The following is a 56,202-nucleotide window of genomic DNA, read 5'->3' on the forward strand; positions in this document are numbered from 1 at the left end:
GGCCGCCCGGCCACCGCCCGGGCTGCCCGGCCAGCCGCGGAGGCGCCTGCGGGACGCTCAGCAGGCCGCGAAGACCTGCTCGCTGACCAGCCGGGCCGCGCCGACCAGGCCGGCCCGGTCGTCGAGGTCGGACAGGATGATCGGCATGCTCCCGGTGGCCAGTGGCGTCGAGCGCCGGTAGACCACCCCGCGGATCTCCGCGAGCAGGATCGGGCCGAGGCCGGTCGCCGCCCCGCCGATGATCACGAGGGCCGGGTTGACGAAGCTGACCAGGCCGACCAGCACCTGTCCGAGCCGGCGGGCGGCGTCCCGGACCAGCATCTGGGCGGTGGGATCCCCGCCGGTCGCCGCCCGGGCCAGGTCCGCCACCGTCAACGTGCCGGACCCGGCCAGCCGCTCGGCGAGCACCGTCGAGCGTCCGGCCCGCGCGGCGGTCACCGCCTCCCGCACCAGGGCGGCGTCCCCGCAGTACGCCTCGACGCAGCCGGTGTTGCCGCAGCCGCACAGCGGCCCGTCCTCGCTGAGCTGGAGATGGCCGACGTCGCCGGCGCCGCTGGTCGCGCCCCGGTACAGCGTGCCGCCGAGCACCAGCCCGCAGCCGACGGCGTTGCCCAGCTTCACGTAGAGGAAGTCGTCGAACGGGCGGCCGGTGCCGGCGTGCCGCTCGCCGAGGGCCATCACGTTGGCGTCGTTGTCGACCTGTACCGGGCAGCCCAGCTCGGCGGCGATGGTGTCGCGTACCGGGAACTGGTGCCAGCCGGGCAGGGCGGGCGGGGCGACCGGCGCGCCGTCGCGGACCGCGACCGGCGCGGGCAGCGCCACGCCGACCCCGGTCAGCCGGGCCAGCCCCGCCTCGGCCCGCAGTTTGCCGAGAAGTTCGACCGCGCGGCCCACCACCGCCTCCGGCCCGAGCCGCACGTCCACCGGCTCGGTACGCCGGGCGAGCACCGTCAGCTCGCCGTCGGTGAGCGCGACGTCGAGCCGCCCGTCGCCGAGCACGACCGCGCCGAAGCGGACCTGCCCGCCGAGCCGGAGCAGGGACGACCGGCGGCCGCCCCGGGAGGCGGCCGGACCGCCGCTCTCCACCAGGCCCTGCGCGGTCAGCCGCTCCACCTCGGCGGCGAACCGGGCCCGGGGCAGACCCAGCGCATCGGTGAGTTCCACCCGCGAGCGCGGGCCGTCGTCGCGCAGCAGGCACAGCAGCCGCGCCTGGTCCGCGTTCTCCGGTCCGACCATGCTCATCGCGATCACCTCCCCCGGAAATGTGCCACACGCCCGTCACGCCCCTGTGACGCGGAGGGGCCGCCCCCGGTTTCCCGGAGGCGGCCCCTGTGGTTCCGGCCGGGTCGGTCAGCCCCGCAGACCCGACATGTGCTGGTAGCTGATCTCCGCGTAGCGCAGCGACCGGCCCGGGTCGGCGCTGCCGCCGGGCGCGTTGTCCTGCTCCCACATCGGGTTGTGGTAGCCCTTGGCGCCCATGTTGGCGAAGAAGGTGCCGTAGTCGATGTCGCCCTGGCCGAGCGGCACCATGTCGTAGCCGGCGGAGTTCGCCGGGTTGTACGCGCCGTCCTTCGCGTGGAACAGCGGGAACCGGATGGGCTGGGCGGCGACCACGGCCAGCGGGTCGAAGACGCTGGTCTGGGCCACCCCGTCCGGGTCGGTGTAGCTGCGGTAACGGTACTGCGCCACGTGCGCCCAGTAGATGTCCATCTCGAACCAGACCCACTCCGGGTTGGTCCGGGCGATGAAGTACTCCAGCTTCCGGACGCCGGAGGACCGGGTCGGCCGGCCCAGCGCGTCCAGCGGCCCGCTGTCCAACAGGAAGTTGTACGCCGCGTCGTGGTTGTGCGTGTAGAGCTTCAGCCCACGCGCGGCGGCCATCTCGCCGAAGGTGTTCCACCGGTCGACGGCGGCGTCCCAGTCGGCCTGGTAGTTGCTGCCGGTCGGGTCGCTGCCGGTGCCGATGTGCGTCATGCCGAGGATCTCGGCGGTGTCCAGCGTCTGCTCGAACTGGGCGACCGTGGTCGGGTTGACCGTGCTCGGGACCGAGGCGTGCGAGCCGTTGGCGCGCAGCCCGTTGTCGTCGAGGATCTTGCGGATCTCCGCCGGGGTGATCTGCCGGCCGAGGATCGAGGTGTGCTGGTTGTACCCGGCGAACTCGACCTCGTGGTAGCCGATCTCGGCGAGCCGGGCGAGCACCCGCTCGAACCCGTACGGCACTCCGCTGCCGTCGTCGGCGGCGCCGATCCGGTCGCGGACGCTGTAGAGGATGATGCCCCGCTTGCCGGTCGGGACGAGCAGTCCGTTGCCGGCGAAGGCGGCCGACGGGGCGAAGCCGGCGGCGCCGACGGCGACGGCGCCCGCCGCCCCGGCGATGGTGCCGAGCATCCGGCGGCGGCTCATCCCGTGCGATGTGTCGTTCATGTCCTACTGCCTCTCTCGCAATGCTGGGTGGTGTGCGGAGGTGGAGGGGTGGGGCCGCGGGACGGTGGCCCCACCCCGGGCGTCACGGCGTGACGCCGATGCCCTGGCCGGAGAACTCGACCCAGTTGAGGTTGCCGAAGCCGCCGGCCGGACCGCCGGGGACGGTGCTGAAGACCAGGTAGAGGCGGTGCGTCCCGCCCGGGTCGGTGATCGGCACGGTGGTGCTGGTGAAGGCGCTGTTGCCGCTGGTCGCGTTGACCGTGGCGGTGGTCAGCAGCGGGCCGGTGGGGGAGTCCAGCCGGAACTGGACGCCGAAGCGGGGCTGCCCGGCGGTGGCGGCGCTGCCCCCGGAGGTGCGCAGCGTCACCGACTGCATGTTCGTCAGGTTCACGGCGTTGTTGATCGCGATCCAGTCGCCGGGGTCGAGGCTGCCGCGCTGCTGCCCGCCGCCGGTGTCGGCGGTGGTGCCGACCGTGGTGCCGGACTCGTCGGTGGCGAACTCGACCTCCTGGCGCTTGGCCTGGATGACCTGCTGGTCCACCGTGGTCAGCGCCGGCTGCCCGTTGGCCCCCCGGTCGGTGTACGACGCGCTGACCACGCCGTAGATGTAGCCGCCGTGGGACGCGTCGTCGGCGTCCGTGGGCAGCACCCCGGAGCAGCCGAACTGGTTCGTCTCACCGTGACCGTGCTGGTCGTGGCCGAGGACGAAGGTGACCTCGACCCTGCCGCAGTCGATCGGGCCGTCCTCCGGGTCGGTGACGGTCACCGACCAGGGGATGTCGTCGCCCCAGCTGAAGAAGGCGCCCTCGAGCGGGGTGACGACGGTGACCGTCGGCGCGGTGTTGCCGACGGTGATGGTGGTGTTCGCCGACGCCGTCTTGCCGCTGGAGTCGGTCACCGTCAGCCGGGCCGTGTAGACGCCGTTGGCGGTGTAGGTGAACGTCGGGTCCGGGTCGATCGAGTCGGTGGTGCCGTTGCCGTCGAAGTCCCAGGCGAACGAGATCGAGTCGGCCGGGTCCGGGTCCTTCGAGCCCTCGCTGGAGAAGGCGACGGTCAGCGGCGCCGTCCCGTTGGTCGGGGTCGCGTTCAGCACGGCGGTGGGTGCCCGCAGGCCCTTGACGTAGCTGAACTTCAGCATCGCCGCGTCCGGGTTGACGTTGAAGAACCCGTCGCCGTACGTCAGGAGGTAGAAGTTGCCGTCGGCGCCCCAGCGCATGTCCATCGGGTTGTCGCAGAGGAACGGCTTGGCCGGGGTGGTGGGTGCCTGCCCGCAGTTCAACACATTGTTGATCTTCAAGACGCCGCCCTGGTCGTCCAGCCGGATCTCCTTGAGCGTGTCCCGGGTGAACTCGCCGAAGAAGATGGCGCCGTCGTAGTACTCGGGGAACTTCGTCTCCGACCTCAGCTCCGGGTCGTAGTCGTACTTCGCCGCGCCGTGCGGACCCACGCCGCCGGTCCCCAGTTCGGGGAAGAGCACCGGGCAGGTCTGGGTGGGCGTCGACAGGTAGGACTCCGGGCACGGCGTCGGCGCCTGGAACGAGTACCACAGCTCGGACCTCTCCACGGCCGGCAGGTCGGTCAGGCCGGTGTTGTGCCGCGAGGTGTTCCTCGGCGCCGCGCAGTCGAACGGCGCGACCGGAGAGATCGGGTTCGTGGTCCAGTTCATCTCGATGTAGGGCAGGTTCGGCTGCACACACATCGGCCAGCCGTAGTTCGCCGGCCTGTCGACCACCATCATCCGGCCGGTGCCGGCCGGTCCCCGCCCGACCTGCGCCACCGAGGAGTCGGGGGAGTAGTCGGTGACGTACGCGACGTCGTTCTTGTCGAGGGTGATCCGGAACGGGTTCCGGAAGCCCATCGCGTAGATCTCCGGCCGGGTCTTCGCGGTGCCGGGCGGGTAGAGGTTGCCCGCCGGGACGGTGTACGACCCGTCCGCGCCGACGGTGATCCGCAGGATCTTGCCGCGCAGGTCGTTGGTGTTGGCCGCGCTGCGCCGGGCGTCGACGAACGGGGCCTGGTAGACGCCGGTGGCACTGATCGAGTCGTTGTGCGGCGAGAAGCCGCCGGAGCCCCCGCCGCCGGCCGGGGTGTCGTCCCCGGTGACCAGCCAGAGGTTGTTCTCGGAGTCGAACGCGATGTCGCCGGCGACGTGGCAGCAGGCGCCCCGGTCGACCGGCACCTGGAGGATCTTCTGCTCGGTGCTCAGGTCCAGCGACGGGGTCTCCCCGTCCACGAACTTGAACCGGGAGAGCTGGAAGTAGCCCTTCCACACGTCCCAGGCGTCCGGGTCGGTGCTGGTGGTCGGCGCGCCGCCGGCGGGCGTGTCCAGCGGGGGCGCGTAGTACAGGTAGACCCACCTGTTGGTGGCGAAGTCGTTGTCGATCGCCGGGCCGTACATCCCGTCCTCGCTGTGGGTGTAGACCGGGATCTGGGCCAGCACGGTGGTCTCGTTGGTCTTCGTGTCGTGCAGGCGTACGCCGCCGCGCCGGTCGGTCTGGATCACCCGACCGTCGGGTAGCACGTCGAAGCCGATCGGCTCGTTGACGTTGGGCTGTGCCCCGACGACGGTCATCTGGTAGTTGGCCAGCACGGTCGCGCCGCAGTCGCCGTCGGTCACCCCGGCCGCCCACTGGATCGCGCCGCCCAGGTGGGCCCGCAGATCCGCGCTGTCGTAGCTCTGCGGGGTCGCGCCCAGTCCGGTGTAGAACGACCGGCCGCCCTGGTAGTCCTTGCACCAGGTGACCGGGTGGTCGAAGTTCATGGTGCCGCCGGTGTACGTCTTCTCGTCCACGGTGGCCAGGACGTGCGAGACGCCCCGCACGTTGGCCGCGAAGTTGTACCACCGGTCGGTGGTGCTCCACCGCTGCGGCAGCGTCTCGGAGGCCGGGTGGACCCGGTCGGCGACGGTGACGGTGGCCCGGCTGGCCGCCGACGGCGCGCCGGTGGCCCGGGTGCCCAGCACCTGGGTGAGGAAGGACCAGTCCGGTTCGGCCTCGATGGCGGAGTGGACGCCGACGAAGCCGCCGCCGTCGCGGTAGTACCGCTCGAAGGCCGCCTGCTGGGCGTCGTCGAGCACGTCGCCCGCGGTGTTGAGGAACACCACGGCACGGAACTGCTTCAGGTGCGACTCGTCGAACTTGCGGGCGTCGTTGGTGACCTCGACGGTGAAGCGCCGCTCGCGCCCGAGCTGCTGGATGGCCTGCACGCCGGCCGCGGTGGCGGCGTTGCTGCCGCTGGCCGAACGGGTGAAGACGAGGACCTTGTACTGGATGCCGTTGCTGGCGGGTGCCGGGGCGGTGAGCACCGGCGCTGCCTGCGCCGGGGCCGGTGCCTGCTGGGCCGTCGCGACGAGCGTCGCGCCGACGAGCGTGAGCAGGCTGAGGTGGGTGGCGGCCCTGCGGCCGAACGGTCTGCGCATCGAACCTCGCTCTGGTCGGGCGGGTCCGCCTCAGCGCCGGGACGAGGCTGAGGAGGTCGCTGGGGAGGTGACGAGAGCCTGGCCAGGTTCCTACGCGAGACGATATTTGCGCAGGGGACCAAAGAGAAGAGGCTGATGGCAAAAGTTTCGGACGAATCACTCCCACTTTTGTTCAGCATGAGCAAAAGGTGGGTGAGCTGGGTGCTGTTCGGACAGGCGGAAGCGGGCCGGTCGCCTGATGGCGACCGGCCCGCTGTCCAGATGGGTCAGAGGGTGCTGGCGTTGGTGCTCGTGCCGGACGATTTGGTGCTCGTGCTGGTGGTCGTCGAGCCGGTCGCGCTGGTCGAGCCCGTGCCGGTCGACTTGGCGCCGGCGGTCGCCGGCGCGCCGGCGAACGGCTTGTCGGCCGCGGTCAGCCCCTGCTTGCTGCCGTTGCCGCTGCTCAGCTTCTCGCCGAGCCTGGTCTGCCCCAGCTTGTCCCTGCCCTCGGCGTAGAGCCGGGTCGCCTGGGCCTGCGCGACACCCGCCGCCTCCTGGACGGTCGGGTGGTCGAGCACCTTGCGGCCCTGGATCATCAGCTCCTCGTACTTCTCCCGGCCGGCACGGGCGCCCAGGACGAATCCCGCAGCCAGCCCGCCAAGGAACATGATCTTTCCGCGCATGGCGGCTCCTTTCGTACCTGACGCGCCGCCGCTCCCGCCGGGCTCCCGGTGGGAACGACCATCTCGCGCCTGAGTCCTCTGTCGGCGGCTAACTACCCATCATGCTCTCCGCTCATACCTCCTTGTGCCGAGACGGCGATTTGTCCGCATTTTTTGAAGGCGACCGACCCTCGAGCGCCGCCCCGGTCGTGGGGTAACCCCCTGGCGCACCACCCCCGGATGTCCTGTACTCTTGTCTCCGTCGCACGGCGCGGAGAGATCCGGCAGCCAGGCGGTGCACGGTCCCCTGTAGCTCAATTGGCAGAGCAGCCGGCTGTTAACCGGCAGGTTATTGGTTCGAGTCCAATCGGGGGAGCTTCGCTCCACACGACGCCCGTCGGCCCAGGCCGGCGGGCGTTTCTCGTGGCCCCGCCAATCCCGGTCCAGGACCTGCGCTTCGACTCGGCCGGGTGGTTTCCGCCCCCGGGCGCGCTTTCGCCCGGCAGGATGGTCGCTGTCGACTTAGACTCCCGCTGCGTCGATTGGTGCGTCGATTCCGAGGTTGGGTGGAGATGGCCGGAGGACGGAGCCGCTGGACGGCCACGCTGATCGCGCTGGCGGTCGTGCTGGGCTGGCTGGTCGTCGGCGGGATCGCCGGGCCGTACTCCGGGAAGCTCGGCGAGGTCGCCACCAACGACAACGCCTCCTTCCTGCCGGCCAACGCCGAGGCGACCCGGGCCCAGCACCTCGCCGCCGGCTTCGTCGAGAAGGAGACCACCCCCGCCCTCGTCGTCTACGAGCGCAGCTCCGGCATCACCCCCACCGACCAGCAGCGCGTCCAGACCGACGCGGCCCGGTTCGCCCGGATCCCGGGGGTGGTCGGCCCGCTGCCGCCGCCGATCGTCAGCCAGGACCGCCAGGCCGTGCAGGTGATCGTCCCCATTGACAGCTCCGAGGGCGAGCAGATCCGCGCGGTCGTCGACCAGCTGCGGGAGATCGCCGGCGCCGACCGGGACGGGCTCACCGTGGACGTGGCCGGACCGGCCGGACTGCTCGCCGACCTGATCCAGGTCTTCACCGCCATCGACGGGCCGCTGCTGCTGGTCACCCTGGTCGTGGTGCTGATCATCCTGCTGATCGTCTACCGCAGCCCGGTGCTCTGGATCTTCCCGCTGCTCGCCGCCGGCATGTCGTACGGGCTGGCCTCGGTCTTCGTCTACCACCTCGCCAAGAACGACGTCATCAAGCTCAACGGGCAGGCGCAGGGCATCCTCACCGTGCTGGTGTTCGGCGCCGGCACCGACTACGCGCTACTGCTCATCGCCCGCTACCGCGAGGAACTGCACCGGCACGAACGGCCCTGGGACGCGATGCGGACCGCCTGGAAGGGGGCCGCCCCGGCCATCTTCGCGTCCGGCGCCACGGTCATCGTCAGCCTGCTCTGCCTGCTGCTGTCCAGCCTCAACTCCAACCGGGCGCTCGGCCCGGTCGCCGCCGTCGGCATCGCCGCCACCCTGCTGGTGATGCTCACCTTCCTGCCCGCCCTGCTGCTGCTCGGCGGGCGCTGGGCGTTCTGGCCGCGCCGGCCCCGCTTCGACCACGTCGACCCGCAGGCCGAGCACGGTATCTGGGGGCGGGTCGCCGGCTTCGTGGCCCGGCGGTCCCGGACCGTCTGGCTGGTCACCGCGGTCGCCCTGGCCGCGCTCGCGGTCGGGGTGACGCAGCTCGGCGCCACCACCCTCGGCCAGTCCGACCTGTTCACCAACCGCACCGACTCGGTGGCCGGCCAGGAGGTGATCGCCCGGCACTACCCGGCGGGCACCGGCAGCCCCGCCACCGTTTTCACCAACCAGGCCACCGCCCAGCAGGTCGCCCGGGTGGCGCAGGGCGTACCCGAGGTGTCCTCGGTCCGCCCGCTCACCCGGCAGGGACAGGCCGGGCCGCCCGACCCGAACGCGCAGCCCCTGGTGGTCGATGGGCGGGTGCAGCTGCTGGCCACCCTGGCCGACCCGCCGGACAGCAACGGCGCCGAGCGGACCATCCGCGACCTGCGCGAGGCGGTGCACAAGGTGCCCGGCTCCGACAGCGTCGTCGGCGGCTTCACCGCCATCAACGTGGACACCGCCGCCGCCTCCACCCGTGACCGCAACGTCATCATCCCGGTGGTGCTGGTGGTCATCGCGGTCATCCTGGCCCTGCTGCTGCGCGCCCTGGTCGCCCCGATCCTGCTGATTGCCACCGTGGTGCTGTCGTTCCTGGCGACGCTCGGCCTCTGCGCGCTGATCTTCAGGTACGTTCTCGGCTACCCCGGGGTCGACCAGTCGTTCCCGCTCTTTGCATTCGTCTTCCTGGTCGCCCTCGGCATCGACTACAACATCTTCCTGACGAGCCGGGTCCGCGAGGAGTCGGTCCGGCGCGGCACCCGGGCCGGCGTGCTCGCCGGGCTCGCCGTCACCGGCGGGGTGATCACCTCTGCCGGCATCGTGCTCGCCGCGACGTTCTCCGCGCTCGCCGTGCTGCCGCTGGTGGTGCTCGTCGAGCTGGGTGTGGCGGTCGCCGTCGGGGTGCTGCTCGACACCATCGTCGTCCGGTCGCTGCTGGTGCCCGCGCTCGCGTACGACATCGGGCCGAAGATCTGGTGGCCCGGCCGGCTGTCCCGGTCCCAGCGGGACGGCGACCGCAGCGGCGCGGAGGTCGCCCGTGCCCGGTGAGACCGACGTCGTCATCGTCGGCGGTGGCCTGGCCGGCCTGGCCGCCGCCCGCCGGCTGCACCGCGCCGGCGTGCCGTGGCGGCTGCTGGAGGCCGCCGACCGGCTCGGCGGCCGGGTCGCCACCGACCGGGTCGACGGCTACCTGCTGGACCGGGGATTCCAGGTGCTCAACACCGCGTACCCGCGGCTCGGCGGCCTGCTCGACCTGGGGAGGCTCGACCTCGGCTGGTTCACCTCCGGCGTGCTGGTCCGCCGGGGCGAACGGCTCGACCGGCTGGTCAACCCGCTGCGCGAGCCGGCCGGCGTCGCCGGCGCCGTCACCGCCGGGATCGGCTCGGTCCTCGACCGGCTGCGCTTCGCCGCGCTGGCCGCCGGCTGCGCCACCCTGCCCGTGGGCCGGCTGCTCACCGCGCCGGAGACCACCAGCGAGGCGGCGCTGCGCCGGGCCGGGCTCTCCGACGCCATCATCGAGGAGCTGCTCCGGCCGTTCCTCTCCGGCGTGCTCATCGACCGGGAGCTGGCGACCTCCAGCCACGTGCTCGCGGTGCTCCTGCGCGCCTTCGCGCGCGGCCGGATCGGCCTGCCCGCCCGGGGAATGGCCGCGCTGCCGCACGCCATCGCCGACCCGCTGCCCGCCGAACTGATCGAACTGGACACCCCGGTCGCCGCGGTCGCGCCGGGCCGGGTCCGCACCGGCGACGGCGACCTCACCTGCCGCGCCGTCGTGGTCGCCGTGGGCCCGCCGGCCGCGACCACGCTGCTGCCCCGGCTGACCCGGGTACGCATGCACAGCTACACGACCTACTACCACAGCACCGACACCCCACCGCTGGCCGAGCCGATCCTGCTGCTCGACGGGGAACGCCGGGAACTGGTGGCCAACACGGTGGTGCTGAGCAACGCGGCACCGTCGTACGCGCCGGCCGGGAAGCACCTGGTGGCCACCTCGGTGGTCGGCCCGCAGGCCCCGCCCGAGCCGGTGATCCGCCGCGAACTGGACCGGCTCTACGGGCGCTCCACCGCCGACTGGACCCACCTCACCACCGTCGCGGTCCCGGACGCGCTGCCCGCCGCACCGCCCCCGCAGGGCCTGCTGCGCAAACCGGTCGCGCTCGGCGACGGGCTCTTCGTCGCCGGGGACCACCGGGACACCCCGTCGATCCAGGGCGCGCTCGCCAGCGGCTGGCGCACGGCCGGCGCGGTTCTCGCGGAGCTGCGCGCCGAGGGCTGACCGGGGCAGCCCGGCCGGGGATGATCATCTATGATCCCGCCGTGCCTCCCACCCCACCCGCCCAGCTGGACGCCGAAGCCGCGTACCCCGAGGTCGCGGCGCTGCGGACGGCGCTGCGCGACCACGACTGGCCGGCGCTGGCGGCGGTCTTCGCGGACGCGGACCCCGCAACCGCCACCCACCTGGTCGACGTCGCCGCCGAGTGGGTCGGCGTGGAGAGCTTGCTGCAGGTGCGGTTGCAGCGGAAGCCGGAGGACCACCTCGCCCGGACCCTGCTCGGGGCGACCCTCGTGCACACCGGCTGGCGGATCCGCACACGGGCCACAGCGGACCGGGTCAGCGCCGACCGGTTCGCCCGCTTCCACGACCACCTGCGCCGCGCCGAGCGGATCCTCATCGACGTGACCGCTCAACGGCCCGACGACGCCGCGGCCTGGACGCAGCGGATCACCCTGGCCCGAGGTCTCGGCCTGGGGCAGGCCGAAACCCGACGACGGTACGACCGGCTCGCCCGGCACGTACCGCACCACCTCCGCGCGCAGGGCTCACTGCTGCAGCAACTCTGCCCGAAGTGGGGCGGCGACTGGGCGGCCGTCGACGCGTTCGCGCAGGACTGTGTCGAGGCGGCCCCGGCCGGCGCGCCGCAGGGGGTCCTGGTGGCGGAGGCACACTACGAGCGAATCATGGAGATCGGCGACCTGCGCGGCCTCGGCGAGTACCTGCGCACGCCCGAGGTGGCCGAGCAGATCCGCGCCGCCGCCGACCGGTCCGTGCGGCACCCCGAACACCGGCACACCATCGGCTGGGTGTTCGTGCGCAGCATGTTCGCGCTGGTCTTCCACCTGATGGGAGAGCACGCCGCCGCCCGGGAGCAGTTCGATGCGCTCGGCGAACACGGCAGTCCCGCCGTCTTCGGCACCGCCGCGCAACTCGCGCAGCTACGCGACGAGGCGTACGCGAAGGGCGGCGGCCGATGATCCGGCGGCTCGACGTCGACGGGGTGCCGACCCTGCTGGCCCCCGCCCCCGGCCCGGTCCGCGCGGGGCTGGTGTTCCGGGTCGGCGTCGCCGACGAGACCCTGCCCCGGCGCGGTATCACCCACCTGCTGGAGCACCTGGCGCTAGCCCCGTTCGGCCCGCTGGACCACAACGCCAACGGCATGACCGACGCACTGTTCACCACCTTCGTGGTGCGCGGCGGCCCGGACGAGATCACCACCTTCCTGGCGACCGTCTGCCGTCACCTGCACGAACCGCCCGCCGGTCGGCTCGCCGTGGAACGGGAGATCCTGCACGTCGAGGAGAGCGGCCGGGGCGGCGGTGGACCGGATCAGCTGCCCCTCTGGCGGCACGGCGCCCGCGACCACGGGCTGGTCAGCTATCCGGAGTACGGCCTGGCCGGGCTGACCGAGGACGACCTGCGCGACTGGGCCGCACGCTGGTTCACCAGGCAGAACGCCGTCCTCTTCCTCACCGCGGACGAGGTGCCGACCGGACTGCGACTGGACCTGCCCGACGGCGTCCGGCAACCGGTGCCCACCCCGTCGTCGGCGCTGCCGCACACGCCGGCGTACTTCCCGGCCGGCGCGGGACTGGTCGCCCTCGACGCGGTGGTCCGGCGGCGGGCGGCCGGCGTGGTCTACGCCGGCGTGCTGGAGCGGGAGCTGTTCCGGTCGCTGCGCCACGAGGACGGGCTCTCCTACCGCGTCGCCGCCGGCTACCAGCCCCGCTACGACGGCACCGCCCGGGTGATCGCGATCGCCGACGCGCTGCCCGACAAGCAGGACGCGGCGCTCGGCGGGGTCATCGACGTCCTGGCCACCCTCCGCGTCGGCCGGATCGACCCCGCCGACCGGGACGTGGTGGTGACCCGGCACCGTGACGAGCTGTCCGCCCCGGACGCCGCCGCGACGCGCCTGTCCGGCTGCGCCCGGGACCTGCTCACCGGGCAGCCCTGTCCCGATCTCGACGAGCTGCGCGCGGAGTTCGACGCGGTCACCCTCGACGACCTCCGCGACGTGGCCCGTGAGGTGGCCGCATCCGCGCTGATCATGGTGCCGCAGGGGCTGACCGCCGACTGGGCCGGATTCAGCGAGGCACCGACGACCTCGGAGGAGGTGGTCGAGGGGACCGTCCACCTGGCCGTGGACGGTGAGGCCGAGCTGACCGTCGGCGCCGACGGGGTCACCGCCACCTACGGGGAGGCCGTCTCCACCGTCCGGTACGCCGACTGCGCCGCCCTGCTCGCCTGGCCAGACGGTGCCCGCCGGCTGATCGGCGGCGACGGCATCACCGTGCACGTCGAGCCGAACCTGTTCGTGCCGACGCCGGACCTCACCGTCGTCGACGACACCGTGCCCCGGGAACGTCACGTGGCCATGCCGGCTCGGCACGCCGAGTCGATCCCACCCCCGCCAGCCACGCCGGGTCGCCTCACCCGGATGGCCCGTTCCGTCCGGGGGGCCACCAACACGGCCGGCGCCTGGCTGTCCGCCGTGCTGTGGGATCCCGGGCGCTGACGCTCCGGCCCGGCCACCGCAGGTCATCCGACTGCACGCTGTTATCCTCGCGTTGCCCATCGTGCCCGTCGGATCTTGACGCTGGCCCGTCGGGTGATGGCCGGTGATCCGTTGGGCGGGTTACGATCCGGCGCGGTAGCGGGGCGGTAGCTCAGCGGGTTAGAGCAGGGGACTCATAATCCCTCGGTCACGGGTTCGAGTCCCGTCCGCCCCACCACGCAAAGTCCCTGCTCAGGCGGGGTGCTGGCGAGCCGGGCGGACCGCGCCAAGATCCGGACCGACGCCATCGGTCCGCACTGAGTCCGCAGCGGCACGAGCCGCCGCCCGGTCCAGGCGGTCCGCGACCTGGTCCAGGTCGTCCTCGAACAGGTCCGCGTAGACGTCCAGCGTCATGGCCGCCGAGGCGTGCCCGAGCATCCGCTGCACCGCCTTCACGTTGGCACCTTCGGCCACCGCGAGACTGGCGGCGGTGTGCCGCAGCTCGTGCGGAGTCAGACCGGCGAGACCGACCGACATCGCCGCACGGTCGAAGACCCGGCGGCGGAAGTTGTTGTTGCGCAGGACTCCGCCCCCGGGGGAGGTGGCCGGAAGGCATTTCCGGGTCTGCTGACGTTCTCGTGGGTCGAGTTTCATGATCGTCCGGGTAGTGGTGTGTGCGACGGCCGAAGTCACGCACGCTGCTAGCCTGACGCGTCTCGCGCGAGAAGGTGGAGTCTGCCCGGTGCTCAGGATGGTGCTGCGTAGGTTGGTCGCGCTGGTAGCCGTCTGCACGGTGACGGGGTGCGGTTCGTCAACGCCTCGTGCAGCTGATCGATCTGCGGGCGGAACGGTTCCTGCCACGGCGCCGGCAAGCTCGGCCACAACCACGACGCCGCCTTCCCCGGCAGTTCCGGCGACCGGCGGATCCGGCTACTCCCCGACGCTGTCCGCGCGCCTGGTGACCACGGACTCACTGCCGTCCGGATTCACTGTGGAGATCGCGACAGTCATGCCGTCGGGCGCTGGAGATGTGCGCCCAGCCGTCCGCGCATCCTGTTCGACCAGCCTGATCCCGCTGCTGTCGGCCACGCGGCTGACCGGGACTCCGTCAGCGATGGCCGCAGCCACTCTCGGCTATGACGGCCCCGATGGCCTCTGGGTGGGGAACGAAGTCCTCAGGACATACGCCGATGACGGTGCGCGACGAGCAATGAGCGACCTGCGAACCTTCATCGGCCGTTGCCCCACCGTCACGTCGCCGGGCCAGGGCGTTGGTGGCAGCCATCCGTACGATGTTCACGAACCAGGCGCCCGTAGATCCTTCCGGTACTGCTCCGGCAGGGCGGAGATCCACTCAACTGGAAAGGTCTCCACCGGCGCCGGCGGCGTTCAGTCCCCTCGAAAGTGACGGTTGATGTCGGCATGACAGGTGAAGCTACATGAGTGACGGTCGATCCACGACCGGGCCGTCGACGGCCGCGCCGACGGGCCGATCCTGCGCGACACCCTCGGTGCGCGCATGGACCGCCACGCCGCCACCCGCCGGCTCAAGCACCTGGCCGCCACCGCCGGGGTCCGCATGCCGAGGATGCACCGTCACATGTTGCGCCACACGTTCGTGACCACCATGCTCGACGCTGGCGTCAGCCTGCGCGACGTGCGGATCGCCGCCCGCCATGCCGACCCACGAACGACGATGCGCTACGACCGGGCCCGGAAGAACCTCGACCGCCACCCGAACTACCTCCTGGCGGCGTACATGGCTTCCGGAACGTAGCTGACTCACGACTTTGGCTCCCCTCTATGTCAAGAGCGGGCGCCGGCGCGTGTCCTACGCTGTCGATGCTCGCTCATGCCGCGATCCGGTGCGACCGCGCTACGCGGCGTCACGAAGTGCTGACTCGGGCGGCATGCGCAGATGCCGATGGGATGTCGTGGCGGCGCGCCGGTCTCCCGGCGATGCTTGCGGCACTGTGACCCGGCTTGGAGGTCGGCCGTCGGTGGCGTGTTCGGCATGAGCGGAGCGAGGCTAGGGCCGCAGGCCGCGCATGAGGTTGGTGACGAGCCCGGTCACGAACTCGTCGGTGATTGGTTCGTCGGGAATCAGCAGCCGGTGATAGCAGGCGCCCCAGAGTTGGTCGACCAGGATGCGGGGGTCCACGTCGGCGCGTAGCTGCCCGCGCCGCTGGGCCCGCTGCATGACCTCGACGGCCAGCCGGCGGCGGGGTGCCGAGTAGTGCTCGCGGTAGGCGGCGGCTAGGTCGGGGTCGGTTTGCGACTGGCCGATCAGTTCGGCGATGACCCGCCCGGCTCGGCTGTCGACGATGAGGTGAACGAAGGCGCGCAACGATCACTCGCGCCCGCGACGGACGGCACGTGCTGTACCGGCGCAGCCCTCTTGGCGATCAGGTGGTCGGCCAGTCGGCGGAGCAGTGATCCCAGTGGACCAAGGCGCTGCCCTTCGGTGATCATGTCCACGAGTCACGTCACACCACTCGCCTACGCACACGGAAACCGCTACAACAGGCCCCTGAGCTGCGGGAACCCGGTTCGGGTTCTGCCACGTTGAGTCCACTTCATGGTCGAGACCGTGGAGAGCCGTGCCCTCGGTGAGGGCAACGGCGACGACGGGTGGGTCCACGAATCGTCGGAACGAGGCTGCTCTGCCGGGGCCATCGGGTCGCTGGCGACGCTAGCCGGTCCGGATCAGCAGCAGAGCCACGGTGGCCAGGTAGATGACCGGGATGGCGACCCCCTCGAAGCCGACTCCCCGACGTTCCCGGATGATCAGCCCGGCCGCCAGCGTGGCGGTCATCAGGGTCGTCATACCGGTGAACAGCAGTCCCGACAGGTTCGCCTCGGAATAGATCGATCCGGACCGGTAGGTGCCGTCGGCCAACAGGATCATCAAAGAGTCGAAGGCGTTGCCGCCGAGGATGTTGCCGATACCGAGGGTCAGCGCCCCGATGCGAACCGCCGCGATGAGGGTGATCAGTTCCGGTAGCGAAGTGATCGCCGTGGTGATCGTGAAGCCCACGAAGCCGCTGGGCAGGCCCGAGGCGGCCACCACGCCGAGCCCGCCCTGACCGATCAGGTAGCCGGTGGCGGCCACCACGGCAGCCAGCGCGGCCAGTCGGAACCACAACCGGTGGGTACTCACGCCGGACGTCGCGGCGGCCGGTACGTCCTGACGGGTGTCGATGGTTCGGCGGGCGAACCACATCGGTTTCCGGCGGAGCCGGCGGAGCAGCACCAGACCGTACAGATAGATGACGGGGATCAACAGGCTCGCCGGGTGCACCCAGAAGACGGTGAGTTCAGGCGTCGCGTACGCCACCACGGGCAGGCAGAGCAACGCCACCAGGACGAGCGACTGCAGGACGTTCTCCAGTGACGCGGCCGCGTGTTCGATGTTGGACCGGCGGTAGAGCAGATCGGCGATGGCCAGCCACACCGTCTGCACCGCGATGCCACCGATCGGGTTGGCGAGGGCGAACTCGGCGTCCTGCCGAACCGAACCGATGATCGTGGTGGCGATGCCGGGCAGTGAGGTCACCGCGCCGAGCAGCAGGCCACCGGCCACCGCCTCGCCCATGCCGGTCCGGTCCGCCAGCTCGTCCGCCGTCCGGGCCAGCGCCCCGCCGGCGAACAGAATCGCCACCAGCGCGGCGAGCAGCGCGATCACGCTGGGCACGAGGGGCCAGGTGCCGGCCGTCACGAGGGTGCCGCCTGCGGGTAGTCCGTTCGCAAAGAACATGGCTCCACCCGTACCCGACTGAGGGGTCTTCAGCACGGCGATCCGGTGACGGGCAGAGTCCGAATCCCCGAGCGCTACACCGACCGGAGCTTCCGTTCGCTGTTGCCCAACGCCAAGCGCTGTCCTGGCCAGCGGAAGCACCGGAGTCACCCGAGGCGTCAGCGCGAGACTTGCAGTCCGCGGGCTGTCCAGAGACCGAGGATCCCGGGGCGTCAGAGGTGTGCCTGCTCCCGTTCGGCCCGAAGGGCGGCGAACGGACCGGCGTTCGGGTCAAAAGCTGAAACGGCACCTCGTTCAGCTGGGACGAACTGGTCTGGAAGGCCTCGGTCATCCAGGCACCGCTTATCCGCGCTGGCGTGTTCGTCCAGGGCATCGGCATCTACCGGTCCGGCTTGAACCGAGCCGTCCCTGCCTAGCTCTGCCAGCCAATCGCGTCGAGGAACTCTTCCACGGCGACCACGACTCGGCTGAGCACCGCGATCGACTCCGTTAGCGGGCCGGGTACGTACATACCATGATCCGCGCCTGCCACCTCCAGCACATGAGGTGACAGCCGGCGGGCCATGTCACCGTCCCAAAGTTCGTCGGCAGTGCCACCCACGAGCAGGAACGGCGCGGTCGCACGACCCAACGCATCAGCCACCCACGGCAGGGTGAGCAAGGGCGTGAGCCACACCGCCGGCAGAGATCTTTCGGCGGCAATCGCTGCCGCATTCGTGCCGAGCGACTTGCCGATCAGCAGTGGGCGACCGCCAACAGTGTCGATCAACGGAGCGACCTCGCCGCTCACCCAGCCCTCGATCTCTGGCTCATCAGGCTTCGGCAACTCCTGGGACCACGAGTATCGGTGCACCGTTGCGCCGCGCCGCTCCGCCACATCGCCGGCATACATGAGCAGGGGTGCGCCCGGCCCGAACCAAATGCCGGGGATCACGACAGCGTCAGCCATGCGGACGACCTTACCTAGACCGGTTTCGTTGTCTCGTGCAACTGGTTCCCGACCCTCCGGGCGTTATCGGTCAGAGCCCCGAGCACCACAGGTGCCCCCGGATGGCAGGCACAACATACTGATCCCGTCGAGTGCGAGCATCCGACAAGGAGGGCGCGGTGATGGTCCCAGAGCCACTGTAGGTACTGCCGCACTTCCTCCGGCCTGGCGACCCATCCGTTGCTCATGTAGGTGAGGATCCGTTTGACCTCCCCGGGTACGAGATCGTAGGCGGTCGCTCCGGTCTCTGGCACTGCTGCGTGAGGGGGAACGGCCACGGGGAGCGGGATCATGGGGAGGCGAGTTCCACTCCTGGTGAAAGCTTTGAGCACCGTGAGGTAGACGCGGGCGAGGTGATACGGGGAGACGGTGAGCGCGAGGCTGGTTATGCCGTGCGCCTGAACCTGGTCAACGATCCATTCTGCCTGCAGTCCGGTGTTGGGGGCCGGCTCGGCTTGGAGGTGAACCCCGCTGATGCGACGAAGGCCGAGGCGGCGCAGGTAGTCGAGCGTGATCTCGACGTAGGTGTCTTCAGCCGGGTTTCCGTTCGCTACCAAGAGACAGCGGAGCGCTGGGTTCGCCTCCCAGGTGCGGATCGCATGAGTGAGACGCCATTCTTCGCCCTGACCGGTGGCTACGACGAGTGCGTCGACGTGATTGGCGGCTGACTGGGGCAGCGTCAGGATCACCGTGAGGGCCTTCATCACCTCCAGGAACTGGCCGGCGGTGAAGGCGGCGAGGTCCTCTTCCGCCAAGATCCGAGGAGTGGCTCTGTTGGGATTCAATGAACCGTCCGGGTCGCGTGTGTGGGGAGCCGATGGCGAGGTTCATCACGGGTCGATCAGGGCACGAGCGGGCCGCGTAGCACCTCGCGGGCACCGTCATCATCGCCGATTACCTGCTTCGGGGCATGGGAAGCCGACCCCAGAGCGCCGACGGGGGTACCGCTCAGTGAGGTCGGGTCGCTCCCGCGCCTGGCGGTCCCGGACGCCGGCCTGGAGTTCGCCGGCATTCGTCAGCGACTCAGGCCGCCGCCACCCGGTCGGCGTCAGCGCGTCGTCCAGGGACGGAGCTTCTCCGGGTTGCGTACGGACCAGATGTGCCTGATCCGGTCGCCTGCGACGTCGAACGCCATCACCGTCACGGTGACGCCGTCCTGCTGGGCCACCAGACCGGGAGTGCCGTTGACCGTACGCTCCAGGATCGTCAGGTTGGGCGCCCGGCCGGCGACGTCGACGAGGACGCGTGCGATCTGCTCGCCGCCTTCGATCGGGCGGGGCTCGGCGCTGACGGGGCCGCCGCCGTCGCCGATCGCGATGGCGTCGGGGTCGAGGAGGCCGATGAGGGCACCGATGTCCTTGGCTTCCCAGGCCCGCTTGAAGTCCCTGACGATGTCAGCGCGCTTGGCTGCCGGGGTCTCGGGAGCTTGTGACGCGCGGATGCGGCGACGCGCTGAGGAGGCGAGTTGGCGGCATGCCGCCGGGGTGCGGCCCACGACCTCGGCCACTTCCGCGAAGGAGTAGCGGAAGACGTCGTGCAGGATGAACGCGACACGCTCGGCCGGGGTCATCGATTCGAGCACGACGAGGAAGGCCATGTTGATCGACTCGTCGAGGGTGACCCGGTCGGCCGGGTCGACGGCGGTGCCGCCCGGCCGCCCGTTGAGCCATTCCGTACGGTCGGGCAGCGGCTCCGGGATCCATTCGCCCACGTAGGTCTCCCGCCTGGCCCGTGCCGAGCGCAGCACGTCGAGGCAGATGCGGCTGGCGACCTTGGTCAGCCAGGCGCCGGGAGACTCGATGGCCTCCTGCTGCGGTCGAGACATGGCGTACCAGCGGGCGTACGTCTCCTGCACCGCATCCTCCGCCTCGGCCAGCGAGCCGAGGAGCCGGTACGCGAGATTGATCAGCTGTCGCCGCTCGCTCATGATCGCGTCCAGGCTCGGGTCGAGCCGGTCGTCGCCCGGCTCGGATCGGGTGCTCATGGTGTCGCCCACTTCCTTGGTCGCGGCTGCCCTCACCGGTCCGACGAGACATCGCACCGAACTGTGAGGCCGGCGCTCGCCTCACATTCGGAAGATCTGCGTCGTCGGACTGGTCGGCGCTGACCATCCTGCTGGCACCGGCGCGCAGGCGGCGCACCGCTCTGCCGTGGCCCGGCGCCGAGCGATGGAACCTCGCATGGAAGGAAACGATCATGGAAGCCGTGAAGGTCGCAATCATCTACTACAGCTCCACCGGCACCGTGCACGCCCTGGCGCGAGCGGCGGCCGAGGGCGCGGAGAAGGCCGGCGCAGACGTGCGACTGCGCAAGGTCGCCGAACTGGCCGCACCGGAGGTGATCAACAGCAGGCCGGAGTGGGCCCAGCACATCCGGGACACCGCCGACGTCGCCGAGGCGAGCCTCGACGACCTGGCCTGGGCCGACGCGGTGCTGTTCGGCACCCCGACCCGCTTCGGCAACCCGTCCAGCCAGCTCAGGTCGTTCATCGACACCACCGGCGCCCTGTGGTTCCAGGGCAAGCTCGCCGACAAGGTGTACTCGGCCTTCACCGCCTCCAACACCGCCCACGGTGGACAGGAGTCCACCATTCTGGCGTTGGGGAACACCTTCTACCACTGGGGCGGCATCATCGTGCCTCCCGGCTACACCGACCCCGTCCAGTTCAAGTCGGGTAATCCCTACGGCACGTCCCACGTCGCCGGTGACGGCCCGCCGAACGACGTGGCCCTGGAGGCGGCCCGCTACCAGGCCCGGCGGGTCGTCGACACCGCGGCGGCACTCAAGGCCGGCCGCACCGACGGGGGCGGTGCTGGCCCGGTTCCCGCAGTGCCGACAGCAGCAGATCCGCGATCGTCGCGGGCTGCGTGACCATCGCCAGATGATCGGCGTCCCGGCGCCGGACCCGGTACCCGCACTCTTCCGCCTGCTCTGCCGTGGACTGGTACGCGGCGCTCAGCTGGAGGTAGACGCGGCGGGCGGAGTCCCACGCGTCACCCGGGGTGGGCAGCACCTCGGAGACGACCTTCCACGGCAGCTCGGGCAAGCCGTGCAGCACCTGTCGCCGCTGGCCGGGGTCGGGCAGGAGATCGTCGAGGGAACCGGCGGGAAACCAGGCGTCCCACGTCGGCAGCCGGCCCGACACCGCCATCTCCCGCAGCCACGTGGCCCGCTCCGGCGGCAGCGACCCCACCCAGCTGGTGCCCGGGTGCGGCAGGCGGGCGTCCAGGAAGACGACGTCGAGCCGGTCGCCGCCGACCGCGTCGGCGATGCCGGGCAGGTAGGCGCCGGCGCGGCTGTGGCCGACGACGACGGCGGGCGCTCCGGGGGCGACGCTGGCAGCCGCCGCCGCGCAGACCGCCGCGTGAAAGGACGGTGCCTCCACCAGAGGGCGCAGGTCCGGCACCGCCACGCGCCACCCCGCCGCTTCGAGGTGCGGCCGCAGGGCGTGCCACGTCGCCGAGGTGAGGAGGGGACTGTGGACGAGGAGCATCGTGGGTTCGGCGGGCACCGCCCCATCCTGGTGCATCCACCGGACGCCCAGGTGCGCTGGCAGGTCCTGGCGCGGGCGGGTACCTGGGCACGAAGGCTCATCCCGGCGACCGTCGGAAGCGGAAGGATCAGGAGCATGACGAGGCTTGCGCGCACCCTGCTCGGCGGCCTGATCCTGGCGGCGGCGACGGTCGGCACCTGGTTCGCCTGGCTGAGCTGGGACACCGGCTACACGGTCGACCCGCAGACCGGCGCGACCGGTGGCCCGTACGCGGTCTGGCAGGTGGCGGGCTGTGTGCTCACGCTCGGCGTGGTCGCCACCGCCGGTGGCTGGTGGCTCGGCCCGCGGCTGGTGACGCCGGTGATGGCGGTCGCCTTCACGGCCGCCTGGACGGTGCACGCCGCGTCGATCGACGACAGCGGGCTGTGGGCGGTGGGGGCTGGACTCGTGCTGATCGGGACGGCGGCTGGCAGCGGCGTGGTCAGCCTCGCCGCCCACCGGCTCCGTCGGCGCCCGAGCGGCTCGTGACCCCCGTCCGGGTCGGCGCGGATGCCGTTGGCCCGGTTGTCGCAGACCCCACCGGCCGATCATCTCGACTGACCGGGAAACGACGAGGGCCCCGCCGAACCGGCGGGGCCCTCGGGCTCAGCGGGCGCTCAGGAGAGCGTCTTCAGGTAGTCGGGGTTGGCCTTCAGCCACTCCTCGACGGCCTTCTTCTCATCGCCCTTGTGGGTGTTGAACATCAGGTCCTCCAGGGACCCGAGCTGCTGACCGTCCATCTTGAACTTCTGCAGCATCGAGGCGAGCTCGGGGAAGTCCTTGCCGAAGCCCTTCCGGGCCAGGGTGTTGACCTGCTCGGCCTGGCCGAGGGTGCCCTTCGGGTCGGCGAGGTCCTTCAGCTCGTACTTGGCGTAGGCCCAGTGCGGGTGCCAGAGGGTGACGACGATCGGCTTCTTGTCCGCGATCGCGCCGTCGAGCGCGGCGAGCATGGCCGGGGTGGAGGAGGTCTTCAGCTTCAGCTTGCCGTCCATGCCGTAGCTGGGGATGACCTTCTCCTGGGTGGCCTTGGTGAGGCCGGCGCCCGGCTCGATGCCGATGATCTGCCCGTCGAACTTGCCGGCGTTGGCGGCCAGGTCCTCCAGCGAGTCGACGCCGTCGACGTACTTGGGCACGGCGATGCTCAGGCTGGCGTCGTCGTACCAGACACCGAGCTTCTCCAGCTTGTCGCCGTACTTCTCCATGTACGAGGCGTGCGTCTGGGGCAGCCAGCTGTCCAGGAACAGGTCGATGTCGCCGTTGGCGAGACCGCCGTAGACGAGCCCGGCCTCCAGGTTCTTCAGCTGGACCTGGTAGCCCTTCTCCTCCAGGATGTGCTGCCACAGGTGGGAGGCGGCGATCGCCTCGTCCCAGGCCATGTAGCCAATGGTGATCTTCTTGCCCTTGTCGGATGCACCGTCCGACTTGTCGCCGCAGGCGGCAGCGCCGCCCAGGGCCAGGGTCGCGGTCACCGCGAGGGCGAGTACGCGCTTCATTGTCGTGAACACAGGGTTGTCCTTCCTGTATCGGGGCGGCCGGCGGACCCGCCTACGCGGGAACAGGGGTGCCGGCCTTGGGCGACGGTCAGGCGGCCTGCTGTGCCAGCCGCTGTGCCCGTGCGGACGGGAACCGGTCGCCCACGGAATCGGTAAGTCGGTCGAGCACCACGGCCAGGACGACGACGGCGATGCCGCCTTCGAAGCCGCTCCCGACCTCGACCTGGGAGAGCGCGAACATGATCACGTCTCCGAGGCCGCCGGCGCCGACCATGCCGGCGATGACCACCATGGACAGCGCCAGCATGATCACCTGGTTGACGCCGGTCATGATGGTGGGCAGGGCCAGCGGCAGCTTCGTCCGGAGCAGCACCATCCACGGCGGCGCGCCGAACGACTCCGCGGCCTGGACGATCTCCTTGTCGACCTGCCGCAGGCCCAGCTCGGTCAGGCGGACGCCCGGCGGCATGCTGAACACCAGGGTGGCCAGCACGCCCGGCACGGTGCCGATGCCGAAGAAGAAGATCGCCGGGATGAGGTAGACGAACGCCGGCATGGTCTGCATCAAATCCAGCACCGGCCGGGCCAGCGTGGCGGCCCGCCTGTTCTCGGCGATGAAGACGCCCAGCGGGATCGCCAGCACCAGGGCGAGCACGCTGGCCACGAGCACCTGGGCGAGCGTGCTCATGGTCTCCTCCCAGTAGGGCATCCCGGCCACCAGGCCGAGACCGACGGCGGCTCCGACGCCGAACTTCCAGCCGCGCAGCCACCAGCCGAGCCCGGCGAGGACCAGCACGACCACCACCGCCGGCACGCCGGTGAGCAGGTCGTTGAGCGGACGGACGAGCGCGTCGACCACGGTGGCGACCGCGTCGAAGAACGGGCCGAGGGTGCCGGTGGCCCAGTCGACGGCGGATTCGGTCCACTCGCCCAGTGGCACCCGGGGCAGCCAGCTGTCGAGCGGCGACTGCGTGAGGCTCATGCCGACTCTCCCTTCGTACCGACCAGTTCGACGTTGTCCGACACCGGCTCGTCCGCCGCCGGCACCTCATCCGGAGCGCTCACGGCCAGTGCGCTGAGCAGGGTGATCCGGGGGATCACCCCGGTCAGCCGGCCCCGCTCGTCCAGCACCGCCACCGGGTGCTGGCTCTCCGCGCAGTCGGCGAAGAGATCGGCCACGGCGGTGTCCTCGGCGACCGTGCGGACCCGCTCGGTCGAGACGTACCCGTCGAGGTTCGGCCGGCCCTCGCGCAGCGCGCGCAGCACCTCGTCCTCGGTGACCGTGCCGAGGAACTGCTTCATCGGCCCGGTCACGTAGACCACCGAGGTCTGGCTCTCCCGCAGCGCCTTGGCGGCCACCCGGGGACCGGCGTTGACGTCGAGGACGTGCTGCGGCTTCTCCATCACCGACGCGGCGGTGAGGATCCGCGTCCGGTCCACGTCGGCGACGAACTGCGCCACGTAGCCGTTGGCCGGGTCGGTGAGGATCTCCTCGGCGGTGCCGATCTGGACGATCCGGCCGTCCCGCATCACCGCGATCCGGTCGCCGAGGCGCATGGCCTCGTTGAGGTCGTGGGTGATGAAGACGATCGTCTTGCCCAGCTCGGCCTGGAGCTCCAGGAGCTGGTCCTGGACCTCCCGGCGGATGAGCGGGTCCAGTGCGGAGAACGCCTCGTCCATGAGCAGGATGTCGGTGCCGGCCGCGAGCGCGCGGGCCAGCCCGACCCGCTGCCGCATACCACCGGAGAGGCTGTGGGGGAGCTTGTCCGCCCACTCGTCCAGGCCCACCATCCGCAGTGCGTCCATGGCCCGCTCGCGCCGTTCGGCCTTGGGCAGCCCGGCGACCTCCAGCGCGTACCCGGCGTTCTCCAGCACCGTCCGGTGTGGCATGAGCGCGAAGTGCTGGAAGACCATGCTGATCTTCTCCCGGCGCAGCTTGCGCAGCGCCGCGGGCTTCAGCTTGGTCAGTTCGACCCCGTCGACCTGCACGCTGCCACTGGTGGGTGGCAGCAGGCCGTTGAGCATCCGGATGAGGGTCGACTTGCCGGAGCCGGACAGGCCCATCACGACGAAGATCTCGCCGGGTCGTACCTCGAAGTTCGCGTCGATCACGGCGGCCGTGGCCGGCAGGCCGGCCAGGGCCTCGGTGCGCGGCGCGCCGTTCGCCAGACGCCTCACCGCTTCGTCAGCTCGACTGCCGAAGATCTTGTATAGCGACTTCACTGCGAGCGCGGACATGGTCCCCTCTCCGACGGAAACCGCTGGCGGATCGCGCCATCGATGACCATCTTCGCGTCTCGTCGGTCGATATCAACATCGGTCACATTCTGCGGGCCGTAAGGGGCCGGCCGAGAAACCTACCTACGTCATCGCCGTAAATCCAGCGGCTACTGCGGGGAATGTGTATCTGCACACAGAAATTCGCGGGCGGCGGTTGTCGAATCCGGTCATCCGGGCGCGCCTCGACGTGCTGTCCGCGCCGTCCTGACCAGGAGGTTCAGCGTTTTCCGCGCCGATCGTCCCGACCGCCACAGGGCCTTGACGGGGTGGGGCCAGCTGTCACCGATCCTCCCGGAGTATGACGACGGTGATAGAGAATCGTCATGTGTTCTTCATATTCCATTGCGCGGTCGGCGCGCCATCGGGACGGCCCCGACTCGCGGCTGCCGCTTTCGGGTCCGGGGGCTGAGAATCGCCGACGGTGTATTTCGGCGAGCGGCCGGGCCGGCGGCCACGACAGTCGCGACGGTGGCGGCACGGGCGACCCGGGCCGGGGGCCCGTGGTGATCCGGTGACCGGTGTGCCGACCGGGCCCCGGCGGCGGGAAATCCGGTTACGGTGGCCGATCCCACCGCGCGGTGGGAGCGCCCTTGCGGCAGCCGCGACACGCCCGACGACGGCCCACGGGCGGCTTGCGACGATGTGCAAGGCTGGCCGACGGAGCGATCCGGAGGGTGCCGCGGTGGATGGGTCGACGGTGACAGCAGAGCGGGTGCGGTCCGTTGAGGACGATCTGGCGGCCCGGGCGTGGGCGGTGCAGGCAGCGGCGATGGCCCGGATCACCGCCGCGGCCCCGGGCTCGACCGGCGGGCCGGTACGGCTCTTCGCCGAGGGGCTGCCGGCGATCCTCGAACGACTCAAGGTGCTGGAGCGCGCCACCTCGTCGGTGGTCTACAACCTCAACCCCAGGTCGGTGTTCGATCCGCAGCGGCGGGAGCGGGAGCCCAACCAGCGCACCCGCACGCGCGGCATCGGCGGCCACATGATCACGGCTCCGCTCCAGCACCTGTCGCTGGTGGCGGCCGCCCACCCGGACACCTGGGTGGCCCCGGTGGTGCAGATCGCCGGCATAGTCGTCGACGAACGCCTCGGGCTGTTCGCCGGTCCGCCCACCCCGGACGGGCGGCCGACCGCCTGGCTCTGCCGGGATCCGGACCTGATCATGGCGTTCTGCGAACTCTGGTGGGTGGCGAAGCAGCACGCCGTGCCGATCCACGAGGCCCCGGGCGTGGTGCCGCTCACCGAGCGCCAGTTGGAGGTCGCCGCCCTGCTCTGCCGGGGCGCCAAGGACGCCGCCATCGCCCGCCGGCTCGGAGTGTCGCCGCGGACCGTCACCAGCGACGTGGGGCGGTTGCTGGACGCCTTCGGGGTCGCGACCCGCTGGGAGGCCGGCATGGTGCTCGGGCGGGCCTGCCCGCCCACCCTCGTCGACTGAGGCCGGGCGGCGGCTCTTCCGGCCGGGCATACTTGCCGGATGTCGAGACCCGCCGAGTCCCGCCCCCAGGCGGTGTCGCCCATGCTGGCCGCGTTACGTGCCGGCACCCGGGTGCATCACCTCGCCCTGGAGCGCGACCTGGACCTGCCCGGCCGGATCCGGGACCGGGCCGACCTGGTGACCGTTCTCTCCGCGATGCTCGCCTCCTGGGCGTCGCTGGAGCGGGATCTCGCCGCCGCCGACTGGTCCGGGCTGCGGCTGGACACCCGGCTCGGTGCGGCGACCGATCTGCTCCGCGCGGACCTGGCGGCCCTCGGGGTGGACCCGGAGGCGGCGCCGGTGGCGGAAGCCGGTGTCCGCTTCGGCTCGCCGGCCCGCGCGGTGGGCGGCCGGTACGTCCTGCTCGGCAGCGCCCTTGGCGGCAGCGTCATCGCCCCCGCCGTGGAGCGCCGCCTCGACCTGGCCGAGGGGGCGGCAACCCGCTTCTTCCGGCGCAGCGGGCGAATGCCCGGCCGTGACTGGCGGGACTTCCGGCTCGCCGTGGCCGGTCGCGACTGGTCCTCCGCAGAGCTGCGCGAGGCGACCGACGCCGCCCGGGAGACCTTCACCTTCGTCGGCCGCGCCGCCGCTCCGGTCCTCGGCCACCGCGTCGATCCGGCCGCCTGAACCGGCGCGGCCCCGGTCCCGGCCGGCCCGGCCGTCGGGCCGGGTACGCCACCAGGCCGTATGTGTGACCAAGCGCCCGATGGCCCACCGCCCCGGCCGCTCGCCGGGCCGCCGCCGCTACCCTCGTCCCTCGTCCCGGGCGGCCGGGCTGACGAGGGGGCACAGGTGAGCGGGATCCGGTGGGGCGTGGTGCTGCCCCAGGGCTGGCGGTCCGACCTGACCCACCTGGGCGACCCGGTGGCGCAGTTCGAGGCGATGGTCGGGGTGGCCCGGGAGGCCGACGAACTGGGCTGCGACTCGGTCTGGCTCTACGACCACGTGCAGGCTGTCTCCGGCCGGCCGGAGACCACCTTCGAGTGCTGGACCAGCCTGGCCGCGATCGCCCGGGAGACCCGCCGGGTCCGGCTGGGCCAGATCGTCACCTGCAACAGCTTCCGCAACCCGGCGCTGCTGGCGAAGATGGCCGCGACCCTCGACGTGGCGAGCGCCGGGCGGGCCTTCCTCGGCCTCGGTGCCGGCTGGGATCAGCGGGAGTACGACGCGTACGGCTTCCCGCAGCCGTATCCGTCGACGGGGGAGCGGTTGACCCGGCTGGACGAGGCGGCGGCGGTGGTCACCGCGATGCTGCGCGAGCCGGTCACCACCGTCGAGGGCCGGCATCACTCCGTACGCGGGGCGCAGAACGTGCCGACCGGGGCGGGCCGCTCGCCCGTACCGCTGCTGATCGGCGGCAGCGGCGAGAAGCGCACGTTGCGGACGGTGGCCCGGTACGCGGACGCCTGCAACCTGACCGATCACACCGACCCGGCCTTCTACCGGCACAAGCTGGACGTGCTGGCCGGGCACTGCGCCGACCTCGGCCGCGACTACGGCGCGATCCTGAAGACCGCCTCCCTCTCGGTCTTCACCGGGGCCACCGAGGCCGGGGTGACCGCCCGGCTGGCCGGGCGGGACCGGGCGGAGACGGCCGCGGGCAGCGCCGTCGGCACCCCCGCCGAGCTGGTCGAGGTGTTCGGTCGGCTGGTGCAGGCCGGCATGGAGTACCTCATCCTCTACCTCCACGAGCCCACCGACCTCGACGCGCTGCGGCTCTTCGCCCGTGAGGTCGCCCCGCAGCTCGGGTAACCAGGGCGGGGAACCTCGCGACCCCGGGGCGGGTCCCGGGCCGGCGCCGCCGGCCGTCCCGGCGGGATCGCTAGCTGTACCGGCCGGGTCCCTTGGCGTACCTCAGGTAGAGCATCGGCCCGATGGGAAACGACAGCACGATGATCAGCGCCCAGGTGTTGCGGTCGAAGTGGCGCAGGTTCCGGTCGCTGGTCTGGGCCAGGCCCGCGAGGCAGCGCCGGTCGAACCAGACGACGACGGCCATGATCGCCGCAACGGTGACCAGGCCGACCGTCAGGCTTCCGCCCATCGCTGCCCTCCGTCCGCCCTGCGCCGCATGCCCGCCTCCGGGAGTCGATCGCCGGACGTGGTGAGGTCCGGCACTGTCGAGCCTACCCGTCGGGCGGGTGGGGGCCCGGTCCACAGCCACCTGTCGGAGGTGCTGACCCGACCAGGATTTCAGGTCGCCGACCGGGGACCGGGCGCCCCGTCCGGGCCTGGGCGGCCGGGTCCCGGTCGGCGCTGACCGAACTCGCCGGCGACGGTCCGCAGCGTTCGGGTCAGCTCCTTCGCCGACGGTGCGCTGCCCGGGTCGACCAGCCACTGGGCCGCCACCCCGCCGAGCAGCGCCTGGTGGAACCCGCCGAGCGCCAGCGCGGCGGCCTCGTCGGCGGCCGGGTCGAGCCGGTGGAAGATCTCGGCCAGGCCGAGCCGGGCCTGGCGGTTGGCGGTGGCGAACGCCTCCCGCAGCTCGGGTGCCCGGTCCATCTGGGCGATCAGCTCGAACTGGATGGCCCAGAGCGGCCGGAGCCGGGCGAAGGACTCGATGATCCGCTCCCAGGCCGCCTCGAACCGCTGCTCGGGTGTCGCGTCCGGGCCGGCGTCCTGGGCCAGGGCGCGGCCCAGTTCCTCGCCCCACTCCGCCATGGCCTCGGCGAGCGCCTCGTTGAGCAGTGCCTTCGTGGTCCGGAAGTGGTAGCCGATGGCGGCCAGGCTGGTGCCGGCGGCGGTGGCGACGTCGCGGGCCGTGGTGGCCGTGTAGCCCTTCTCCATCAGGCAGCGCTTCGCGCCCGCCAGCAGGTCCTCCCGATTTCCCATGTGGAGAAGCGTACCCGCACTTTGAACATGCGTCTTGCACAACCGTCTAACACGCTTGTACCGTCACGGCCATGACCGATGTGCTGATCTCCGGCGCCGGTGTCGCCGGCACCACGCTCGCCTGGTGGCTGCGCCGCCACGGCCTCCGGCCGACTGTCGTCGAGCGCGCCCCGGCGCTGCGCGACGGGGGCTACAAGGTGGACGTCCGGGGGGCGGCCCTGACCGTGCTGGACCGGATGGGCCTGAGCGAGCAGATACGCGGGCGCGACACCGGAATGCGCCTGGCCCGCTTCGTCGACGCCGGCGGTCGACAACTGGCCACCATGGACGCCGCGCTCTTCGGCGGCCGGGAAAGTGACGACGTCGAGATCCTGCGGGGCGACCTGGCCCGGATCCTGATGGCCGCGACCGGCGATGTGGAATACCGCTTCGGCGACTCGATCGCCGCGCTGCGCCCCGCTGCCGACGGGATGGTGGTGGACTTCGAGCGCGGCCCGAGCCGCCGTTTCGACCTGGTCGTCGGCGCCGACGGGCTGCACTCGACGGTCCGGCGGCTGGCCTTCGGCCCCGAGTCGGCGTACCTGCGCCCGCTCGGGCATCACATCGCCATCTGCACCGTGCCGGCCGAGTTCGGCGAGGAGCGGGTCGAGCTGATGCACCCGGCGCCGGGACGGACCGTCGGCGTCTACCGGACCGCCGGCGCGCCGGACGCGCGGGCGCTCTTCCTCTTCCGGTCGCACGCCGAGGCACCCGGCCACCGGGACGTGGCCGGCCAACGGGCGGTGCTGGCCCGGGCCTTCGCCGGGGTCGGGTGGCGGGTGCCGGAGCTGCTCGCCGAGCTGCCGGACGCGTCGGACCTCTACTTCGACGCGATGAGCCAGGTCCGGATGGAGCGCTGGTCGACCGGCCGGGTCGGCCTGGTCGGGGACGCCGCGTACGGGGCGTCGCCCGCCTCCGGGCAGGGCACCAGCCTCGGCCTGGTCGGGGCGTACGTGCTGGCCACCGCGCTGGTGGAGGCGGCCGGGGAGCCGGCGGCCGGGTTCGTCACGTACGAGCGCCGGATGCGGCGGTTCGTCGCTGCGAACCAGCAGCTGGCCGAGCGGAACCTGAAGGGCATGGTGCTCGGCTCGGCCGGGCAGATCCGGTTCCAGACCCTGATGCTGCGGCTCATGCCGCGCCTGCCCGGCCGGGAGCGGATGATCCGCCGGGTCACCGGGCCGATCCGCGCGGCGGCCACCGCGATCACCCTCCCGGACGTGCCGACCAGTGCCGCCTGACCGCCGTCGCCCGGGCCGTCAGGACTCCGGGGCGTCCAGGCGCTCGGCGTACGCGGCGCGCAGCTCGTCCCAGCCGAAGTCCGTCGACTCGGCGCCCCGGATCGGGCCCACCGGGTCGCCGTCGAGCAGGTGGCCGGCGACGTCCAGGCAGAGGTGCCAGCCGGCGGCCATGATCGGGGCCAGGTCGGGCTTGTCGATCCGGTGCCGCAGGGTCAGCCGGGTGCCGGCGTCGGTGCGGGCCAGCTCCCAGCGCAGCAGCCCGTCGCCCCAGGTGTACTCCAGCAGCGTCGGCCGCTCGGCCCGCCGCACCGTCGCCTGCTGGGGATACCTGCGGTCGCCGTCGACCGTGCTGAGCGTGGCCCCGCCGGGGGTGCCGAGGTCGCGGCTGGCCAGGAAGGGGGCCCACTGGGCGAGCCGCTCCGGTTCGGTCAGCGCGGCCCACACCCGCTCCGGCGGGTGCCGCAGGTCCCGGACGAACACCAGGTCCCAGCCCTGATCGGCGGGTACCCGGGCGACCTCGGCGAGCGGGCCGGGCCGGAAGCTCTCGCGGTCCATCGTCACTCCTGACTGTCGAGATGGCGCTCCAGGGCGTCGAGGTGCGCCGCCCACATCCGCCGGTACGGTCCGAGCCAGTCGTCCACGGCCCGCAGCGGTCGGGTGTCGATCCGGTAGATCCGCTGCTGGGCCGCGGTGCGGCAGGTGACGAAGCCGGCCTCGCGGAGCACCTTCAGGTGCTTGGAGACGGCTGGCTGGCTCATCCCCAGCGCATCCACGAGATCGCCGACGCTGCTCTCCGCCCGGCGTAGCCGGTCGAGGATGCGGCGTCGGGTGGGCTCGGCCAGGACGGCGAACGCGTCGACGGACACCCGAACAATATGCCTTACAGGTTATATGCCTGTCAAGGAATGTAGGAGTTTCAGGCAGGGGCCCTCCTCGACGCCCGGCGTCGGGAAGGGCCCCTGCCTACCCTCAGTGCCAGGTGTCGGTGAGGGTGACCGGGCCGGTGGCGGTGGCCGTGCGGTTCGCGCCCGACTCCCAGACCACCTGGCCGTCGGCGGTCCGCTTGACGTACTTGTAGGCGAAGGGGGTACCGGCCGGCAGGGTCACGCCGCCGGTCCAGACCGGGTAGCTCGCCGCCGACAGCGGCAGCCCTCGGGCCGGGTCCCAGCCGCCGAGCGCGGGGATGTCACCGACCACGTAGACGCTCTCCCCGTAGACGGTGTTCACCGTGGCCCGGAAGTCGACCGTGGCCGACGCGGGCGGGGTGCCGGACGGCTGGTTCCAGGTCGCGGTGACGGCGGTACCGCCGGTGCCGGCGCGGTTGGGGCCGTTCTCCCACTGCACCGCGCCGTTGCCGATCTTCACCAGCTTCCACTCGAACGGGGTGCCGGCCGGGAGGTCCACCGCGCCGGTCCAGGTGGGGTAGCTGCTCGTGGAGGTGGTGAGCTTCACCCCGCCGGCCGGGTTCCAGGCACCGAGCTGCGGCAGCGAGCCGACGACGTACACCTCCTGGCCGTAGTCGGTCTGTGCGGTGACGGTGAACCGGGTCAGGCCGGCGGGCGCCGTCGGCGTCGGGGTCGGCGTGGGTCCGCCCGGGGACGTGCTGGCCGACGGCGTGGCGGACGGCGACGGCGACGGCGTGCCAGCGCCGACCCGGGCGTCGACGTGCAGGGCCAGGGCGTGGTTGGCGGGCACGGTGGCGGTGAAGCCGCCGCCGGAGACGGTGACGGTGTCGCCGGTGCAGATTCCGGTGGTGCGCTGGTAGACGCCGCTGGCCACGTCGCAGTACCGGCCGTCGGGCAGCCCGGTGGCGAAGGCTCGGCTCCACGCGCCGTCGGTGGCGTTGAAGGCCGCGAACCCCTTGTCGCCCCGGGCGAACGCGAGCCGGCCGTTGCCGTCGGTGACCACCTGGGCGAGCCCGGTGCCGGCGACAGCGTTGCGGAAGCCCGGCATCCCGGCCACCTGCGGGTTGCGGTGCTCGCAGATCCACTGCCCGTCGCCACAGGTGGTGGCCTTCGTGGTGCCGTCGGCGGTGCTCGGCGGCCCCTGCGCGGTCACCGAGCCGAACGCGTAGCTCGACATGAGCTGCGGCCGGCCGTACGGGTGGGCCAACATGAACGCGTCCGCCAGGTAGTAGCGGTCACCGTTCTTGTAGGTCAGCGTGGGCGCGGACCGCTGGGTGTCGTGGTTGTCGACGAAGGTGATCGACTGGGCGCCGGTGAGGCCGCCGTGGTTCGGCATCGAGGCGAGCCTGCTGATGTTGCCGTCGCGGAACGCCGAGGAGACCGCCCGCTGGTAGTCGAAGTTGGTCACCGCGCCCATCCCGGCGTAGGCGGTGTACGGGATGACCGAATCCCCGTAGACCTCCTGGAAGATGTCCGGCCGGCCGCCGAAGCCCGGCACGTCGTGCAGCCGGCTGTAGATGTCGGCCAGGTGCGCCTCCTGGACGTGCTTGGCGGCGTCCACCCGGAACCCGGCCACGCCGAGGTCGATCACCGAGTTCATGTACTTGGCGATCTTGCGGCGTACCTCGGGATCGGCGGTGTTCAGGTCGGCCAGGTCGAGCAGTTCGCAGTCCTGGATCTCCGACTTGCTGCCCCAGTTGTCGATCCGGTGGTAGCAGGGGGCGAAGTCGGCGTACCGGTAGCTGTCGCCGGAGCCGTCGTCGAACAGGTTCGGGTAGGCGTACTTGGTGTACGGGGTGCCGGCGCTGCCTGGGCCGTTGCCCGCCGAGCCGGTGCCGCTCATGTGGTTGAGCACCACGTCCACGTAGACCTTGACGCCCTGGTCCCGGCAGCGGCGGACCATGTCCGCGAACTCGTCCCTCGTGCCGCGCCGGGTCCGGTCGAGCCGGTACGACACCGGTTGGTAGTCCTGCCACCAGGGGTAGCCGGCCCCCTCGGCGCTGGGGATCACCACGTGCTCCTGCGGCGGGGAGACCTGCACGCCGCCCCAGCCGGCCGGGCCGAGCGTGCTCTCGCACTCCTGCGCCACCGAGGACCAGCGCCACTGGAACAGGTGGACGATCGCGTCGCCGTTCGCGGTCACCGCCGCGGCGGCCTCGGCGGGGCGGGGTTCGGCGGCGGCGGCGACGGCGGTCAGCCCGCCGGCGGCGAGTGCCGCGGCGAGCGCGGCCGCCGGTACGGCGGCCCGGGGTCTACGGGACATCGGGGTACTCCTCGGGACGGAGGGCAGGGGAACAGGAGCCGAAAGAATCGGCAAGGTTTCCTGCAAGTTACGCAAGAAGTTGCAGGTTCTTGCGACCGTAACAGTGATGACGGTGATTGTGAATCGCCGATTTCTCTGTCTCTGCTTGGCGTGTATCCCCTTGCGGCGACGTGCAAGTGCTGCAAGAAATCGGCGGAAGCGTCTCCGTCGCGTCGTCCGGGCGTGGCGGGCCCGCCGGGCTTCCTATGCTCGGATCATGGAACTGCGGATCTTCACCGAACCCCAGCAGGGCGCCAGCTACGACCAGCTGCTCGCCGTCGCGCGCCGCGCCGAGGAGACGGGCTTCGGCGCGTTCTTCCGCTCCGACCACTACCTGAAGATGGGTTCGGTGAGCGGGGAGCCGGGCCCCACCGATGCCTGGACGACCCTCGCCGGCCTGGCCCGGGACACCGCCCGGATCCGGCTCGGCACGCTGATGACCGCGGCCACCTTCCGGCTTCCCGGCCCCCTCGCCATCACCGTGGCGCAGGTCGACCAGATGAGCGGCGGCCGGGTCGATCTGGGCCTCGGCGCCGGCTGGTACCGCGAGGAGCACGACGCGTACGGCATCCCGTTCCCGCCGCTGGGAGAGCGCTTCGACCGTCTCGAGGAACAGCTCGCGGTCATCACCGGGCTCTGGGAGACCCCGGCCGGCACGACCTTCGACCACCCTGGCAAGTACTACCCGGTCAGCGACTCACCGGCGCTGCCCAAGCCGGTGCAACAGCCGCGCCCGCCGATCCTGCTGGGCGGCACCGGACCGAAGCGGACACCGCGACTGGCCGCCCGGTACGCCGACGAGTTCAACCTGCCGTTCGTCTCGCCCGAGGACTCGACCCCCGTCATCGAGCGGGTGCGGGCCGCCTGTGCGGAGATCGACCGGGACCCGGCCGGCCTGATCTTGTCGCACGCCCTGGTGGTCTGCTGCGGGCGGGACGACGCCGAGGTGGCCCGACGGGCCGCCGCCATCGGCCGGGAGCCGGCCGAGCTGCGGGAGAACGGCCTCGCCGGCACCCCCGCCGAGATCGTCGACAAGCTCGGCCGGTACGCCGCCGTCGGCAGCCGGCGGGCCTACCTCCAGGTGCTCGACCTGGCCGACCTGGACCACCTGGACCTGGTCGCGGCCGAGGTGATGCGCCAGCTCTGAGCGGCCGCGCCACGGGCCGGTCCCGGCCGGGACCGGCCCGTGCGGGTGTCCCTCCGGGCAGCGCTTCCTCAGCCGGGACGGAACAGCCGTGGCTTGACACCTTGACGGATGATGCACCCGGACGAGCGCGTCGACGACGGGGGTGGGACGTTGGAGCTGCACCGGAGCCGGGGCACGCTGCCGCTGGCGATCATCTGCGTGGCGGCCGGCGTGATGGTGCTCGCGGTGGCGGGGGACGGGCTGCTGCGCCTGCTGGTCGCCGTGGGCGTCGTGCTGATCGCCGGCCGGGTGCTGGTCGGTGCGCTGCGCCCGTTCCGCTTCGTCATCAAGCCCGAGGGGCTCGAGGTACGCCGTCCCGGGCTGCGCGGGACGTACCGCTGGGAGCAGTTCGACGCCCTCGTCCTGGACGGCGCGGCCCGGCTGCTCGGCGTGCCCGGCGCCGGGCTCCCCGGCCTGCGGATCACCGCGCGGCACCCGGTCGACGGGCGTCCCGCCGTGGAGCTGCTCGACCTCACCCAGGTCCGGGAGAACCCCGTCGAGGTGGTGGCGGCGCTGACCCGCTGGTCCGGCGGCCGGTTCAGCGACGCGCGGACGCCGGCCGCCGCCGGGTACGACGGCGGGGACATCCGGTTCGCCCGCGCGCTGCGCGGCTACGACATGCTGGCGGTGGACCGGCTGGTGGGCCGCGCCCAGGACGCGCTCGCCCAGGGCGGGCCGGCGGAGCGGCGGGCCGCGCGCGCCGAGATCGAGCAGGCCCGGGCCGCCGGACTGGAGGTGGCGTTGCGCGGGTACGACACCGGCCAGGTGGACGCGGCGCTCGACGCCCTCCGCGCCGCCCTGACCGACACCGACACACCGACCGATCGGACGACCTCCGCGTGACCGACGCCACCGCTCCCGTGCCCACCCCGCCCGTCGCCGATCCCCGCAACCCGGGGCCCGTCCCGGACCGCAACTGGGCGGGCAACGTCCGCTACCGCGCCGCCCGGCGTCACCGCCCGTCCAGCCTGGACGAGCTGCGCCGGCTGGTGGCCGGCGCCGAGCGGGTCCGGGCGGTGGGCAGCGGGCACTCGTTCAACCGGCTCGGCGACACCACCGGCGACCTGGTCTCGCCGGCCGGGCTGCCGCCCACCGTCGAGCTCGACCGGGACCGGGGCACCGTCACCGCCGCCGCCAGCCTGCGCTACGGCGACCTCGCCACCCGGCTGCACGCCGAGGGGTACGCGCTGGCCAACCTCGCCTCGCTGCCGCACATCTCGGTGGCCGGCGCGGTCGCCACCGCCACCCACGGCTCGGGCCGGCGCAACGGCAACCTGGCCGCGGCCGTGGCCGGGCTGGAGCTGGTCACCGCCGACGGTGACCTGTGCGTCGTCGACCGCAGCGACCCCCGGTTCGCCGGGATGGTGGTCAACCTCGGCGCGCTGGGCGTGGTCACCCGGGTCACCCTCGACGTGGTGCCCACCTTCGACATCCGGCAGTACGTCCGGCTCGGCCTGCCCCGGGCGGCTCTCGACGCCGCGCTCGACGCCGCGTACAGCGCCAGCGTCTTCACCAACTGGCGGTCGGAGCGGCTGGACCAGGTGTGGCTCAAGCAGCGGGCCGACCAGCCGCCACCAGCGGCGGACTGGCTGGACACGCACCCCGCCGACGTGCCGGCGCATCCGGTGCCCGGCATGCCGCCCGGGAACTGCACGGTCCAGCTCGGCGCGGCCGGGCCGTGGCACGAGCGGCTGCCGCACTTCCGGCTCGGGTTCACCCCGAGCAGCGGCGACGAACTCCAGTCCGAGTGGCACGTGCCGCGGGCCGCGGCCGGCGCGGCCCTCGCCGCGCTGGATCCCGCCGCCGAACGGATCGCCGCCGTCCTGCAGATCTGCGAGCTGCGGACGATCGCGGCGGACGGGCTGTGGCTCAGCCCCAACCACGAGCGGGACAGCGTGGCGCTGCACTTCACCTGGATCGGCGACCCGGCGGCGGTGACGCCGGTGGTGACCGAGGTGGAGGAGCGGCTGGCGCCGCTCGCGCCGCGCCCGCACTGGGGCAAGCTCTTCGTCCGGAACCCGGCCGGCACCTATCCCCGGTACGACGACTTCCGCGCCCTGCTCCGCGAGTTCGACCCCGCCGGCAAGTTCCGCACCGACGAGCTGGACCGGTACTTCCCGCGCGCCTGACGGTGGGCCCGGTCAGCGGTGCGGGTCGGTGATCTCCCGGAGCCGGGTGAGGGCGCGCCGGAGCTGGCTCGTGTTCTGCCGGCCCAGGTGCCGGGTCCATTCGGCCTCCACCTCCGCCTCGGCCCGCCTCGCCACGGCGACGGCTGCCGCGCCGCGCTCGGTGATGGTGACCAGCCGGGCGCGGGCGTCGGACGGGTCCGGGGCCCGGCGCACGTAGCCGGCGCGTTCGAGCTGGTCGACGAGGAAAGCGGCGGTCTGTTTGGTGATCCTGGCCTGCTCGGCCAGCTCGGTGACCCGGGTTCCGTCCGGTCCGATCCGGGCGAAGAGCCGCCCCTGCGCCACGGTCACGTCGTCAAATCCGGCGGCGGCGACGGCGTCGAACACCCGGCTCTCCATGGCCCGGTACGCGATGAAGCAGAGCAGCCCGAGATTCAACCCGTCGTCCACGGCACCCGCGGCCATGACACCCCTTGACCTGGTCAGATAATTTGACGAATATTGGTCAGAGGATCGTACCAAACTCGGGTCGCTGGTCAGGGGGCGGGCATGCACCGGGACGACATCTGGCGGACCATCGACGACGAGCGCGCCAGCCTCGCCGACCTGCTCGACGACCTGTCGCCGGCGGAATGGGAGGTCCCCTCCCTCTGCGCCGGCTGGCGGGTCCGCGACGTCGCCGCGCACCTCACGCTCGCACATACCGGGCCGCTCGCCGGGGCCGTGGCGATGCTGCGCGCCCGGGGGAACTTCGACCGGATGGTGCGCGACAGCGCGATCCGCGAGGCACGCCACCCGGTCGGGACGTATGCCGTCAGGCTGCGCGGCATGGTCGGCTCCCGCCGCAGGGCGCCGCTGGTGAGCGACCTGGAGCCGTTGCTGGACATCCTGGTGCACGGTCAGGACATCGTCCGGCCACTCGGCCGCACCCGCCAGATGCCGACCGAGGCCGCCGCCACCGCCGCGACCCGGGTCTGGACCATGGGCTGGCCGTTCCACGCCCGGCGCCGGCTCGACGGCTTCACCCTCACCGCCGTCGACCACGGCTGGTCGGTCGGGCGGGGTCCGCAGGTGGCGGGGCCGATCGGGGCGCTGCTGCTCCTGCTCGCCGGGCGGCACGCGGCCGTCGGCGAGCTGACCGGTCCCGGCGTGCCGGAACTGACCGCCCGGCTGTCCGCGGCGGTGCGCTAGCCGCGGGCCATCTGGTCGCGCAGGCTGCCCCGCTGCACCGCCCGGCTGATGTCGCTGGGCGAGACGATCCCGACCAGCCGCTGGTCGGTCACCACCAGCGCCCGCCCGTCGGCGCACTCGCTGAGCCGGGGGAGCAGTTCGTTGAGCTGCTCGTCCGGCGAGGCGAGGACCAGCTCGTCGGAGCGGCAGGCCACCTCGGCCAGGGTGGTCGAGGCACGGCGCTCGGCCGGGATGCCGCGTACCCGGTCGAGGGTGACCAGGCCGACCGGCCGGCCCTCCTCGATCAGCGGCAACGCCGAGTGCCGGTACGCGAAGAGATAGTGGTCCACGAAGTCGGCGACGGTCATCTCCCCGGAGGCGGTCTGTGGCTGCGGGGTCATCACGTCGGCGACCCGTACCCCGCGGAGCGCGCTGCCCATCCGGGCCTGCCGCTCCTCCATGCCGGCCGCCCCGATCAGGAACCAACCGATCAGCGCCAGCCAGAGCCCACCGATCCCCGCGCCGACCAGGAACCGCCACAGCCCGAAGGCGATCAGGACGATGCCCAGCACCCAGCCGGCGCGGGCGGCCACCACGGAGGCCTTGGTCCGGTCGCCGGTGGCCTTCCACACCGCGGCGCGCAGCAGCCGCCCGCCGTCCAGCGGCGCGGCGGGCAGCACGTTGAAGACTGCCAACAGCACGTTGATCCCGGCCAGCCAGGACAGCGCGCCGAGCAGCAGCCCGTGCGCCCCGGCCACGGCGAGCAGCACGGCGATCGCCCCGAAGAACAGCCCGATCACCAGGCTCACCAGCGGCCCCACCCCGGCGATCCGCAGCTCGGCGCCCGGGTCCTTCGCCTCCCCCTTCAGCTCGGACACCCCGCCGAAGAGCCACAGCGTGATCCCCTCGACGCCGATCCCGTTGCGCTTGGCGACCACGGCGTGCGCCACCTCGTGGGCGAGCAGGCCGAGGAAGAAGACCACCGCCGCGCTCAACCCCGCCGCCCCGTACGCGAGGGCGGAGTGACCGGGGTACGAGCGGGGGAACAGGCTGGCCGACAGCGCCCAGGCGATCAGCAGGAAGATGACCAGGACGCTCCAGTTGACCCCGACGGGTACACCCGCGACCCGGCCAAGCCGGAAGCTCGCCCTCATGAGTCCGTCATACCCCCGGAACGGTCCTCCATGCCAGGGCGGAACGGCCCCTCCCCGGCCGATTCTCCGTACCGGCACGGCGCCACTGGATCGGATATCCGACTGGCCCCGATTCACCGGTCGGGAACACTGGCCGCGCTGACCGGCGGCGAGCGGTTCGCCGCGCTGCGGACCGAGATCCGGCAGGTGCTCGACGCCGAGGACCGGATTCCCTACCCCGGCTGGCGGGGCGACCACCTCTGGTACGACTTCTGGACCGACGCCGCCCATCCGCGCGGGCTGTGGCGCCGGACCACCCTGGACCAGTACCGCCGCCCCGAACCCGAGTGGGAGGTGCTGCTGGACGTCGACGCGCTGGCCGCGCAGGAGGGCGAGAACTGGGTCTGGCAGGAGGTGACCGTGCTCCGCCCCGGATACGACCGCTGCCTGATCAGCCTGTCCCGGGGCGGCGCGGACGCGGTGGTGGTACGCGAGTTCGACCTGGTCCGTCGGGAGTTCGTCGCGGACGGCTTCACGCTACCGGAGGCGAAGAGCTCGGTTTGCTGGATCGACGCCGACCACGTCTACGTCGCCACCGACTTCGGGCCGGGGTCGCTGACCACGTCCGGCTACCCCCGGGTAGTCAAGCGGTGGCGGCGCGGCACACCGCTGTCGGCGGCCGAGGTCGTCGACGAGGCGCAGGTGGACGACCTGGCGGTGCACGCCGCGCACGACCACACCCCCGGGTTCGCCCGCGACTTCGTGTGCCGCAGCCTGGACTTCTACCGCACGGAGAACTACCTGCTGACCGGGTCGGGGCAGCGGCGCCGGATCGAGGTGCCGGAGGACGCCCAGTGGGACGTGCACCGGGAGTGGCTGCTGATCCGGCTGCGCTCGCCGTGGACGGTGGGAACGGTCACCCACCCGGCGGGAGCGCTGCTGGCGACCCGGTTCGAGGCGTTCCTCGACGGCGGTCGGGACCTGACCGTGCTCTTCCGGCCGGACGCGCGCACCGCGCTCAGCTACCACGTCTGGACCCGGAACCACCTCATCCTGGCCACCCTCGCCGACGTGCGGAGCCGACTGGAGGTGCTGACCCCCGGCCCGGACGGCTGGCGGCGGGAGCCGCTCCCCGGGGTGACGGAGGACGACCACAGCTCGGTCGTCGAGACCGACCCGGACACCGGGGACGCCTACCTGCTCGCCTCGGAGGGGTTCCTGCGACCCGCGACGCTGCGGCTCGGGCGGATCGGCGGGCCGGTCGAGCCGCTGAAACGGGAGCCGGCGTTCTTCGACGGCACCGGCCTGGCCGTACGCCAGTTCTCCGCCACCTCGGCCGACGGCACGCAGGTGCCGTACTTCGTGGTGGGCGACCCGGAGGCCCCCGCCGGGCCGACCCTGCTCACCGGCTACGGCGGCTTCGAGGTCAGCCAGACCCCGCACTACAGCGGCGGGGTCGGCCGGGGATGGCTGGTCCGGGGCGGCACCTACGTGGTGGCGAACATCCGGGGCGGCGGGGAGTACGGGCCCGCGTGGCACCGGGCCGCGCTGCGGGAGAACCGGCCCCGGGCGTACGAGGACTTCGCCGCAGTGGCCACCGACCTGGTCACCCGGGGCATCACCACGCCGGCGCAGCTCGGCGTCGAGGGCGGCAGCAACGGCGGGCTGCTGATGGGGGTGATGCTCACCCGCCACCCGGAGCTGTTCGGCGCGGTCGTCGCGCACGTGCCGCTGCTGGACATGCGCCGATACCACCGGCTGCTGGCCGGTGCCTCCTGGACCGCCGAGTACGGCGACCCGGACCGGCCCGACGACTGGGCCTGGCTGCGCCGCTACTCGCCGTACCACAACGTCGGCGGTGACCTGCCGTATCCGCCGGTCCTGTTCGTCACCTCGACCCGGGATGACCGGGTGCACCCGGGGCATGCCCGCAAGATGGCCGCCCGGCTGCGCGCCTCCGGCCACGACGTGTCGTACTACGAGAACGTGGAGGGCGGCCACGGCGCGGCGGCGAACAACGAGCAGGCCGCCTTCAACTGGGCGCTGACGCTGGAGTTCCTCTGGCGGAGGCTGACCGCGGAGACGCCCCCGGCACCGCCGCGGCAACGTCCGGCGGACCCGGGTGAGCGCCACAGCACCCCGGTGTAACCCGCGCGTCGCGCGGCGGAGCGGTCAGCGGCGGCCGGGGGCCTGACTGACCACGGTCGGCGAGAACTCGTTCGCCGCCTCCACCGCCCACTCCAGCGCGAAGTCCGCCTCCACCTCCCAGCCCGGCTCCCCGCCGACGAAGTGCGACCGGCCGGGGAACAGCTGGTAGCCGGTGATCGCGGTCGAGCCCCGGTAGAGGTTGGCATTGGCGGACACCACCGACGGCGGCAGCACGTGGTCCTCGCCGCCGGCCGTCAGCAGCAGCGGCGCCCGGTCGCTGCGTAGCTTGTCGACCTCCGTGGTCGCGTCCGGGTTCAGGTTGGCGAACGCCGCCTCGAACAGGACGTGACCGGCGCCGGGTACGGCGTACCGCTCCCAGGCCGCGTCCGACTGCTCCTGGCTGATCGTGTTGCCGAAGGCGTACCGGAAATCCTCCCGGGTGAACGGCACCGCGCGGTGCCGGTTGGCCGGGTTGTGCAGGATCGAGTAGCTGGCGCGCAACGTGCTCAGCGGCAGCTTCAGCACGCCCTTGACCTGGGCCGGGTGAATGCCGACGCCGGCGGCGCCGAGTTTCCGGTCGAGCAGCAGTTGCGTGATCAGGCCGCCGAACGAGTGCCCCATGATGATCGGCGGCCGTGGCAAGCCCTGGATGATCGCCGCGTAGTGGTCGACGATGGCGGGGATCCGCTGGGCGGCGATCGGCGCCGGGTCCTCCCGCAGCTCCTCGACCTCCCGGTCCATTCCCGGCCAGGCCGGGGTGAGCACCCGGAAACCGCGCGCCGCGTACCGGTCGACCCACTTCTCCCAGCTGCGTGAGGTCATCCAGAGTCCGTGGATCAGCACGATCGTGTCGACCCGTCCCGTCGGTACCCCCATGGCCTGCCCCCTGTTCCGCGCCCTCGGACGAGTGCGCTGGTTACCCGGCCCGGTCGCGCTCACTCCCCGGGGGCACGTGCGCGGCGACTCCCTGGATCAGCAGGTCGAGCCCGAAGTCGAAGCGGATGTCGCCGTCGCCGTTCATCAGCTCCGCCAGGTGCTCCTGCAGGTGCGGGTAGCTGCCCGGCGGCAGGCTCCGGTAGTAGTCGGTCAGCTGCGTCCGTAGCCGGGTCCACCAGGTCTGCGGGTCCTGGCCGGAGGCGCGCACCTTCGCCGCGTACAGGGCGCCCTCGTAGGCGTCCCCGGCGATGTAGAGGAAGAGCCGGTCCAGGAACCAGGCCGCCGGCTGCGGCGGCACCCCGCCGGCCCGCAGGATGGCGAGCAGCCCGTCGGTGACCCGCAGCGCGTTCGGCCCGCTGGGGATGGTGGCCAGCGAGGCGAGCGCCAGCTCGGTGTGCGTGGCGTAGACGCGGTACGCCTGCCGGGCCACGTCCCGGACCTGTTCCGTCCAGTGCTCCGGGTCGGGCTCCGGCACGGTGATCTCCGCGCTGGCCCGGTCCACCAGCAGTTCGAGCAACTCCTCGCGGCCGGAGACGTGGGCGTACAGGGAGGCCGGGCCGGTGCCCAGTTCCTGGGCCACCCGGCGCATGCTCAGCCCGCCCAGCCCTTCCCGGCTGATCACGGCGAGGGCGGCGTCGACCACGGCCTGCTGGCTGAGCGCCTGTCGGGGCGCGCGGCCGCGGGGCCGGGTACGCCAGGGCGGGGCGGGCTCTTCGCTCACGGACGACCTCCGGATCGGGGACTCGAACATCGTACTTGCCGCGAACGGTGTTCGTTGATAGAACAGTGTTCGTCAACGAACAGTGTTCGTCAACGAACAGTGTTCGAACAAGCGGAGGACGTGATGACGACCGAACTCAGCGCACCGGCACCGCCGGACCACGCGGGGACGGAATCCGAGGGCCACCCGTGGCGCTGGTTCGCCCTGGCGGTGATCCTCGCCGCCGAGGTGATGGACCTGCTCGACGTGCTGGTCACCAACCTCGCCGGCCCGGCGATCCGGGCCGACCTCGGTGGCTCGCCCACGGTGATCCAGTGGATCGGGGCCGGCTACACCCTCGCCATGGCGGTCGGCCTGGTCACCGGTGGCCGCCTCGGCGACCTGTACGGCCGGCGCCGGATGTTCCTGATCGGGGTGGTCGGCTTCACCGCCGCCTCGGCCCTCTGCGCGCTCGCCGGCAGCCCGGGCACGTTGATCGCCGCCCGGGTGGCGCAGGGCCTGTTCGGGGCCGTGCTGCTCCCGCAGGGCCTCGGACTGATCAAGGAGATGTTCCCGCCGAAGCAGCTCGCCGCCGCGTTCGGCGCGTTCGGCCCGGTCATGGGGATCTCCGCCGTCGGCGGCCCGATCCTGGCCGGCTGGCTGGTCGACGCCGACCTCGCCGGCACCGGCTGGCGCGCCATCTTCCTGATCAACGTCCCGCTCGGCCTGCTCGCCGCCGCCGGCGCGGCGCGCCTCCTGCCCGAGTCCCGGGCCACCCACGCCAGCCGCCTCGACCTGCCCGGGGTCGGGCTCGTCTCGCTCGGCGCCCTGCTCCTGGTGTACCCGCTCGTGCAGGGGCGGGAGCACGACTGGCCCGGATGGGCCTTCGCCATGCTGGCCGGGGCCGCCGCGGTCTTCGCCGTCTTCGCCGGGTACGAGCTGCGCCGGCAGCGCGCCGGGCGGGACCCGCTGGTGGTGCCCACCCTGTTCCGCCGCCGCGCCTTCACCGGCGGGCTCGTCGCGGGCCTGGCCTTCTTCACCGCGCTCGCCGGCTTCTCGCTGGTGTTCAGCCTCTACCTTCAGCTCGGGCTCGGCTGGTCGCCGCTGCGCACCGGGCTGGCCGGGGTGCCGCAGGCGCTCGGCATGGTGGTCGCCTTCGTCATCGCCGGGGCCGGACTCGCCCAACGGCTCGGCCGGCGGCTCATCCACCTCGGACTGGTGGTGGTGCTGGCCGGGGTCGCCGGGATGCTGCTCACCCTCCACCTGACCAATGACCACGTGACCCCGTGGCGGCTGGCCCCTGCGCTGCTGGCGGTCGGTTTCGGTATGGGCCTGGTGATGGCGCCCTTCTTCGACATCGTGCTCTCCGGGGTGGCCGAGGAGGAGACCGGCTCGGCCTCCGGCACCCTCACCGCGGTCCAGCAGCTCGGCGGGGCGCTCGGTGTCGCCCTGCTCGGCACCGTCTTCTTCGACGCGATCGGGCACGGGGTGTCGCACGCCGTACGGCTCACCCTCGCCGCGGAGCTGGGTCTGCTGCTGGTCACGCTTGTCGGCGCGTTCCTGCTGCCCCGCCGCGCCCGCGAGGGCGTCGGCGGCGGGCACTGACGGCACCCGCCCGGGCGGCACGTCCACCCCGCCCGGGCGGGCGGGCCTGACAAATGTCATGGTCCGAAGGTGACGCGTGCTCCGGGAAATCGGACGCCCGAGGCCGGACCATCATTGTCATGACCGACACCGCACCGGCCGTCGAACTGGCCGGACTCACCAAGACCTTCGGCCCGGTGACCGCCGTCGACGGACTCGACCTCCGGATCGCCCCGGGCGAGGTGGTGGCCTTCCTCGGCCCGAACGGCGCCGGCAAGACCACCACGGTGGACATGCTGCTCGGCCTGGCCCGCCCGGAGGCCGGCACCGTCCGGCTCTTCGGTGGCACGCCGGCCGAGGCCGTCCGGCTCGGCCGGGTCGCCGCCGTGATGCAGACCGGCGGGCTGCTCAAGGACCTCACCGTTGCCGAGACGGTACGGATGACGGCGCACTTCTACGGGCACAGCCGCCCGGCCGGTGAGGTGCTGGAGCGGGCCGGCATCGCCGGCATCGCCGACCGGCCGGTGGGCAAGTGCTCCGGCGGCCAGCAGCAGCGGCTGCGCTTTGCCCTGGCGCTGCTGCCCGACCCGGACCTGATGGTGCTGGACGAGCCGACCACCGGGATGGACGTGGAGGGCCGGCGGGACTTCTGGCAGGCGATCCGGGCCGACGCCCGATCCGGCCGGACCGTCCTCTTCGCCACCCACTACCTCGACGAGGCCGACGCGTACGCGGACCGGATCGTGCTGATCCGGCAGGGCCGGGTGGTCGCCGACGGCACCACCGCCGAGATCAAGAACCTGGCCGCCGGCCGGCTCGTCCGGGCCACCCTGCCCGGCGCCGACCAGACCGCGCTGGCCGCGCTGCCCGGCGTGCAGGCGGTCGAGGTACGCGGCGACGCGGTGCTGGTGCACACCGACGACTCGGACGTCGTCGCCCGGCACCTGCTGACCCGGACCGCCGCGCGGGACCTGGAGATCACCTCGCGCAACCTCGAGGACGCCTTCCTCGCCCTGACCACCACCACCGCCTGACCGCCGACCCGCCGAGACCGGAGCCCGAGATGACTGTCACCGCCTCGCCCACCACCGCCCCGTCCACCCGGGCCGGCGACCGCCGGCCCCCCGCCCTGGGCGGGTTCTCCACCGCCGTGCTCGGCATCGAGATCCGCCGGGTGCTGCGCAACCGCCGCACGCTGGTGTTCATCCTGGTCATGCCGGCGGTCTTCTTCCTCCTCTTCGGACTGCCGCAGCGCGGCCAGGAGCTGCCCAACGGCCTGCCGGTCACCGGCTGGATCATGATCAGCCTGGCCGTGTACGCGGCGATGGTCGCCACCACCAGCGCCGGGGCGGCGGTCGCCACCGAGCGGGCGCTCGGCTGGAGCCGGCAGCTCCGGCTCACCCCGCTGCGCCCGCCCGCGTACGTGGCGACGAAGGTGGCCACCGCGATGGTGCTCGGCCTGCTCGGCGTGCTGGTCGAGTTCGCCGTCGGCGCCGCCTCCGGGGTCCGGCTGCCGGTGCACGTCTGGGTGGAGTCCGGGCTGACCGCGTGGCTCGGCTCGCTGGTCTTCGCCGCCTTCGGCCTCTTCGTCGGCTACCTCGCCCCGGCCGAGAACGTCATGCAGTTCATGGGCCCGGTGCTGGCGATCCTGGCCATGCTGGGCGGCCTGTTCATCCCGCTGGACTTGCTGCCGGACGTCATGCAGCAGATCGCCAAGTTCACCCCGGTGTACGGCGTCGGACAGCTCGCCCGGTCCCCGTTGACCGGGGAGGGGCTGAACTGGGTGGCGGTCGGTAACGTCACCGCGTGGACGCTCTTCTTCGCCCTCGGCGCGGCCCGGCTGTTCCGCCGGGACACCACCCGGGTCTGACCCGCGGCGGCGGAGGTTAGCGTGTTCACCGTGGCCCTGCCGGCGGAGCGCGCGCAGCAGCCGGTGACCCACTGGCGGGTCACCGGCTGGCTGCTCGCCGCCGTCTGGCTCTTCTTCCTCAACATCCCGCTGCTGGCCGCCCTGCACCAGGCGGAGGTCTGGCGGCGGGTGCTCGGCGCGGCCACCCTGGTCGCCTTCGGTGTTCTCTACGTCCTGGTCTTCCAGTGGGCGCGCGCCCGCCGGCAGGCCCACCGGGGCATCCCGCTCGGGCGGGCCTGGACCGCGCTGGCGGTGCTGCTGGGGCTCGGGCTCGCCGGCATCCCCGGCACCGGCGGGGACTGGCTGACCACGCTGGTCTTCGTCGCCGCGGCGGCGGTGTTCCTGCTGCCCACCCGTGAGGCGATGGCGGTGGTCATCCTCGCCGCGCTGGCCCCGCCGGTCACCGCGATGCTGGTGCCGGCGTGGAAGTCGGAGGGCACCGTGGTCTTCGCGGTGGTGCTCGCCTCCTTCGCGATGTTCGGGGTGACCCGGCTGGCGCAGCGCAACGCCGAACTCCAGGCCGCCCAGCAGGAGATCCGCCGGCTCGCGGTGGCCGAGGAGCGGGCCCGTACCGCCCGGGACCTGCACGACATCCTCGGGCACTCGCTGACCGTGGTGGCGGTCAAGGCCGAGCTGGCCGGCCGGCTGCTGGACCTGGACCCGGCCCGGGCGGCCACCGAGATCGCCGACGTGGAGCGGCTGGCCCGGCAGGCCCTCGCCGACGTGCGCGGCACCGTCGGGGCGTACCGGGGGGTGAGTCTGGCGGCGGAGCTGGCCGGCGCCCGTTCGGCGCTGGCCGCCGCGGGCATCGCCGCGGAGCTGCCGGAGCACGTGCCGCCGCTGCCGGCGGAGCGGGACGAGCTGTTCGGCTGGACGGTCCGTGAGGGCGTGACCAACGTGGTCCGGCACAGCGGGGCCCGGCGCTGCGAGATCCGGGTGGACCCGGCGGCGGTGGAGGTCCGCGACGACGGCCGGGGGCCGGCCGCCGAGCCGGGCGTGGCGGGGCACGGCCTGGTCGGGCTGCGCGAGCGGGCCCGGCGGCTGGACGCCACCGTCACCGTCGGCCGCCGTCCCGGGGGCCGGGGCTTCCTGCTCCGGGTGGCCCTGCCGGCCGGGGCCGGCGAGCGGGACGGAGGATGACCGGGTGACCGAACCGATCCGGCTGCTGCTCGCCGACGACCAGGCGCTGGTCCGGGGAGCCCTCGCCGCGCTGCTGTCGCTGGAGCCGGACCTGACCGTCGTCGCCGAGGTGGGCCGGGGTGACGAGGTGGTCCCGGAGGCCCGCCGCACCCGGCCCGACGTGGCCCTGCTCGATGTGGAGATGCCCGGCCTGGATGGGATCGCGGCCACCGGGGCGCTGCGGGCCGCGCTGCCGGACTGCCGGGTGCTGGTGGTGACCACGTTCGGCCGTCCCGGCTTCCTGCGCCGGGCGATGGAGGCCGGCGCGAACGGATTCGTGGTCAAGGACACCCCGGCCCGGCAGCTCGCCGACGCGGTCCGCCGGGTGCACGCCGGGCTGCGGGTCGTCGACCCGACCCTCGCGGCGGAGACCCTGGCCACCGGGGCGAGCCCGCTGACCGAGCGGGAGACCGAGGTGCTGCGTACCGCGCGGGGCGGCGGGACGGTCGCCGAGCTGGCCGCGACGCTGCACCTGTCCGAGGGGACGGTGCGCAACCACCTCTCCGCAGCGATCGGCAAGACGGGGGCGCGCAACCGGGCCGACGCGGTCCGGGTCGCCGAGGAGAACGGCTGGCTGCTCGGCGGGTGAGGCCGGTCAGACCGGCGTGGGGGTGGAGCAGGTGGGGAAGCTCGGGACCGGCGTGTAGCTCACCGGGCCCGTGCAGATCCGCCGCTCGATGCGGCCGGCGCCGTACCGGTCCCGGCGGCCGTCCGCGATGACCTCGACCCGGCCGTCGACGCGCACCAGATAGTCGGTGGTGATCGGGCCGCCCTCGATGGTCGGGGCGATCACCCGCATCCGGGCCTCCTGCCCGTCCCGCAGCGCGCCGTCGAGGCACTCGGCGGCCTCCGTCGGCAGCCGGTCGCCTTGGCCGAGGGTCCAGACGCCGCAGTCGGGCCGGGCCGGCGACCGGGTGGCGTGCGCCTGCGGCGGATCCGGCGGTACGGCGTCGGGGTCCGTGGTGCCGCACGCGGCGGGGGTGAGGGACAGGGCGAGCACGGTCATCCGTCGTCTCCACATGGGAGTTGCGACGCGTCCGGCCGTCGGTGGGTTCCCGGTCAGGCGGTGGCCGGCGCGGCGACCACCGGCACGGGTGCCGGGCCGCCGGTTAGCGTCCGCCCGACCAGCAGCGCGGCCGCGAGCAGCAGCGGTACGCCGACTGCGGCGAGCATCCAGCCCAGGGGTCCACCGCAGCGAAAACCGGTCAAACAGCACGAAAGACACTGTAGACCACCGAGGCTCCCCGCCCGGCGGCAATCGCCGGGCGGGAAGCCTCCGGGGTGTACGGGCCGGCCGGATCGGGCCGGCCCGCGGGCGGGCCGTCGGGTCGGCCGCCGGTCAGGGCAGCTTCGCGCCGATGTGGATGGCCACCGCGTCGTGCGGGTTGATGTTCGCGGCGAACCAGCCGTTGGAGTCCACGGTGATCACCGGTCCGCTGCACGAGCCGTTGCTGTAGTCGCCGTGGATGACGTCGCAGTACCGGCCGGCGGGCAGGCCGGTGTAGTACGAGCGGCCGGTAATCGCGAAGTCCTCGTCGTTGATGGTCAGGTAGCCCTTGCCGGCCCGGCTGAAGGCGATGTGCTGCCAGCCGTTGTCGTACCAGTTGGCGACCGCCGCGCCCTGGGTGGCGTTGTTGAAGCCGACCATGTTGGCGATCACCCGCCAGCGGTGCTCGCACTCCCAGCCGGAGTAGCAGGTGGTGTTCAGGGTCTTGTTGCTGGCGTCCGAGGGCGGCCCCTGGTCCTTGTTGCTGAAGCTGAAGCTCGACATCACCGCCGGGGTGCCGTACGGCCAGGCCAGCATGAAGGCGTTGGCGAGGGCGTACTCGCCGTGGTCCTTGTAGGTCAGCACCCCGCCGTCGCGCTGGGTGTCGTGGTTGTCGGTGAAGACCACCGCCTTGCTGCTGGACAGGTAGCCCCACGCCTCGCCGAAGTTCTTCAGGTACGCCAGCCGCTCGCTGTTGAACATCCGGGCCAGGTCCTTGCCGTACCGGAACTCGTGCACGTCGCCGTTGCCGGTGTACTCGGTCGGCTGGATCGGCTCCCCGGCGCCGTAGATGACCTCCTGCACGATGTACGCCGAGCGGGAGAGCTTGCCCTTGATGGCGGCGATGTCGGCGGCCGGCATGTGCTTGCTGGCGTCCAGCCGGAACCCGTCCACGCCCAGCGAGAGCAGGTCGTTCATGTACGTGGCGAGCCGGGTGCGCACGTAGTCGGTCTCGGTGGCCAGGTCGGACAGGTTGACCAGCTCGCAGTTCTGCACCTCGTACCGGTCGCCGTAGTTGACGATGTCGTCGTTGCCGTTGCGACCGCAGTGGTGGAAGTCCTGGTAACCGTAGTTGCCCGGGTAGCTGTAGTGGCCGTAGGTGGTGCCGGCCCAGCCGGTGCCGCCGTTGTCCTGGCCGGACATGTGGTTGACGACGGTGTCCACGATGACCTTCACGCCGGCGCTGTGGCAGGTGTTCACCATCGACTGGAACTGGGCGCGGGTGCCCTTGCGGGACTCGATCTGGTAGCTGACCGGCTGGTAGGCGACCCACCAGGGGTTGCCCTTGACGTGCTCCTGCGGCGGGGACACCTGCACGTAGCCGTAGCCCTTGGGGCCGAGCACGCTGGTGCACTCGCTGGCCACCGAGGGCCAGTTCCACTCGAAGAGCTGGACGATGACCTTCTTGCTGCCGGTGGTGGCCGCGGCGGCCGGGGGCGCCGCCACGGTGGTCGGGACGAGCAGGCTGGCGGCCAGGCCGAGGGTGAGGGCCGCCGCGACGGCTCCACGTCGGGGCGCGGCGCCGGCCGCGCCGAGCTGGAGTTGTCGTTGCCGGCATCGACGTCGATGCATCGGGACTCCTGGGGGTGCGGGGGGACGGGGGTGGTGCGGGGAGAGCTCAGTGCCGGCTTCTTGCAGGCTGGCCTGAAATTTTCAGCAAGGTTACAAGCGTGTTGCAACGGCTGTCAATGAATGGACATACGTCGTTGCGGTCGGCGCCAGATGCGGCTACACGCGCGCCGGGGCGGGACGGTTCGACGAACCGGTCGAGAAATCCGCCACCGGACTGATCCGCCCGGCCCGCCGGTCCGTACTGGAGGACGGACGGAGCACGGTACCGGTCGGTGGGGGCGCCGCCGCGAGAGATCGAGGAGCAGATGGCCCGGGCACAACAGAACGAGAAGGTGTCGACCGTCCGGACCACCAGCAGCAGCCGAGGTGCCCGGACCATGTCGAAGCCCGCGATGGTCGCGCTCGGCGCGTCCGTGCTGGCCGTCGTCTGGGCCGGCGTCGAGCTGGCCGGCGCGGGCGGCACCATGTACGCGTACGGATTCTTCTTCACCGAGTTCTTCGCCGGGGTGGTCGCCCTGGTCTCACTCAGCCTCACCGTGATGATGGGGCTGCTCGCCACCGACCGGCTGGTGCTGCTCATCCCGCACCGGGTGCTGCTCCAGTCGGCGCACCGGGCCACCGGCATCCTCGGCGTGGCCGGGCTGGTCGGCCACGTCATCACGAAGGTCTCCATCGGCCGGGCCTCCCCGACCGACGCCGTCGTGCCGTTCATCGGCGGCCGGGGCCTCTACGTCGGGCTGGGCACCGTCGCCGCCTTCCTCATGGTGAGCGTGCTCTGGACCGGGCTGATCCGGGTCCGCTTCGCCGGCGTCGGCCCCAAGTGGTTCTGGCGCGCGCTGCACTCGATGGCGTACGTCTCCTGGCCGTTCGCACTGGTGCACGGCCTCAACGCCGGGCGCGCGGCGAAGACCTGGGTGGTGCTCAGCTACCTCGCCTGCGTGCTGCTGGTCGTGGTGGCGCTGCTGGTCCGCCTCTCCGTTCACGTCGGCCGGCGCAGCCGGGAGCAGCACCAGGCCGCCGCGCTCAACAAGGCGATGACCGGCCGGGCGGAGGAGGGCAAGGGCCTGCTCGCCGGGCTGGTCAGCCGACGCGCCGGCCGGGAGGAGAAGGAGAACCGGTCCGGCCGGGGGCGGGAGCCGAGCTGGGCGGAGACCACCGCCACCTGGACCGCGCCGGCCGGCACCGCCCGGCGGCGCGACCCCGAGCGGTTCGCCGTACCGGTGGTGCCCGAGCCCGGGTCCCTGCGCGAGCCGGTCCGGGCGGCGGCCGACCGTCGACGGGCGGAGGAACCGGCCTCCGGCGGCCGCCGCCGCGACGGCGAGCGGGTCGCCCGCCGCCACCGGGACGAGGAGGAGCGGGCCGGCCGGCGGTCCCGGTCCGACGAGGACACCGCCGCCCGCTACTCGGCCGCGCCGGTCTCCGGCGGTCGCCACTCCGCCCCGCCCGACACCGGTACGCGGCACGCCGCCCCGCCGCGCCGCACCGACGAGCCCGAGGAGCCGTGGGACAGTCCGCGCCGGTGGGCGACCCGCCCGGTCTCCGGCGAGCCGGTCCCGGCCGGCCCGATCTCCGGTGGCCCTGTGTCGGGCACCCCGATCTCGGCCGCGCCGCGCAGCGGCGGTGGCCGGCACAGCGCCGAGGAGGACGTGCCGGAGGAGCCGGACTACTGGCGCCCGCCGGCCCGGTACGCCCCCGAGGAGGTGTTCGTGGACGACACCCCGACCCTGGTGGACCTGGCCTCCCGCCGGGCGCGGCGCGCCGCCGGGGAGAGCCGGTCGAGCCGGCGGCGGCGGGCCAGCGCGGACGCGGTGGACGGGGCGTACTGGGCCGGGCTGCGGGGCGAGGCCAGGTGATGCGCACGACGGTGCCGCCGGTCGCCTGCGTCGGCGAGGCCCGGCTCACCGCCGGGTTCGCCGAGTTCGGCCGGCTCGACCTGATGGCCCACGAGGACGTGCACGGCCCGATCGGGCCGATGGAGCCCGCCGCGCTGCTCCGGCTCGCCGAGGCGATCGACCTCAAGGGCAAGGGCGGGGCGGGATTCCCGTTCGCCCGCAAGCTACGCGCCGTGCTGGAGTCCTGCGAACGGCAGGACCTCTCCGCCGTGGTGGTGGTCAACGCCACCGAGGGCGAGCCGGCGAGCTGGAAGGACAAGGTGCTGCTCACCCGGGCCCCGCACCTCATCCTCGACGGCGCGGCCCTCGCGGCGTACGCGCTGGACGCCGACGAGATCGTCATCGGGGTGGCCGACGACGACGTGGGCCGGCCGTCGCTCACCGAGGCGTTGCAGGAACGGCGGATGCCGGTGCCGACCACCGTCGTCACCGTGCCGCACCGGTTCATCTCCGGGGAGGGCGGGGCGCTGGTCAACGGCATCAACGGCCTGCCGCACATCCCGCCCGGCACCAAGAAGCGCTCCAGCGACTCGGGGGTGAACGGGCTGCCCACCCTGCTCTCCAACGCCGAGACGTACGCCCAGCTCGCGGTCGCCGCCCGGATCGGCCCCTACGAGTACGCCGCGCTCGGCACCGACGACGAGCCGGGCACCGTGCTGCTCACCGTCGCCGGGACGGCGAAGCGCCCCGCGGTGGTGGAGTGCGCCGCCGGCACCCCGCTGCGGGAGATCCTCGAGCTGTGCGAGGTGCCCGACGGGCCGGGCATCCTGGTCGGCGGTTACCACGGCAGGTGGATCACCCCGGCGGCCGCGGCCCGGGCCGAGGTCTCCCGCAAGGGCCTCGCCGCCGTCGGCGGCACCCTCGGCGCCGGCATCGTCGTGCCGCTGGGCCGGGACACCTGCCCGCTCGGCGAGGCGGCCCAGGTGGTCCGCTACCTGGCCGGAGAGTCCGCCGGGCAGTGCGGGCCGTGCCGGATGGGCCTGCCCGACCTGGCCCGCGCCGTCGACCTCGCGGTCTCCGGCAGCGCCCCGGTCGAGGTGGTCCGGGCCGCGGCCGGCGACGTGAAGGGGCGTGGCGCGTGCAGCCACCCGGACGGCACCGCCCGCTTCGCCCTCTCCGCCATGGAGGTGTTCGCCGAGGACCTGCGGCTGCACGCCACGGGTGAGGGCTGCGGCAAGCGAGTGAAGGGCGTGACGGGGCTGCCCGGCGCGCCCGACGCGAACCCGCAGAAGCTCACCCTGGACTGGTCCCGCTGCGACGGGCACGGGCTCTGCGCCCACGTCGTACCGGACTTCATCCGGCTGGACGGCAACGGGTACCCCGCCTTCCCGCCCACCCCGGTGCCCACCTGGCTGCGCGAGGGCGCGCTCAAGGCGGTCAAGGTCTGTCCCGAACTGGCGCTCCGGCTGGTCAAGGCCGAGTAGCCCGCCCGAGAGGAGGCGCGCGGATGCGTTCTACCACGGTGGCCGGCGCCCTGGCCGTCGCGCTGTTCGCGCCGGCCGCCTGCGCGGTCGGCCCCGAGCGTGCGGCCCCGGTCGCCGGCGCGGCCGCGTCGCCGGGGGCGGTGACCGCCTCCGTGCCGGTCCCGCCGGCCCGGGTGCCGGAGACCCTGCGGTTCACCGCGAGGACCCTCAACGGTACGGAGTTCTCCGCCGCCACCCTGGCCGGGCGGCCGGTCGTGCTCTGGTTCTGGGCACCCTGGTGCGCCACCTGCGCCAGCCAGGCGTGGACGGTGGCCGAGATCGCCCCGAGGTACCGGGACACCGTGCCCATCGTCGGGATCGCCGGACTCGGCGAGCAGCGGGCGATGAAAAAGTTCGTCACCGAGTTCGACCTCGCCGGCACCCCGCAACTCGACGATCGGGCCGGCACGCTGTGGCGCCGGTTCGAGGTGGTCGAGCAGAGCACGTTCCTGATCATCGACCGGGACGGCCGGGTGGCGCACCAGGGCTTCCTCGACGGGGAGTCGCTCACCCGGCAGGTGGAGGCGCTGGCCCGGGGATGAGAGCGGGGGCCGGGCGATGCCCGACCCCCGCCGTCGTCGCTCGTCAGCCGGTCAGCGGACCGGGGTGAGCCGGTCGGTGCCCAGCTTGTCGCGGAGCACGTCCGGCACCAGCACCGTCCCGTCGGCCTGCTGGAACTGCTCAAGAATGGCCGGGAAGAGCCGGCTGGTGGCCAGCGCCGAGCCGTTCAGGGTGTGCACGAAACGGGTCTGCTTGCCGCCCGGCTCCCGGTAGCGGATGGCCGCCCGCCGGGCCTGGTAGTCGCCGCCCCAGGAGACCGACGACACCTCCTTGTACTTCCCGGTGCTCGGCATCCAGACCTCGACGTCGAGGGTCTTCTTCATCGCCGCGCTGGCGTCGCCCGCCGCCAGCAGGCTGGTCTGGAAGTGCAGGCCCAGCTTTCCGACCAGGCCCTCCACGTGGGCGACCATCGACTCCAGCGCGGCGTCCGCCTGCTCGGGCAGGGTGAACTGGAAGATCTCCACCTTGTTGAACTGGTGGCCGCGCACGGTGCCGCGCTCGTCCGAGTGCGAGCCGGCGGCCTCGCGCCGGTAGCACGGGGTGTACGCGAACGCCTTCAGCGGGAGCTTCGCGGTCTCCAGGATCTCGTCCTGAAACGCCCCGAGGATCGCCGTCTCCGCCGTGGGCAGCAGGAACTGGCCGCGCGGGGCCGACTGCTTGTCCAGGTGGTAGACGTCGTCGTAGAACTTCGGGAACTGGCCGGCGGCGAAACCGGCGGAGTCCAGCAGCAGGTGCGGCGGCAGCAGGAACTCGTACCCGGCGGTGATGTTCTGCTCGATCAGCCAGTTGACCAGCGCCCACTCCAGCCGGGCACCCATGCCGGTGTACATCCAGAAGCCCGAGCCGCCGAGCTTGACGCCCCGCTCGTGGTCGACCAGGCCGAGCGCGCGGCTCAGCTCCACGTGGTCGCGGACCTTCTCGATGGCCGGCGCCTCGCCGAAGGTCCGGACGACCCGGTTCGCCTCCTTGCCACCGGCGACCACGTCGTCGGCGGGCAGGTTGGGCAGCTCGCTCATGGTGTTGCGCAGCTGGGACTGCACCTCGTCGAGCTGGGACTCCAGCTCCGCGAGCTGCTTACGCTCGGCCTCCGGCGCGACCGGCTCCGGCGTGGTGCCGGACCGCTTCGCCTCCGCGTACGCGCGCGCCTCGGCCTTGCGGCGCTGCCGCTCGGCGTCGATCTCCGTGATCAAGGCGCGACGTTCCTGGTCGAGCCGCTGGATCTCGTCCAGCGCCCGGTTGACCTCGGCGGGATCCAGACGCTTCGCCAGCGCGGTCGCCACCGCCTCGCGATTCTTCCGGATCAACTCCATGTCGAGCATGCTGCTCCGTACGCCTCCGTCCAGGCAGTCAGGTGGGACCCCCAGATGCTACCGTCGCGGCCCCGCCCGGCCGGGACGGCCCGGAGAGCCCACCCCGCCGCCCGCCCCGGCCGGGATGCTCAGAGGCGGACCGGCATGAGGATGGAGAAGGCGTCCGCGTCGTCCGGGCGGCGCAGCGCCAGCGGGGCGATCGGGCCGTCCAGTTCCAGCACGAGCTGCCCCCGGTCCCCGGCGTCCAGGGCGTCGAGCAGGTACTCCCGGTTCACCCCCACCCGCACCGCGTCCGGGGCCGCCGCCT

General features: G+C 72.6%; 50 protein-coding genes, 2 tRNA genes and 1 pseudogene (1 of these 53 only partly in view). 26 read left to right on the forward strand and 27 right to left on the reverse strand.

The features are described 5' to 3' along the window. Positions 1-57 precede the first annotated feature (57 nt). The 4 genes from ACL02O_RS01715 to ACL02O_RS01730 all read right to left on the reverse strand — a co-directional run bounded on the left by ACL02O_RS01715 (position 58) and on the right by ACL02O_RS01730 (position 6,504). On the reverse strand, positions 58-1,242 hold the full coding sequence (locus ACL02O_RS01715; protein WP_412816127.1) for an ROK family protein: 1,185 nt from the start codon (positions 1,240-1,242) through the stop codon (positions 58-60). Positions 1,243-1,350: 108 nt separating this feature from the next. Next, on the reverse strand, positions 1,351-2,424 hold the full coding sequence (locus ACL02O_RS01720) for a sugar phosphate isomerase/epimerase family protein (protein ID WP_412816128.1): 1,074 nt from the start codon (positions 2,422-2,424) through the stop codon (positions 1,351-1,353). A gap of 82 nt (positions 2,425-2,506) precedes the next feature. Continuing rightward, complete coding sequence (locus tag ACL02O_RS01725; protein ID WP_412816129.1) at positions 2,507-5,842, reverse strand: ThuA domain-containing protein; 3,336 nt, start codon at positions 5,840-5,842, stop codon at positions 2,507-2,509. Positions 5,843-6,108: 266 nt separating this feature from the next. Continuing rightward, positions 6,109-6,504: a hypothetical protein gene (locus tag ACL02O_RS01730; protein ID WP_412816130.1), complete on the reverse strand. Its 396-nt coding sequence runs from the start codon at positions 6,502-6,504 to the stop codon at positions 6,109-6,111. A gap of 282 nt (positions 6,505-6,786) precedes the next feature. Between ACL02O_RS01730 and ACL02O_RS01735 the strand changes: the two genes are divergently transcribed. The 6 genes from ACL02O_RS01735 (at position 6,787) to ACL02O_RS01760 (ending at position 13,160) form a co-directional block, all read left to right on the forward strand. Next, positions 6,787-6,859, forward strand: a tRNA-Asn gene (locus ACL02O_RS01735). Between the two features lie 196 nt (positions 6,860-7,055). After that, on the forward strand, positions 7,056-9,194 hold the full coding sequence (locus ACL02O_RS01740) for an MMPL family transporter (protein WP_412816131.1): 2,139 nt from the start codon (positions 7,056-7,058) through the stop codon (positions 9,192-9,194). Beyond that, positions 9,184-10,425: an NAD(P)/FAD-dependent oxidoreductase gene (locus ACL02O_RS01745; RefSeq protein WP_412816132.1), complete on the forward strand. Its 1,242-nt coding sequence runs from the start codon at positions 9,184-9,186 to the stop codon at positions 10,423-10,425. Before ACL02O_RS01740 ends, ACL02O_RS01745 begins: the two co-directional genes overlap by 11 nt. 41 nt (positions 10,426-10,466) lie before the next feature. Beyond that, positions 10,467-11,402 (forward strand): hypothetical protein, encoded by a 936-nt coding sequence (locus ACL02O_RS01750; protein WP_412816133.1) that lies wholly within the window; start codon positions 10,467-10,469, stop codon positions 11,400-11,402. Beyond that, positions 11,399-12,943 (forward strand): M16 family metallopeptidase, encoded by a 1,545-nt coding sequence (locus ACL02O_RS01755; protein WP_412816134.1) that lies wholly within the window; start codon positions 11,399-11,401, stop codon positions 12,941-12,943. Before ACL02O_RS01750 ends, ACL02O_RS01755 begins: the two co-directional genes overlap by 4 nt. A 140-nt stretch (positions 12,944-13,083) precedes the next feature. Continuing rightward, positions 13,084-13,160: transfer RNA gene (locus ACL02O_RS01760), tRNA-Ile, on the forward strand. Positions 13,161-13,174: 14 nt separating this feature from the next. Here ACL02O_RS01760 and ACL02O_RS01765 read toward each other — a convergent pair. After that, entirely contained in the window at positions 13,175-13,576 is a 402-nt protein-coding gene (locus ACL02O_RS01765; protein WP_412816135.1) for a tyrosine-type recombinase/integrase, read from the reverse strand. 865 nt (positions 13,577-14,441) lie between these two features. Here ACL02O_RS01765 and ACL02O_RS01770 point away from each other — a divergent pair. Continuing rightward, complete coding sequence (locus tag ACL02O_RS01770) at positions 14,442-14,699, forward strand: tyrosine-type recombinase/integrase (RefSeq protein ID WP_412816136.1); 258 nt, start codon at positions 14,442-14,444, stop codon at positions 14,697-14,699. 252 nt (positions 14,700-14,951) lie between these two features. On the opposite strand, the gene ACL02O_RS01775 is transcribed toward ACL02O_RS01770, so the two are convergent. The 5 genes from ACL02O_RS01775 to sigJ form a co-directional block, all read right to left on the reverse strand. Continuing rightward, positions 14,952-15,269 carry a TetR-like C-terminal domain-containing protein gene (locus ACL02O_RS01775; protein WP_412816137.1) on the reverse strand — a complete coding sequence of 106 codons (318 nt, stop codon included), beginning with the start codon at positions 15,267-15,269 and terminating at the stop codon, positions 14,952-14,954. 345 nt (positions 15,270-15,614) lie between these two features. Continuing rightward, a complete protein-coding gene (locus ACL02O_RS01780; protein WP_412816138.1) occupies positions 15,615-16,679 on the reverse strand; it encodes a sodium:calcium antiporter in 1,065 nt (354 codons plus the stop codon). Between the two features lie 412 nt (positions 16,680-17,091). After that, positions 17,092-17,628 carry an alpha/beta hydrolase gene (locus tag ACL02O_RS01785; RefSeq protein ID WP_412816139.1) on the reverse strand — a complete coding sequence of 179 codons (537 nt, stop codon included), beginning with the start codon at positions 17,626-17,628 and terminating at the stop codon, positions 17,092-17,094. Positions 17,629-17,642: 14 nt separating this feature from the next. Beyond that, positions 17,643-18,422 carry a hypothetical protein gene (locus tag ACL02O_RS01790; RefSeq protein ID WP_412816140.1) on the reverse strand — a complete coding sequence of 260 codons (780 nt, stop codon included), beginning with the start codon at positions 18,420-18,422 and terminating at the stop codon, positions 17,643-17,645. Positions 18,423-18,715: 293 nt separating this feature from the next. Then, a complete protein-coding gene (gene sigJ, locus ACL02O_RS01795; protein ID WP_412816141.1) occupies positions 18,716-19,651 on the reverse strand; it encodes an RNA polymerase sigma factor SigJ in 936 nt (311 codons plus the stop codon). Between the two features lie 212 nt (positions 19,652-19,863). On the opposite strand from sigJ, the gene wrbA reads away from it, so the two are divergent. Further along, on the forward strand, positions 19,864-20,538 hold the full coding sequence (wrbA, locus tag ACL02O_RS01800) for an NAD(P)H:quinone oxidoreductase (RefSeq protein ID WP_412816142.1): 675 nt from the start codon (positions 19,864-19,866) through the stop codon (positions 20,536-20,538). On the opposite strand, the gene ACL02O_RS01805 is transcribed toward wrbA, so the two are convergent. Next, positions 20,450-21,178, reverse strand: a complete 729-nt coding sequence (locus tag ACL02O_RS01805) for an alpha/beta fold hydrolase (protein ID WP_412816143.1) — start codon at positions 21,176-21,178, stop codon at positions 20,450-20,452. The two genes, wrbA and ACL02O_RS01805, sit on opposite strands and share 89 nt — an antisense overlap. Positions 21,179-21,295: 117 nt before the next feature. On the opposite strand from ACL02O_RS01805, the gene ACL02O_RS01810 reads away from it, so the two are divergent. After that, entirely contained in the window at positions 21,296-21,688 is a 393-nt protein-coding gene (locus ACL02O_RS01810) for a hypothetical protein (protein ID WP_412816144.1), read from the forward strand. Positions 21,689-21,816: 128 nt separating this feature from the next. On the opposite strand, the gene ACL02O_RS01815 is transcribed toward ACL02O_RS01810, so the two are convergent. From ACL02O_RS01815 to ACL02O_RS01825, 3 genes and pseudogenes are all read right to left on the reverse strand, one after another. Next, the gene (locus ACL02O_RS01815) at positions 21,817-22,692 is read right to left on the reverse strand and encodes a glycine betaine ABC transporter substrate-binding protein (protein WP_412816268.1); all 876 of its coding nucleotides are present in this window, start codon (positions 22,690-22,692) and stop codon (positions 21,817-21,819) included. 88 nt (positions 22,693-22,780) lie between these two features. Continuing rightward, positions 22,781-23,674 (reverse strand): ABC transporter permease, encoded by an 894-nt coding sequence (locus tag ACL02O_RS01820; protein ID WP_412816145.1) that lies wholly within the window; start codon positions 23,672-23,674, stop codon positions 22,781-22,783. 112 nt (positions 23,675-23,786) lie between these two features. Then, positions 23,787-24,930: pseudogene (locus tag ACL02O_RS01825) on the reverse strand (quaternary amine ABC transporter ATP-binding protein); the annotation flags it as partial. Positions 24,931-25,684: 754 nt separating this feature from the next. On the opposite strand from ACL02O_RS01825, the gene ACL02O_RS01830 reads away from it, so the two are divergent. The 3 genes from ACL02O_RS01830 (at position 25,685) to ACL02O_RS01840 (ending at position 28,198) form a co-directional block, all read left to right on the forward strand. Beyond that, complete coding sequence (locus ACL02O_RS01830; protein ID WP_412816147.1) at positions 25,685-26,407, forward strand: helix-turn-helix transcriptional regulator; 723 nt, start codon at positions 25,685-25,687, stop codon at positions 26,405-26,407. Positions 26,408-26,446: 39 nt separating this feature from the next. Then, positions 26,447-27,073, forward strand: coding sequence for a biliverdin-producing heme oxygenase (locus tag ACL02O_RS01835; protein WP_412816148.1), 627 nt, complete (start codon positions 26,447-26,449; stop codon positions 27,071-27,073). Between the two features lie 165 nt (positions 27,074-27,238). Further along, positions 27,239-28,198, forward strand: a complete 960-nt coding sequence (locus tag ACL02O_RS01840) for a TIGR03560 family F420-dependent LLM class oxidoreductase (protein ID WP_412816149.1) — start codon at positions 27,239-27,241, stop codon at positions 28,196-28,198. Between the two features lie 70 nt (positions 28,199-28,268). Here ACL02O_RS01840 and ACL02O_RS01845 read toward each other — a convergent pair whose 3' ends face one another. Both ACL02O_RS01845 and ACL02O_RS01850 read right to left on the reverse strand, forming a co-directional pair. Beyond that, positions 28,269-28,487: a hypothetical protein gene (locus ACL02O_RS01845; RefSeq protein ID WP_412816150.1), complete on the reverse strand. Its 219-nt coding sequence runs from the start codon at positions 28,485-28,487 to the stop codon at positions 28,269-28,271. A gap of 149 nt (positions 28,488-28,636) precedes the next feature. Then, positions 28,637-29,275: a TetR/AcrR family transcriptional regulator gene (locus ACL02O_RS01850; RefSeq protein WP_412816151.1), complete on the reverse strand. Its 639-nt coding sequence runs from the start codon at positions 29,273-29,275 to the stop codon at positions 28,637-28,639. Between the two features lie 71 nt (positions 29,276-29,346). Between ACL02O_RS01850 and ACL02O_RS01855 the strand changes: the two genes are divergently transcribed. Next, a complete protein-coding gene (locus ACL02O_RS01855; RefSeq protein WP_412816152.1) occupies positions 29,347-30,552 on the forward strand; it encodes an FAD-dependent monooxygenase in 1,206 nt (401 codons plus the stop codon). Between the two features lie 18 nt (positions 30,553-30,570). Here the strand turns inward: ACL02O_RS01855 and ACL02O_RS01860 are convergent, their stop codons facing one another. The 3 genes from ACL02O_RS01860 to ACL02O_RS01870 all read right to left on the reverse strand — a co-directional run bounded on the left by ACL02O_RS01860 (position 30,571) and on the right by ACL02O_RS01870 (position 33,720). After that, positions 30,571-31,107 carry an SRPBCC family protein gene (locus ACL02O_RS01860; protein ID WP_412816153.1) on the reverse strand — a complete coding sequence of 179 codons (537 nt, stop codon included), beginning with the start codon at positions 31,105-31,107 and terminating at the stop codon, positions 30,571-30,573. A 2-nt stretch (positions 31,108-31,109) separates the two neighbouring features. Further along, positions 31,110-31,418 (reverse strand): ArsR/SmtB family transcription factor, encoded by a 309-nt coding sequence (locus ACL02O_RS01865; protein WP_412816154.1) that lies wholly within the window; start codon positions 31,416-31,418, stop codon positions 31,110-31,112. Between the two features lie 103 nt (positions 31,419-31,521). Next, entirely contained in the window at positions 31,522-33,720 is a 2,199-nt protein-coding gene (locus ACL02O_RS01870; RefSeq protein WP_412816155.1) for a carbohydrate-binding module family 20 domain-containing protein, read from the reverse strand. Positions 33,721-33,976: 256 nt separating this feature from the next. Here ACL02O_RS01870 and ACL02O_RS01875 point away from each other — a divergent pair, with 256 nt between their 5' ends. The 3 genes from ACL02O_RS01875 (at position 33,977) to ACL02O_RS01885 (ending at position 37,074) form a co-directional block, all read left to right on the forward strand. Next, the gene (locus ACL02O_RS01875; protein WP_412816156.1) at positions 33,977-34,906 is read left to right on the forward strand and encodes an LLM class F420-dependent oxidoreductase; all 930 of its coding nucleotides are present in this window, start codon (positions 33,977-33,979) and stop codon (positions 34,904-34,906) included. Positions 34,907-35,014: 108 nt separating this feature from the next. After that, complete coding sequence (locus tag ACL02O_RS01880; RefSeq protein WP_412816157.1) at positions 35,015-35,788, forward strand: hypothetical protein; 774 nt, start codon at positions 35,015-35,017, stop codon at positions 35,786-35,788. Between the two features lie 17 nt (positions 35,789-35,805). Then, complete coding sequence (locus ACL02O_RS01885; protein ID WP_412816269.1) at positions 35,806-37,074, forward strand: FAD-binding protein; 1,269 nt, start codon at positions 35,806-35,808, stop codon at positions 37,072-37,074. 12 nt (positions 37,075-37,086) lie between these two features. Here ACL02O_RS01885 and ACL02O_RS01890 read toward each other — a convergent pair whose 3' ends face one another. Beyond that, a complete protein-coding gene (locus ACL02O_RS01890; protein ID WP_412816158.1) occupies positions 37,087-37,536 on the reverse strand; it encodes a MarR family winged helix-turn-helix transcriptional regulator in 450 nt (149 codons plus the stop codon). A gap of 84 nt (positions 37,537-37,620) precedes the next feature. On the opposite strand from ACL02O_RS01890, the gene ACL02O_RS01895 reads away from it, so the two are divergent. Further along, positions 37,621-38,262, forward strand: a complete 642-nt coding sequence (locus ACL02O_RS01895; RefSeq protein WP_412816159.1) for a maleylpyruvate isomerase family mycothiol-dependent enzyme — start codon at positions 37,621-37,623, stop codon at positions 38,260-38,262. Here the strand turns inward: ACL02O_RS01895 and ACL02O_RS01900 are convergent. Further along, positions 38,259-39,395, reverse strand: coding sequence for a site-2 protease family protein (locus ACL02O_RS01900; protein WP_412816160.1), 1,137 nt, complete (start codon positions 39,393-39,395; stop codon positions 38,259-38,261). The genes ACL02O_RS01895 and ACL02O_RS01900 overlap by 4 nt on opposite strands. A gap of 30 nt (positions 39,396-39,425) precedes the next feature. Here ACL02O_RS01900 and ACL02O_RS01905 point away from each other — a divergent pair, with 30 nt between their 5' ends. Continuing rightward, a complete protein-coding gene (locus tag ACL02O_RS01905; protein ID WP_412816161.1) occupies positions 39,426-41,522 on the forward strand; it encodes a prolyl oligopeptidase family serine peptidase in 2,097 nt (698 codons plus the stop codon). Positions 41,523-41,546: 24 nt separating this feature from the next. On the opposite strand, the gene ACL02O_RS01910 is transcribed toward ACL02O_RS01905, so the two are convergent. Next, positions 41,547-42,398 (reverse strand): alpha/beta hydrolase, encoded by an 852-nt coding sequence (locus ACL02O_RS01910; protein ID WP_412816162.1) that lies wholly within the window; start codon positions 42,396-42,398, stop codon positions 41,547-41,549. Between the two features lie 40 nt (positions 42,399-42,438). Next, complete coding sequence (locus tag ACL02O_RS01915; RefSeq protein WP_412816163.1) at positions 42,439-43,179, reverse strand: TetR/AcrR family transcriptional regulator; 741 nt, start codon at positions 43,177-43,179, stop codon at positions 42,439-42,441. A 123-nt stretch (positions 43,180-43,302) separates the two neighbouring features. Here ACL02O_RS01915 and ACL02O_RS01920 point away from each other — a divergent pair, with 123 nt between their 5' ends. The 5 genes from ACL02O_RS01920 (at position 43,303) to ACL02O_RS01940 (ending at position 48,419) form a co-directional block, all read left to right on the forward strand. Continuing rightward, on the forward strand, positions 43,303-44,763 hold the full coding sequence (locus ACL02O_RS01920; RefSeq protein WP_412816164.1) for an MFS transporter: 1,461 nt from the start codon (positions 43,303-43,305) through the stop codon (positions 44,761-44,763). Between the two features lie 119 nt (positions 44,764-44,882). Continuing rightward, positions 44,883-45,776 carry an ABC transporter ATP-binding protein gene (locus ACL02O_RS01925; RefSeq protein ID WP_412816165.1) on the forward strand — a complete coding sequence of 298 codons (894 nt, stop codon included), beginning with the start codon at positions 44,883-44,885 and terminating at the stop codon, positions 45,774-45,776. Positions 45,777-45,805: 29 nt separating this feature from the next. Further along, the gene (locus ACL02O_RS01930) at positions 45,806-46,612 is read left to right on the forward strand and encodes an ABC transporter permease (protein ID WP_412816166.1); all 807 of its coding nucleotides are present in this window, start codon (positions 45,806-45,808) and stop codon (positions 46,610-46,612) included. A 21-nt stretch (positions 46,613-46,633) separates the two neighbouring features. Then, a complete protein-coding gene (locus ACL02O_RS01935; RefSeq protein WP_412816167.1) occupies positions 46,634-47,791 on the forward strand; it encodes a sensor histidine kinase in 1,158 nt (385 codons plus the stop codon). Between the two features lie 4 nt (positions 47,792-47,795). Beyond that, on the forward strand, positions 47,796-48,419 hold the full coding sequence (locus ACL02O_RS01940; RefSeq protein WP_412816168.1) for a response regulator transcription factor: 624 nt from the start codon (positions 47,796-47,798) through the stop codon (positions 48,417-48,419). Positions 48,420-48,425: 6 nt separating this feature from the next. Here ACL02O_RS01940 and ACL02O_RS01945 read toward each other — a convergent pair whose 3' ends face one another. Both ACL02O_RS01945 and ACL02O_RS01950 read right to left on the reverse strand, forming a co-directional pair. Beyond that, a complete protein-coding gene (locus ACL02O_RS01945) occupies positions 48,426-48,836 on the reverse strand; it encodes a DUF4362 domain-containing protein (RefSeq protein ID WP_412816169.1) in 411 nt (136 codons plus the stop codon). A 333-nt stretch (positions 48,837-49,169) separates the two neighbouring features. Beyond that, on the reverse strand, positions 49,170-50,669 hold the full coding sequence (locus ACL02O_RS01950) for an alpha-amylase (protein WP_412816170.1): 1,500 nt from the start codon (positions 50,667-50,669) through the stop codon (positions 49,170-49,172). Between the two features lie 272 nt (positions 50,670-50,941). On the opposite strand from ACL02O_RS01950, the gene ACL02O_RS01955 reads away from it, so the two are divergent. Genes ACL02O_RS01955 through ACL02O_RS01965 form a run of 3 tightly spaced genes read left to right on the forward strand, consistent with a single transcriptional unit; the run spans position 50,942 to position 54,566 of the window. Beyond that, the gene (locus ACL02O_RS01955) at positions 50,942-52,522 is read left to right on the forward strand and encodes a ferric reductase-like transmembrane domain-containing protein (protein WP_412816171.1); all 1,581 of its coding nucleotides are present in this window, start codon (positions 50,942-50,944) and stop codon (positions 52,520-52,522) included. Continuing rightward, positions 52,519-53,985: an NADH-ubiquinone oxidoreductase-F iron-sulfur binding region domain-containing protein gene (locus ACL02O_RS01960; RefSeq protein ID WP_412816172.1), complete on the forward strand. Its 1,467-nt coding sequence runs from the start codon at positions 52,519-52,521 to the stop codon at positions 53,983-53,985. The genes ACL02O_RS01955 and ACL02O_RS01960 overlap by 4 nt, the downstream gene beginning before the upstream one ends. Before the next feature lie 23 nt (positions 53,986-54,008). After that, positions 54,009-54,566 carry a TlpA family protein disulfide reductase gene (locus ACL02O_RS01965; RefSeq protein ID WP_412816173.1) on the forward strand — a complete coding sequence of 186 codons (558 nt, stop codon included), beginning with the start codon at positions 54,009-54,011 and terminating at the stop codon, positions 54,564-54,566. Between the two features lie 51 nt (positions 54,567-54,617). Here ACL02O_RS01965 and serS read toward each other — a convergent pair whose 3' ends face one another. Further along, entirely contained in the window at positions 54,618-55,904 is a 1,287-nt protein-coding gene (serS, locus tag ACL02O_RS01970) for a serine--tRNA ligase (protein ID WP_412816174.1), read from the reverse strand. A 119-nt stretch (positions 55,905-56,023) separates the two neighbouring features. Continuing rightward, a protein-coding gene (locus ACL02O_RS01975) for a DNA polymerase III subunit beta family protein (RefSeq protein ID WP_412816270.1) crosses the window boundary here: on the reverse strand, positions 56,024-56,202 show its 3' end. 901 nt of this gene lie beyond the right edge of the window; only the last 179 of its 1,080 coding nucleotides appear in the window; the start codon falls outside the window, past its right edge — the gene reads right to left on this strand; the stop codon is at positions 56,024-56,026.

The sequence above is a fragment of the Micromonospora mangrovicola genome (genome assembly GCF_047200535.1).
Taxonomy (GTDB): Bacteria; Actinomycetota; Actinomycetes; order Mycobacteriales; family Micromonosporaceae; genus Micromonospora.

Excerpts from the sequence above, each read along its gene's own strand:
- ACL02O_RS01715 (WP_412816127.1), bottom strand. The coding sequence starts at position 1,242 with ATGAGCATGGTCGGACCGGAGAACGCGGACCAGGCGCGGCTGCTGTGC.
- ACL02O_RS01720 (WP_412816128.1), bottom strand. The coding sequence starts at position 2,424 with ATGAACGACACATCGCACGGGATGAGCCGCCGCCGGATGCTCGGCACC.
- ACL02O_RS01725 (WP_412816129.1), bottom strand. The coding sequence starts at position 5,842 with ATGCGCAGACCGTTCGGCCGCAGGGCCGCCACCCACCTCAGCCTGCTC.
- ACL02O_RS01730 (WP_412816130.1), bottom strand. The coding sequence starts at position 6,504 with ATGCGCGGAAAGATCATGTTCCTTGGCGGGCTGGCTGCGGGATTCGTC.
- ACL02O_RS01740 (WP_412816131.1), top strand. The coding sequence starts at position 7,056 with ATGGCCGGAGGACGGAGCCGCTGGACGGCCACGCTGATCGCGCTGGCG.
- ACL02O_RS01755 (WP_412816134.1), top strand. The coding sequence starts at position 11,399 with ATGATCCGGCGGCTCGACGTCGACGGGGTGCCGACCCTGCTGGCCCCC.
- ACL02O_RS01765 (WP_412816135.1), bottom strand. The coding sequence starts at position 13,576 with ATGAAACTCGACCCACGAGAACGTCAGCAGACCCGGAAATGCCTTCCG.
- ACL02O_RS01770 (WP_412816136.1), top strand. The coding sequence starts at position 14,442 with ATGGACCGCCACGCCGCCACCCGCCGGCTCAAGCACCTGGCCGCCACC.
- ACL02O_RS01780 (WP_412816138.1), bottom strand. The coding sequence starts at position 16,679 with ATGTTCTTTGCGAACGGACTACCCGCAGGCGGCACCCTCGTGACGGCC.
- ACL02O_RS01785 (WP_412816139.1), bottom strand. The coding sequence starts at position 17,628 with ATGGCTGACGCTGTCGTGATCCCCGGCATTTGGTTCGGGCCGGGCGCA.
- sigJ (WP_412816141.1), bottom strand. The coding sequence starts at position 19,651 with ATGAGCACCCGATCCGAGCCGGGCGACGACCGGCTCGACCCGAGCCTG.
- wrbA (WP_412816142.1), top strand. The coding sequence starts at position 19,864 with ATGGAAGCCGTGAAGGTCGCAATCATCTACTACAGCTCCACCGGCACC.
- ACL02O_RS01810 (WP_412816144.1), top strand. The coding sequence starts at position 21,296 with ATGACGAGGCTTGCGCGCACCCTGCTCGGCGGCCTGATCCTGGCGGCG.
- ACL02O_RS01815 (WP_412816268.1), bottom strand. The coding sequence starts at position 22,692 with ATGAAGCGCGTACTCGCCCTCGCGGTGACCGCGACCCTGGCCCTGGGC.
- ACL02O_RS01820 (WP_412816145.1), bottom strand. The coding sequence starts at position 23,674 with ATGAGCCTCACGCAGTCGCCGCTCGACAGCTGGCTGCCCCGGGTGCCA.
- ACL02O_RS01835 (WP_412816148.1), top strand. The coding sequence starts at position 26,447 with ATGTCGAGACCCGCCGAGTCCCGCCCCCAGGCGGTGTCGCCCATGCTG.
- ACL02O_RS01845 (WP_412816150.1), bottom strand. The coding sequence starts at position 28,487 with ATGGGCGGAAGCCTGACGGTCGGCCTGGTCACCGTTGCGGCGATCATG.
- ACL02O_RS01850 (WP_412816151.1), bottom strand. The coding sequence starts at position 29,275 with ATGGGAAATCGGGAGGACCTGCTGGCGGGCGCGAAGCGCTGCCTGATG.
- ACL02O_RS01855 (WP_412816152.1), top strand. The coding sequence starts at position 29,347 with ATGACCGATGTGCTGATCTCCGGCGCCGGTGTCGCCGGCACCACGCTC.
- ACL02O_RS01860 (WP_412816153.1), bottom strand. The coding sequence starts at position 31,107 with ATGGACCGCGAGAGCTTCCGGCCCGGCCCGCTCGCCGAGGTCGCCCGG.
- ACL02O_RS01870 (WP_412816155.1), bottom strand. The coding sequence starts at position 33,720 with ATGTCCCGTAGACCCCGGGCCGCCGTACCGGCGGCCGCGCTCGCCGCG.
- ACL02O_RS01875 (WP_412816156.1), top strand. The coding sequence starts at position 33,977 with ATGGAACTGCGGATCTTCACCGAACCCCAGCAGGGCGCCAGCTACGAC.
- ACL02O_RS01880 (WP_412816157.1), top strand. The coding sequence starts at position 35,015 with ATGATGCACCCGGACGAGCGCGTCGACGACGGGGGTGGGACGTTGGAG.
- ACL02O_RS01890 (WP_412816158.1), bottom strand. The coding sequence starts at position 37,536 with ATGGCCGCGGGTGCCGTGGACGACGGGTTGAATCTCGGGCTGCTCTGC.
- ACL02O_RS01895 (WP_412816159.1), top strand. The coding sequence starts at position 37,621 with ATGCACCGGGACGACATCTGGCGGACCATCGACGACGAGCGCGCCAGC.
- ACL02O_RS01900 (WP_412816160.1), bottom strand. The coding sequence starts at position 39,395 with ATGAGGGCGAGCTTCCGGCTTGGCCGGGTCGCGGGTGTACCCGTCGGG.
- ACL02O_RS01905 (WP_412816161.1), top strand. The coding sequence starts at position 39,426 with ATGCCAGGGCGGAACGGCCCCTCCCCGGCCGATTCTCCGTACCGGCAC.
- ACL02O_RS01910 (WP_412816162.1), bottom strand. The coding sequence starts at position 42,398 with ATGGGGGTACCGACGGGACGGGTCGACACGATCGTGCTGATCCACGGA.
- ACL02O_RS01920 (WP_412816164.1), top strand. The coding sequence starts at position 43,303 with ATGACGACCGAACTCAGCGCACCGGCACCGCCGGACCACGCGGGGACG.
- ACL02O_RS01925 (WP_412816165.1), top strand. The coding sequence starts at position 44,883 with ATGACCGACACCGCACCGGCCGTCGAACTGGCCGGACTCACCAAGACC.
- ACL02O_RS01930 (WP_412816166.1), top strand. The coding sequence starts at position 45,806 with ATGACTGTCACCGCCTCGCCCACCACCGCCCCGTCCACCCGGGCCGGC.
- ACL02O_RS01945 (WP_412816169.1), bottom strand. The coding sequence starts at position 48,836 with ATGACCGTGCTCGCCCTGTCCCTCACCCCCGCCGCGTGCGGCACCACG.
- ACL02O_RS01950 (WP_412816170.1), bottom strand. The coding sequence starts at position 50,669 with ATGCATCGACGTCGATGCCGGCAACGACAACTCCAGCTCGGCGCGGCC.
- ACL02O_RS01965 (WP_412816173.1), top strand. The coding sequence starts at position 54,009 with ATGCGTTCTACCACGGTGGCCGGCGCCCTGGCCGTCGCGCTGTTCGCG.
- serS (WP_412816174.1), bottom strand. The coding sequence starts at position 55,904 with ATGCTCGACATGGAGTTGATCCGGAAGAATCGCGAGGCGGTGGCGACC.